General features: G+C 47.4%; 49 protein-coding genes and 2 tRNA genes. 26 read left to right on the forward strand and 25 right to left on the reverse strand.

What is annotated here, in order from left to right; all coding sequences use genetic code 11:
- The first annotated feature begins 367 nt into the window (after positions 1-367).
- Both NC997_RS18005 and NC997_RS18010 read left to right on the forward strand, forming a co-directional pair.
- A tRNA-Ser gene (locus NC997_RS18005) sits at positions 368-459 on the forward strand.
- A 189-nt stretch (positions 460-648) separates the two neighbouring features.
- Positions 649-2,022: an ABC transporter substrate-binding protein gene (locus tag NC997_RS18010; protein WP_190525808.1), complete on the forward strand. Its 1,374-nt coding sequence runs from the start codon at positions 649-651 to the stop codon at positions 2,020-2,022.
- A 73-nt stretch (positions 2,023-2,095) separates the two neighbouring features.
- On the opposite strand, the gene NC997_RS18015 is transcribed toward NC997_RS18010, so the two are convergent.
- Positions 2,096-3,064, reverse strand: a complete 969-nt coding sequence (locus tag NC997_RS18015; RefSeq protein ID WP_190525810.1) for a hypothetical protein — start codon at positions 3,062-3,064, stop codon at positions 2,096-2,098.
- 391 nt (positions 3,065-3,455) lie between these two features.
- Positions 3,456-4,397, reverse strand: a complete 942-nt coding sequence (locus tag NC997_RS18020) for a serine hydrolase (RefSeq protein WP_190434601.1) — start codon at positions 4,395-4,397, stop codon at positions 3,456-3,458.
- A gap of 81 nt (positions 4,398-4,478) precedes the next feature.
- Between NC997_RS18020 and NC997_RS18025 the strand changes: the two genes are divergently transcribed.
- From NC997_RS18025 to NC997_RS18035, 3 genes are read left to right on the forward strand one after another with little or no spacing between them, the layout of a single operon-like run.
- Entirely contained in the window at positions 4,479-5,162 is a 684-nt protein-coding gene (locus NC997_RS18025) for a C40 family peptidase (RefSeq protein ID WP_190525812.1), read from the forward strand.
- Between the two features lie 60 nt (positions 5,163-5,222).
- Positions 5,223-6,212 carry a glycosyltransferase family 2 protein gene (locus NC997_RS18030; RefSeq protein WP_190525916.1) on the forward strand — a complete coding sequence of 330 codons (990 nt, stop codon included), beginning with the start codon at positions 5,223-5,225 and terminating at the stop codon, positions 6,210-6,212.
- 22 nt (positions 6,213-6,234) lie between these two features.
- Complete coding sequence (locus NC997_RS18035) at positions 6,235-7,497, forward strand: MFS transporter (RefSeq protein WP_190525815.1); 1,263 nt, start codon at positions 6,235-6,237, stop codon at positions 7,495-7,497.
- 57 nt (positions 7,498-7,554) lie between these two features.
- Here NC997_RS18035 and NC997_RS18040 read toward each other — a convergent pair.
- Positions 7,555-7,628 (reverse strand) — tRNA-Arg (locus tag NC997_RS18040).
- A 34-nt stretch (positions 7,629-7,662) separates the two neighbouring features.
- Between NC997_RS18040 and moaC the strand changes: the two genes are divergently transcribed.
- The 3 genes from moaC to NC997_RS18055 all read left to right on the forward strand — a co-directional run bounded on the left by moaC (position 7,663) and on the right by NC997_RS18055 (position 8,969).
- Positions 7,663-8,172, forward strand: coding sequence for a cyclic pyranopterin monophosphate synthase MoaC (gene moaC / locus NC997_RS18045; protein WP_190434609.1), 510 nt, complete (start codon positions 7,663-7,665; stop codon positions 8,170-8,172).
- A gap of 68 nt (positions 8,173-8,240) precedes the next feature.
- Positions 8,241-8,558, forward strand: a complete 318-nt coding sequence (locus NC997_RS18050; protein WP_190525817.1) for a 2TM domain-containing protein — start codon at positions 8,241-8,243, stop codon at positions 8,556-8,558.
- Positions 8,559-8,660: 102 nt separating this feature from the next.
- Positions 8,661-8,969, forward strand: a complete 309-nt coding sequence (locus NC997_RS18055; RefSeq protein ID WP_190413184.1) for a DUF3181 family protein — start codon at positions 8,661-8,663, stop codon at positions 8,967-8,969.
- Positions 8,970-9,068: 99 nt separating this feature from the next.
- On the opposite strand, the gene nrtS is transcribed toward NC997_RS18055, so the two are convergent.
- Together nrtS and murJ are read right to left on the reverse strand one after the other, a co-directional pair.
- Positions 9,069-9,329 carry a nitrate/nitrite transporter NrtS gene (gene nrtS / locus NC997_RS18060; protein WP_190525818.1) on the reverse strand — a complete coding sequence of 87 codons (261 nt, stop codon included), beginning with the start codon at positions 9,327-9,329 and terminating at the stop codon, positions 9,069-9,071.
- Between the two features lie 132 nt (positions 9,330-9,461).
- On the reverse strand, positions 9,462-11,078 hold the full coding sequence (gene murJ / locus NC997_RS18065) for a murein biosynthesis integral membrane protein MurJ (RefSeq protein ID WP_190525820.1): 1,617 nt from the start codon (positions 11,076-11,078) through the stop codon (positions 9,462-9,464).
- Between the two features lie 129 nt (positions 11,079-11,207).
- On the opposite strand from murJ, the gene sfsA reads away from it, so the two are divergent.
- On the forward strand, positions 11,208-11,969 hold the full coding sequence (sfsA, locus tag NC997_RS18070) for a DNA/RNA nuclease SfsA (protein ID WP_190525822.1): 762 nt from the start codon (positions 11,208-11,210) through the stop codon (positions 11,967-11,969).
- Between the two features lie 178 nt (positions 11,970-12,147).
- Positions 12,148-13,068, forward strand: coding sequence for an NAD(+) kinase (locus NC997_RS18075; RefSeq protein WP_190525918.1), 921 nt, complete (start codon positions 12,148-12,150; stop codon positions 13,066-13,068).
- A gap of 120 nt (positions 13,069-13,188) precedes the next feature.
- On the opposite strand, the gene NC997_RS18080 is transcribed toward NC997_RS18075, so the two are convergent.
- Complete coding sequence (locus NC997_RS18080) at positions 13,189-15,357, reverse strand: serine/threonine-protein kinase (RefSeq protein WP_190525824.1); 2,169 nt, start codon at positions 15,355-15,357, stop codon at positions 13,189-13,191.
- Positions 15,358-15,664: 307 nt separating this feature from the next.
- Positions 15,665-16,291: a hypothetical protein gene (locus tag NC997_RS18085; protein ID WP_190525827.1), complete on the reverse strand. Its 627-nt coding sequence runs from the start codon at positions 16,289-16,291 to the stop codon at positions 15,665-15,667.
- Positions 16,292-16,720: 429 nt separating this feature from the next.
- On the opposite strand from NC997_RS18085, the gene NC997_RS18090 reads away from it, so the two are divergent.
- Both NC997_RS18090 and smpB read left to right on the forward strand, forming a co-directional pair.
- Positions 16,721-18,601: a serine/threonine-protein kinase gene (locus tag NC997_RS18090; RefSeq protein WP_190525828.1), complete on the forward strand. Its 1,881-nt coding sequence runs from the start codon at positions 16,721-16,723 to the stop codon at positions 18,599-18,601.
- Positions 18,602-18,676: 75 nt separating this feature from the next.
- On the forward strand, positions 18,677-19,144 hold the full coding sequence (gene smpB, locus NC997_RS18095) for an SsrA-binding protein SmpB (RefSeq protein WP_190413167.1): 468 nt from the start codon (positions 18,677-18,679) through the stop codon (positions 19,142-19,144).
- Positions 19,145-19,388: 244 nt separating this feature from the next.
- On the opposite strand, the gene NC997_RS18100 is transcribed toward smpB, so the two are convergent.
- The gene (locus NC997_RS18100) at positions 19,389-20,360 is read right to left on the reverse strand and encodes a cation transporter (protein WP_190525830.1); all 972 of its coding nucleotides are present in this window, start codon (positions 20,358-20,360) and stop codon (positions 19,389-19,391) included.
- Between the two features lie 79 nt (positions 20,361-20,439).
- Between NC997_RS18100 and NC997_RS18105 the strand changes: the two genes are divergently transcribed.
- A complete protein-coding gene (locus NC997_RS18105; protein WP_190525832.1) occupies positions 20,440-21,318 on the forward strand; it encodes a Cof-type HAD-IIB family hydrolase in 879 nt (292 codons plus the stop codon).
- Positions 21,319-21,475: 157 nt separating this feature from the next.
- On the opposite strand, the gene NC997_RS18110 is transcribed toward NC997_RS18105, so the two are convergent.
- Positions 21,476-22,417 (reverse strand): DALR anticodon-binding domain-containing protein, encoded by a 942-nt coding sequence (locus tag NC997_RS18110; protein ID WP_190525834.1) that lies wholly within the window; start codon positions 22,415-22,417, stop codon positions 21,476-21,478.
- Positions 22,418-22,587: 170 nt separating this feature from the next.
- Between NC997_RS18110 and NC997_RS18115 the strand changes: the two genes are divergently transcribed.
- Positions 22,588-23,286, forward strand: a complete 699-nt coding sequence (locus tag NC997_RS18115) for a Crp/Fnr family transcriptional regulator (RefSeq protein WP_190413159.1) — start codon at positions 22,588-22,590, stop codon at positions 23,284-23,286.
- 64 nt (positions 23,287-23,350) lie between these two features.
- On the opposite strand, the gene NC997_RS18120 is transcribed toward NC997_RS18115, so the two are convergent.
- The 4 genes from NC997_RS18120 to NC997_RS18135 all read right to left on the reverse strand — a co-directional run bounded on the left by NC997_RS18120 (position 23,351) and on the right by NC997_RS18135 (position 28,534).
- On the reverse strand, positions 23,351-24,766 hold the full coding sequence (locus NC997_RS18120; protein ID WP_190525836.1) for an ABC transporter substrate-binding protein: 1,416 nt from the start codon (positions 24,764-24,766) through the stop codon (positions 23,351-23,353).
- Between the two features lie 100 nt (positions 24,767-24,866).
- Positions 24,867-25,937, reverse strand: a complete 1,071-nt coding sequence (locus tag NC997_RS18125) for a PstS family phosphate ABC transporter substrate-binding protein (protein WP_190438685.1) — start codon at positions 25,935-25,937, stop codon at positions 24,867-24,869.
- Between the two features lie 29 nt (positions 25,938-25,966).
- Complete coding sequence (locus NC997_RS18130; RefSeq protein WP_190525838.1) at positions 25,967-27,418, reverse strand: serine/threonine-protein kinase; 1,452 nt, start codon at positions 27,416-27,418, stop codon at positions 25,967-25,969.
- 111 nt (positions 27,419-27,529) lie between these two features.
- Positions 27,530-28,534 carry a LysR family transcriptional regulator gene (locus NC997_RS18135; protein ID WP_190413151.1) on the reverse strand — a complete coding sequence of 335 codons (1,005 nt, stop codon included), beginning with the start codon at positions 28,532-28,534 and terminating at the stop codon, positions 27,530-27,532.
- Positions 28,535-28,833: 299 nt separating this feature from the next.
- On the opposite strand from NC997_RS18135, the gene NC997_RS18140 reads away from it, so the two are divergent.
- The 4 genes from NC997_RS18140 (at position 28,834) to NC997_RS18155 (ending at position 34,320) form a co-directional block, all read left to right on the forward strand.
- Entirely contained in the window at positions 28,834-29,550 is a 717-nt protein-coding gene (locus NC997_RS18140; protein ID WP_190413149.1) for an NnrU family protein, read from the forward strand.
- Between the two features lie 249 nt (positions 29,551-29,799).
- Entirely contained in the window at positions 29,800-30,141 is a 342-nt protein-coding gene (locus NC997_RS18145) for a thioredoxin domain-containing protein (protein ID WP_190413147.1), read from the forward strand.
- A gap of 361 nt (positions 30,142-30,502) precedes the next feature.
- Entirely contained in the window at positions 30,503-32,575 is a 2,073-nt protein-coding gene (locus NC997_RS18150) for an NAD(P)H-quinone oxidoreductase subunit 5 (protein WP_190525840.1), read from the forward strand.
- Between the two features lie 143 nt (positions 32,576-32,718).
- Positions 32,719-34,320, forward strand: a complete 1,602-nt coding sequence (locus NC997_RS18155; protein WP_190525842.1) for an NAD(P)H-quinone oxidoreductase subunit 4 — start codon at positions 32,719-32,721, stop codon at positions 34,318-34,320.
- 144 nt (positions 34,321-34,464) lie between these two features.
- Here the strand turns inward: NC997_RS18155 and NC997_RS18160 are convergent, their stop codons facing one another.
- The 3 genes from NC997_RS18160 to acsF all read right to left on the reverse strand — a co-directional run bounded on the left by NC997_RS18160 (position 34,465) and on the right by acsF (position 38,733).
- Positions 34,465-36,660 carry an ATP-binding protein gene (locus tag NC997_RS18160; RefSeq protein WP_190525844.1) on the reverse strand — a complete coding sequence of 732 codons (2,196 nt, stop codon included), beginning with the start codon at positions 36,658-36,660 and terminating at the stop codon, positions 34,465-34,467.
- 99 nt (positions 36,661-36,759) lie between these two features.
- The gene (locus tag NC997_RS18165; protein WP_242031301.1) at positions 36,760-37,554 is read right to left on the reverse strand and encodes a hypothetical protein; all 795 of its coding nucleotides are present in this window, start codon (positions 37,552-37,554) and stop codon (positions 36,760-36,762) included.
- A 102-nt stretch (positions 37,555-37,656) separates the two neighbouring features.
- Complete coding sequence (gene acsF / locus NC997_RS18170; protein ID WP_190525846.1) at positions 37,657-38,733, reverse strand: magnesium-protoporphyrin IX monomethyl ester (oxidative) cyclase; 1,077 nt, start codon at positions 38,731-38,733, stop codon at positions 37,657-37,659.
- Between the two features lie 234 nt (positions 38,734-38,967).
- Between acsF and NC997_RS18175 the strand changes: the two genes are divergently transcribed.
- Positions 38,968-39,444, forward strand: a complete 477-nt coding sequence (locus NC997_RS18175; RefSeq protein ID WP_190438676.1) for an NINE protein — start codon at positions 38,968-38,970, stop codon at positions 39,442-39,444.
- 55 nt (positions 39,445-39,499) lie between these two features.
- Here NC997_RS18175 and NC997_RS18180 read toward each other — a convergent pair whose 3' ends face one another.
- From NC997_RS18180 to NC997_RS18200, 5 genes are all read right to left on the reverse strand, one after another.
- Positions 39,500-40,255: a DUF2996 domain-containing protein gene (locus tag NC997_RS18180; RefSeq protein ID WP_190427832.1), complete on the reverse strand. Its 756-nt coding sequence runs from the start codon at positions 40,253-40,255 to the stop codon at positions 39,500-39,502.
- Positions 40,256-40,368: 113 nt separating this feature from the next.
- Positions 40,369-40,644, reverse strand: a complete 276-nt coding sequence (locus NC997_RS18185) for a MoaD/ThiS family protein (protein ID WP_190413133.1) — start codon at positions 40,642-40,644, stop codon at positions 40,369-40,371.
- A 103-nt stretch (positions 40,645-40,747) separates the two neighbouring features.
- The gene (thrC, locus tag NC997_RS18190) at positions 40,748-42,040 is read right to left on the reverse strand and encodes a threonine synthase (protein WP_190413131.1); all 1,293 of its coding nucleotides are present in this window, start codon (positions 42,038-42,040) and stop codon (positions 40,748-40,750) included.
- Between the two features lie 245 nt (positions 42,041-42,285).
- Entirely contained in the window at positions 42,286-42,546 is a 261-nt protein-coding gene (locus NC997_RS18195; RefSeq protein ID WP_190413130.1) for a MoaD/ThiS family protein, read from the reverse strand.
- Between the two features lie 32 nt (positions 42,547-42,578).
- On the reverse strand, positions 42,579-43,019 hold the full coding sequence (locus tag NC997_RS18200) for a late competence development ComFB family protein (RefSeq protein WP_190438669.1): 441 nt from the start codon (positions 43,017-43,019) through the stop codon (positions 42,579-42,581).
- Between the two features lie 295 nt (positions 43,020-43,314).
- On the opposite strand from NC997_RS18200, the gene NC997_RS18205 reads away from it, so the two are divergent.
- A complete protein-coding gene (locus tag NC997_RS18205) occupies positions 43,315-44,547 on the forward strand; it encodes an NB-ARC domain-containing protein (protein ID WP_348257814.1) in 1,233 nt (410 codons plus the stop codon).
- A gap of 67 nt (positions 44,548-44,614) precedes the next feature.
- The gene (locus NC997_RS18210) at positions 44,615-47,050 is read left to right on the forward strand and encodes a bifunctional serine/threonine-protein kinase/ABC transporter substrate-binding protein (RefSeq protein ID WP_190413119.1); all 2,436 of its coding nucleotides are present in this window, start codon (positions 44,615-44,617) and stop codon (positions 47,048-47,050) included.
- A 335-nt stretch (positions 47,051-47,385) separates the two neighbouring features.
- Here the strand turns inward: NC997_RS18210 and NC997_RS18215 are convergent, their stop codons facing one another.
- Positions 47,386-48,135, reverse strand: coding sequence for a rhomboid family intramembrane serine protease (locus tag NC997_RS18215; RefSeq protein ID WP_190525850.1), 750 nt, complete (start codon positions 48,133-48,135; stop codon positions 47,386-47,388).
- A 59-nt stretch (positions 48,136-48,194) separates the two neighbouring features.
- The gene (gene hemW / locus NC997_RS18220) at positions 48,195-49,457 is read right to left on the reverse strand and encodes a radical SAM family heme chaperone HemW (protein WP_190525852.1); all 1,263 of its coding nucleotides are present in this window, start codon (positions 49,455-49,457) and stop codon (positions 48,195-48,197) included.
- A 366-nt stretch (positions 49,458-49,823) separates the two neighbouring features.
- Between hemW and NC997_RS18225 the strand changes: the two genes are divergently transcribed.
- Complete coding sequence (locus tag NC997_RS18225) at positions 49,824-50,903, forward strand: PIN/TRAM domain-containing protein (RefSeq protein ID WP_190413113.1); 1,080 nt, start codon at positions 49,824-49,826, stop codon at positions 50,901-50,903.
- A 150-nt stretch (positions 50,904-51,053) separates the two neighbouring features.
- On the opposite strand, the gene NC997_RS18230 is transcribed toward NC997_RS18225, so the two are convergent.
- Positions 51,054-52,295 (reverse strand): VWA domain-containing protein, encoded by a 1,242-nt coding sequence (locus NC997_RS18230; RefSeq protein WP_190413111.1) that lies wholly within the window; start codon positions 52,293-52,295, stop codon positions 51,054-51,056.
- A 468-nt stretch (positions 52,296-52,763) separates the two neighbouring features.
- Between NC997_RS18230 and NC997_RS18235 the strand changes: the two genes are divergently transcribed.
- The 4 genes from NC997_RS18235 (at position 52,764) to NC997_RS18250 (ending at position 55,971) form a co-directional block, all read left to right on the forward strand.
- Positions 52,764-53,423: an ATP-dependent Clp protease proteolytic subunit gene (locus tag NC997_RS18235; protein WP_190413108.1), complete on the forward strand. Its 660-nt coding sequence runs from the start codon at positions 52,764-52,766 to the stop codon at positions 53,421-53,423.
- A gap of 114 nt (positions 53,424-53,537) precedes the next feature.
- Entirely contained in the window at positions 53,538-54,134 is a 597-nt protein-coding gene (locus tag NC997_RS18240) for an ATP-dependent Clp protease proteolytic subunit (protein WP_190413106.1), read from the forward strand.
- Between the two features lie 174 nt (positions 54,135-54,308).
- A complete protein-coding gene (locus NC997_RS18245) occupies positions 54,309-54,926 on the forward strand; it encodes a J domain-containing protein (protein ID WP_190413729.1) in 618 nt (205 codons plus the stop codon).
- 838 nt (positions 54,927-55,764) lie between these two features.
- Positions 55,765-55,971: a hypothetical protein gene (locus tag NC997_RS18250; protein WP_190413102.1), complete on the forward strand. Its 207-nt coding sequence runs from the start codon at positions 55,765-55,767 to the stop codon at positions 55,969-55,971.
- A gap of 331 nt (positions 55,972-56,302) precedes the next feature.
- On the opposite strand, the gene NC997_RS18255 is transcribed toward NC997_RS18250, so the two are convergent.
- Positions 56,303-56,731 (reverse strand): hypothetical protein, encoded by a 429-nt coding sequence (locus tag NC997_RS18255; protein ID WP_190413100.1) that lies wholly within the window; start codon positions 56,729-56,731, stop codon positions 56,303-56,305.
- Positions 56,732-57,671 lie beyond the last annotated feature (940 nt).

Here is a 57,671-nt window from a genome sequence, read left to right on the forward strand (position 1 = left end):
ATCACCTTCTGACGCAGGTCATAACTATAGGGGTTTGCCATGAGCAGCTTGAATAACTTCAGGACAACAGGTGATCTCTACTCTACGTCCTAACTATCTTGGCGGTTGCTATAAATCGCCCAAGCCTTAAGGAAAGCGGGTTGTAAGCGTTTATTAGATTTCTTTGTCAGCCATGAAAAATTTAACAATAGGTAATTATACTAAGGGAGCGGGAAAGAAGCAAACAGCCGCAACGACGAGGATGAATCATGGCTTTCCCTGCAACTGTGAAGACTTACTCGGAACGATCGGACATCAAAAAAAAGAAAATTTTTTTGACAGCAGCACCAATTGATTAATATCTGCTATTATCTATATTTGTCACCTAGGAGAGGTGGCTGAGTGGTCGAAAGCGACAGATTGCTAATCTGTTGTACGGTTGGTAACTCCGTACCGAGGGTTCGAATCCCTCCCTCTCCGTTTTAAAAGCGAAAACAGACAAGTAGCGAAGCCCAATAGGGAAAAGCAAACGCCTCACTCTTGACGTCTCACAGCGATCGCTTCTGCTAGCTAAAATGTTGGCAGAAGTTATGGCTGTATTCTTAAACAACTGAGATCAATTAAAATATTTGATTTCAATCGTGGACTGTTGAAGAGTTAAACACCCAAATGAGCAGACCCGCTTCAGCCAAAAATATCAAACCGAGTTGGGCGATCGCCCTAGCAATTACCACTATTACGACAAGTTTTCTAACCGCTGCTTGCGAAAACCCCTCTCAAACAACGCCAGGTAATAACACGCCAACCAGTACAACCAGTAGCCCCGCCCAGACTACAGGTTCTACCCCAGCCACCAGCGGTTCCGGACTCAAGATTGGCTCACTGCTGCCGACCACTGGCGACCTATCTTCCGTAGGGCAACCCCTGCCAGATGCTATCCGCCTGTTAATAGACACCGTCAACAAGTGTGGCGGCGTCAATAGTCAGCCAGTCACATTTATTCCTGAAGATGACCAAACCGATCCCAACGCTGGCACCGCAGGAATGACCAAATTAACGGAAGTAGATAGAGTTGCTGGCGTCGTCGGTTCCTTTGCCAGCAGCGTTTCTAGTGCCGCCGTGCCTGTCGCTGTCCGCAACAAGGTGATGTTTATCTCACCAGGTAGCACCAGCCCCGTCTTTACAGAACGAGCCAAAAAAGGAGAATTTCAAGGTTATTGGGCGCGGACGGCTCCCCCCGATACCTATCAAGCTCAGGCTTTAGCAAAACTAGCCAGTGACAGAGGATTTAAGCGCGTTTCCACCATCGTCATCAACAACGACTATGGAGTTGGTTTTGAACAAGAATTTGTACAAGCCTTTAAAAAATTAGGAGGCACTATTGTCAACAAACCAACTCGCTACGACCCCAAAGCCGCTACTTTTGAAAGCGACATACTAGAAGCGTTCAAGGACAAGCCTGATGCGGTGGCAGCAGTTGTTTATGCTGAAACCGGCAGCTTGCTCTTAAAATCTGCCTACGAACAAGGTCTAAGTAAAGGCGTCCAGGTGATGCTGACAGATGGTGCTTATTCGGAAGACTTTCCCGAACAGGTCGGCAAAACCAGCGATGATCAATTTATATTAACTGGGGCAATCGGTACGGTTCCCGGTGCTAATGGCCCAGCACTGGCTGAGTTCACCAAGATTTGGAAAGAGAAAACTGGAAGGGGATTGAGCGCCTATGTCCCTCACGCTTGGGATGCTGCCGCTTTGATGGTACTAGCAGCCGAAGACGCTAAATTAAATACCGGCGAAGGCATTAAAAGTAAGATTCGTGATGTCGCCAATGCCCCAGGAACGGAAGTCAGCGATGTTTGTCAGGCACTAGAACTGGTGCGTAAGGGTGAGGAGATTAACTACCAGGGAGCTAGCGGTAACGTCGATATTGATGCAAACGGCGATGTGGTGGGTAGCTACGATGTCTGGGCGGTGGAACCTACAGGTTCCCTAGCCGTGACCGGCAAAGTCAGCCCTCAAGTAGCCGTAACCGAGAAAAAGTAAGAAAGTACAAAGGCAAAAGAAACAGGAGAAACCAAATTTTTCTGCTGTCTTTTGCCTTTGATTTTTACCTTCTCTAGAAACCAGGGAAGGTGTAACCCACGCCCAGAATTAGTCCCACTGGCACTTCATCGCTTTGAAATCCGATATTTAGAGCTGCATTTGCTGTAAATTGCCGTGTCAAAGGTACATCGACGCCACCCGTAACCAGGAAACCAATGTCGCTGTCATCACCCGTGGAAATCGTGACACCGCCACCCACGTAAGGGGCGAATCTGACGGGTTCAAACGGATCTGACTGTCGGATGTTAAAGTCGTAAGTCACTGGAAGCAGAAAGGTCGTATCGTCACCGAGTAGCACGGAAGGGCGTACAGACAACGTATTGGTTAGACCAATTTTGCTGATCACGGCGAAACTACCATCGCCCAAAGCACTATCACCCCCGAAACCAATATTGAAGCCAACCCCGACGTAGCTTCGACCGGCACGAGTGGTTCGACCGAGTTCGATGTCGGTTTGAGCAATCTCAGAGTCATTGGGTAAGTTTGGAGTTTCAGCAGTTGGTTGCTGTGGTGCGGCGAGAGCGGCAGCAGAAGTGGTTACGCCGGGAAATGGTTGCGTAGTAGCAGTATCATCAGCCGCTGCCAAGGAGGAAGGTTCTGAAGCCACAGGCTTTGCGCTTTCTTCAACCAGCGTTGCATCTTGGTACTCAGAGAGAATGACCGGCTGTTGGCTCAGATTATATTGTGTTGAGACCGGGGCTTGCGGTGCAGCCGGGACTTGTGGTGCAGCCGGAACAGTTGATTGGGTAATCGGTGTGACATCTGCCGACTTGACAACTGGCTTGACAACTGGCATACCCATTACTGTTGGCTCAGCGATCGCTTCAGATGCGGCAGGTTCTGAAGTCTCAACGACCGCAGGAGTCTTTTGGTCAATGACTGTGGCAGTGGGCTGGGCTGTAGCTGACAAGCCACCGCTGAAAACTGTCAGTGCGGTCAGACCTAGCAAGAAAGAAACACGCTTAGAAAAGATTGTATTCACGGTCACTCCTCAAAAAATTCCTCAAAAATCTACGAAAGCCAACCTTAATTGCCTATTCTCTCGGAAATTATATTTCCCTGTCGTCAATTTAGGAAATTTTAAAAGATTTTGCTACCCACCAAGGAAGGATTATGCGCTGAAAGTGGCTAATATCCGACGATAATTGATGTTGACAGGTGAAATGGAATAAAGAGGGTCAGAGGGTGATAAGAGAGATTTTTCTTCCCGATTCCTAGGCTTTATCTCCAAAGCAGCGATCGCAATTTCTCTGATAAAGGCTTGGGATGCGACCAATCGCTTATTTTGATTTTGATGACGAAGAAACCCTTTTTTACAATAAAAAGGGTTTCTTCGTGATTGATGAAGCTCGCCTCTGTAACCGCAGATTGTACTAGGTAAGGCTGTCCATTGCCGCGACAACTTGCTGGGAAACAAAGGGGAGAATCGCTTTGTTTTTACTATTTGCTTTGCCTTCAGTGAACACAATCAACAAATAAGGGTGCCGTGATGGTAGCTCGATATAAGCGGCGTCGTGGCGAACTTGGCTTGTCCAACCGGCTTTAGACCACAATTGGGCATTTGGAGGCAGTCCGCCACCTAAGAAACCCCGCACCTGATTTTCCTCATCGGGGGCTTCATCGTCTTCTGCATGGAGGCTGCGTTTCATCAGTCCCATCATTGCTTGCGATCGCCCGGAGGAAACTGCAACGCCTCCGACAATGCTATGTATGAGCCTCGCCGTGGCATTGGTCGTCACCATATTGCGGTTTTCCCGCATCTCCCCTAAGAATGCCCGCTCTCGCCCATAGGGACCGTCACCCCAAGGTTTTTGATTGACATTGATGGTTTCCATCTCTGTCCAACCGAGGGATTGAAAGTAGCGATTCACGATATTGCGCTGCAACTGCCAGGTTTCAAACGGCCCTGGCGGCAACTCTGGACCGCTAGTAGTGCCAGTCAATACATCCAGCACTAAGCTGGTGGCGTCGTTGCTGGAATCAATAATCATGTCGCGGATGGCTCGCTCTAACTCCGAGGAAGTTTGGATCATTCCTTGTTCCAGCCACTCTTGTACAGCAACCAGATAAAACAGTTTAACGATGCTGGCAGGAAAGATTCGCTCGACGCCGCGATAGCTAAAGCCCCGGACTGGATATTTCCAGAATTCCTCTGAACTAAGGGCACCGCCAGTATTGACGGGCACTGGGGGATCGTAGACTACCCAGGTTAAGGCAATTTGGTTGCGGGCTAATCCCGGAAATTCTGCCCAAGTTGCTTCTAAAATGCGATCGCCTAATTTTTCTAGTTGTGCGTCTTTGTGAAAAAATGTCATTTTTATCAGTTGTTATCAGTTGTCAGTTATCAGTTGTCAATTGTTCAATAGTTTGTACCACTGACCAACAACCACTGACCCATGACCCATGACTCATTCCGCGAGTACCAATGTCGAGTCAATCTAAACCTCTATGATTCCCCCAGTTGTACTCGTTTGGCAACTCAGGCAGCAATCGGGCGTCACTTGCGGATTTTGTCGCCAAATACAGATGTATCGTCTATCCAAGTTTGTCTGCGTGAAGATGACTATTCCGGCTGGGTGGCAATTCAAGACCTCAAAGAGATTGAGGAGGCACAAACGCCCTACGAAGCCCATACTATCTCCCCGACAGAAATTCAAAATCGCATACCCCAAGTCATTGCCTTTATGCAAGCGGCGATGCAACAGCCGAATTATTATCTCTGGGGCGGAACATTAGAGCCAAATTATGACTGTTCCGGGCTGATGCAAGCCGCTTTTGCTGCCTCTGGGATTTGGTTGCCGAGAGATTCCTATCAGCAGGAAGCATTTACACAATCAATTGCGATTCAAGAGCTACAATCAGGTGATTTAATCTTTTTTGGCATCGGAGATAGAACAACCCATGTGGGTTTATACCTGGGAGAAGGACGTTATATCCATAGTTCCGGTCAAGAACAGGGTCGCAACGGAATTGGAATTGATGTCCTTTCGGAACAGGGAGATTCGATTAGTCAGTCGTATTTTCGGCAACTGCGCTCTTGCGGGCGAGTGGTTGCCAGTTATCAACCACAACGACAATAAGACACCAAAAGGTGGGAGGCAATCGTGTTAATTCCTGAAAGACTGGTAACGCAAAGCGAAATGTCTGCTGACGATATCCCCGATATTTCTGTAGTAGTGCCGGTTTATAACGAGGTGGAAAGTTTACCCCACCTAATTGAAGCGATCGCAACCACTTTAATTGAGACGAATCTGAACTACGAAATTATTTGCGTGGATGATGGTTCTAAGGATGGTTCAGCGGAATTTCTGAAATCTCTAGTGCAAACCCACAAAAACTTAAAAGCAGTGCTTCTGCGTCGAAACTACGGTCAAACTCCGGCAATGTCTGCGGGGTTTAACTATGCGCGAGGCAAGGTGATTATCACAATGGATGGCGATTTGCAGAATGACCCGGCGGATATTCCCCGGCTCTTGGCAAAGTTAGAAGAAGGCTATGACTTGGTCAGTGGCTGGCGTGAGAAACGACAGGACGCCGCCCTGACTCGTCTGCTTCCGTCTAAAATCGCTAACTGGTTAATTGGGCGAGTCACGGGTGTAGAGTTGCATGACTACGGTTGTTCCCTAAAAGCCTACCGCTCAGAATTGGTGGCGGATATGAATCTTTATGGGGAATTGCACCGATTTTTGCCAGCTTTGGCGTTCATTGAGGGGGCAAGAATTACTGAGCTGCCAGTGGGGCACCATGCCCGCCGCTATGGAAGCAGTAAGTATGGGTTGGGGCGGACATTCCGAGTCGTGATGGACTTGTTAACCGTCTACTTTATGAAAAAGTTCCTCACCCGCCCCATGCACGTCTTTGGGCTGTTTGGCATTATTGCAATGGCATTAGGGACGCTGCTTGGTCTGTATTTAACGATTTTAAAAGTGGGTTTCGGTCAGAGCATTGGCGATCGCCCGTTATTGATTCTGGCGGTCGTACTGCTAGTGACGGGTGTGCAATTATTTTCTTTTGGACTGCTTGCAGAATTGTTAATGAGAACTTATCACGAGTCTCAGGGCAGACCAATCTATCGGGTGAGGGAAGTTGTTGGGGGGAATGTTAACAATAGTAAACAAAGGGAAGGCTAAACGTGTAAGAAGGAATTAAGCTTTGAAAGTTTTTTGGACGCTAGAGCCGCCCAGTCGCCGCAATCTGTTGGTTTTATTTACGGCTGGGCTATTATTTTGGTCTAGTATGGCTTCTTTGCTCCCAACGCTGCCGCTCTATATCGAGGATGTGGGCGGAACGACGCAGCAGATTGGGATTGTCATGGGGTCATTTGCCCTCGGATTGGTTCTGTGTCGTTCGTGGCTGGGGCGTTTGGCAGATCGACGCGGTCGCAAGGTGGTCTTGCTGATTGGCATGACCGTGGCAGCGATCGCGCCTTTGGGCTATCTAGTTGTTAAATCAATTCCCCTATTAATGCTGCTGCGAGCGTTCCACGGGATTAGCATTGCGGCTTTCACGACGGGTTACAGCGCCTTGGTGGTTGATTTGTCCCCATTTTCCAAGCGGGGTGAGTTAATTGGCTACATGAGCTTGGTAACGCCAGTTGGGATGGCGATAGGGCCAGCAGTTGGGGGTTATATCCAAGCTGGGGTTGGTTACACGCCGTTGTTTCTGCTCTCTTGCGGGCTAGGAGCGATCGGTTTAGTTTGTGCCAATCAAGTCAAAGAACCCCGAATCGTCCACGAGACAAACGATTCCTCTGCCGGTTCATCCGAAACTCAACAATTTTGGCGACTTCTGGCAAGTCCTCGTCTAAGGATTCCAGCTTTAGTGTTGTTGCTGGTTGGTGTAGCGTTTGGAGCGTTAAGTACCTTCGTCCCTTTATTTATTAAAGATGCCGAAGTTGACTTAAATCCGGGGTTATTTTATACAGCAGCAGCGATCGCGTCTTTTATTTCCCGCATCATCATTGGTCGCGCTTCTGACCGTTACGGACGCGGAATTTTTATCACTGGCAGTATATTCAGCTATGCATTGGCAATGCTGATGCTGTCTCATGCTTACACTGCCCGTACCTTTTTAGTGGGCGGTTTTTTGGAAGGCGCAGGAGCGGGAACGTTACTGCCGATGATGATTGCCTTGATTTCCGACCGTTCCTCTCCCCAAGAACGAGGCAGAGTCTTTGCTTTGTGCATCACAGGGTTTGATGTCGGGATAGCGATCGCGGGTCCTGTTTTGGGTTCCATTGCCGAACCCATTGGCTACCGAGCAATGTTTACTATTACAACAGTTATTTCATTCCTGGCGCTGATTATCTTCGCTACCCTATCGAGCAAAAATTTATCCCATTCCCTCCGCTTCGCCTTTGGCAGAGAAAAGGATGTTTATGCCTTGAATAAGGTTGGGCTACAAAGTGAGGCATAATTCAAAGAAAAAAGGCAAAAGAAAGAATCTTTTGCCTTTTTCTTTTTTACTTAGTAACGGGCTAGGAGGGATTCGAACCCCCGACACCGTGGTCCGTAGCCACGTGCTCTAGTCCACTGAGCTACAAGCCCTTGCCAGAAATTTATAATAGCATAGCCTAACCGTATGATGCAAAATTTTTCTCAAAATCAACCGCTCACTCATTTGGATGCCCACGGTGAGGCTCAGATGGTGGATGTTTCCGGCAAAGAACAAACTCGACGCCATGCTGTTGCTGCGGCACAAGTGCGGATGTTGCTAGAGACATTTGAGGCGATTCAGGCGGGGAACGCGCCGAAAGGAGATGTATTGGGAACTGCGAGATTGGCTGGGATTATGGCAGCAAAGCAGACTTCTCAGCTAATTCCCCTGTGTCATCCCTTGCCAATTCATAAAGTAGAAGTTCAGATCGTGCCTGACGCCCAGTTGCCGGGATATCAGATTCAAGCGGAAGTCGTCACCAAGGCGGAAACTGGCGTGGAAATGGAAGCGCTAACAGCCGTTTCTGTCGCTGCACTCACCCTCTACGACATGGCGAAAGCGTTGGAAAAAGGGATGGTGATTGAATCGATTCGCTTGGTGAGTAAGACGGGTGGCAAGTCGGGAGATTACCTTCGCCAGGGACAGGGCAGTTAGCGGCTTAGAATGAATTTAGTTGTTAGCGCTAACAACTCATAACTCATAACTTATAATTCATCACTTCCATGCCTCCTCGTTGGCCTCGAAAACCAGACCGTAATGACCCCGCCTATCGTCGCCTCGACGATAGAATGAATTTTGCCATCCATGTGGCGATTTTTGGTGCCTGTAATTCTGGCTTGTGGTTTTTCCACAACTTGCAGAATGCTACATGGCCTTGGGCAACCTGGGTGACAGGCGGATGGGCGTTAGTCTTAGCTACCCACGCTCTGTATATCTTTGCACTCGCAGATTATTCCGACCCAGTAACAGAATCTGCAAATACCAGTGCTGGTTTAGGATTCCAGCCCAAAACCAAAGAAAAATCCAAAAAAACTACCTAAAGATAGATCCCTGTTTCTTGCTTTTCGTGGATTCAAACTCGGACGGGGATCAATTGCAATGAAAGCATTAGATTCCCTATCCACATAACCAAAGTAAATCCTATGGCTAGAACCAACACTTCTGAAGCAATTGAATCCCTCGCCGCCGAAATTGGCGAAAACGTTTACATCGATGTGGCTAAATGGCACCTCTATTTGCAGGATGCCAAGCTGCATACTCTTGTGGCAGAAAAACTGTATCCCCTACTGGCTGATAATTCTCTAGATGAAAATCAGGTGTTGAAAGTCCTGCAAGGGATTCCCGTCAAGTTAGGCGGCGGGAAGCGGGAAGTTCCCCTAGTAGATTTGTTGCCTACCCAGTGCCAGGTAAACCTGATGGATCTTCTGGAAGAATTCCAGCGCAATCTATAAATAAGTTGTCACTTTTCCCTTCCCCTTCTCTGGCAGAGAAGGGGTTTGGGGGTTACAACTGCTCGATCCAAAAGGGATTAGCAAGAGCTAGTTTCATGACTAAAAATGTTTACTTTGATACGAAGAAGTTTTAATTAACTTGCGACGATAAGCGTGTTGACCGTAAACATTGACTAGATAAGGCATTAGGTAGGTCAGCAATCCAGAAATCCAGCGATCGCGCGTCATTTCGCCTCGGAAAAAGGCAAACCCGTGATTGATCAAAAACAAGAGAGTTCCGACAAATACAGCCGTTTTTAATCCAGTCGGGATAAACTCTTTGTCAAATAAGCTGACAAGATATGCTTTAAGTGTCTTCATGCGGGGTTGCGATCGCTAAGCTAGATGAGCCAAGCCTCAATACTCATCTCGACTTACTGTTAGATATCACACCTTCCTCTTCAAGTTTGGTATTGTTTCATACACCTAATTGAGCTAGTTCAAGTGCGATCGCTACCTCGCAAAGCGTTGGCGAATCCGCGACACAAAAATATCAACTTCCGGCAAATTCAGCTGCTTTGCCAAGAAAGCATAAACGATCAAGCCAACAAAAGCGGCTAAACTTAGCTGCAATAACTGCACCAGCAACCCATTCGCATTCCAGACTTCTTGAAAACCTTTACTGACACCCCAACTCGCTAAACCAGCTACAAAGCTAGCACCTGTCAAACCCAAAATTGGCAAACTCCACTCTTGCCAAGGCAAGCCGTTAAGCTTGCGATTCAACATCCAAATGAGTGCCACGACTGAAATGGTATTGACCATCACCGTGGATAAAATCAAACCGGGTGCCCCAAAACGTTGAACAAGAATAAAATCTAGCAGAGCATTGAAGAAGATATTCACGATACTGATGCGAAAGGGCGTCTCTCCATCGCCCAAGGCATAAAATACCCGCACCAGTACATCTCGCCCCAAGTAGACAAACATCCCAATCCCATAAGCCATCAGCAATGAAGCAACCAACTCAGATGCTCTAGACTTAAAGGCTCCGCGTTGATAGATTACTTGGACGATGGGGACGGCTAGCGTCATCATCAGGGCACTCAAAGGCAACATAGTAATCGCAGTCAGCAGTAATCCTTGGCGAATCCGTTGCTTGAGTTCGGGCCAATCTTCAGGGGCAGCGAGTCGCGAAAAAACCGGCAGCAGGGGGACTAAAATGACATTCGAGATAATTCCTAGAGGTGTTTGAACGAGAAGCCCCGCATAGGTCATGGCAGCCGCTGCTGTGGGGATATACGAGGCGAAAAATAAATCGGTGTAGAGGTTAATTTGCAGCGTCCCGGAGGAAAGCGTCGCAGGTCCCATCACCTTCAAGACCTCCTTGACCCCCGGCTGATTCCATTCAAATCGCAGGCGTAACTTGCCTAAGCCAGCCCGCCACTGGGCAGTAAGTTGGACTAGCCACTGCAACACGGCACCGGCAAGGGTTCCCCCCGCCAACACCAGTCCTCCTACTTCAGCGTATTGGGGTAGGGTAATTTGGTTGCCGACTTGTAGCGCCAAAACTGCCAGTCCACCAATTACGGTAATGCTGGAGAATAAGGGGCTAACCGAGGGTAGCCAGTACATATCTGCCGCATTTAAGGTGCCAAAACCAATCCCAATTAGCCCAGCCATCAGCGCCATCGGAGCCATGATCTGTAACTGCTGGATGGCGATCGCTCTCACTTGCAGTCCTTGCGGCGTCTCGCTTAAACCGGGTGCCACCAGGTTAATAAAAACGCCTGCAAACACAATTAGGACGATCGTAACGAGTAGGAGTATTCCGCCTACCATCGTTGTAATCGTCTCTACTAGGGGCGCAGCTTCCGATTTGTCGCGCTGCTTGGCTAAAACGCTGACAATCGCACTGTGAAAAGGGCCATTGATGCCGCCCAGTAAGATCAGCAAAAAGCCAGGAATCACATAAGCGTAATTGTAGGCATCGGCAACGACACCCACACCAAAAGCGGCAGCGATCGCTTGTTGGCGTACTAACCCAAAAATTTTACTAATCAGCGTAGCAACTGCCACAATTCCGGCAATGCTCGCGAGTGTCCGAGCGGTTTTCTGCTTTTCAGTCACGAACGGTTAACAATCCCTCAATTGGCTCATCTTATTTAAACGCAAAGGTTAACCCCAAGGTACGCCAAGTTAAAATCTCCTTTGCGCTCCTTTACGATTTCCCTGGCTTACCTCTGCGTTAAAAATACTATGGATTGGCTCTACCGCTACCCGACTCTCTCATCCGGAATTTTGCTCAAACGCTACAAGCGTTTCTTTGCCGATATTGAACTAGCGTCTGGAGAGGTGATCACCGCCCATTGTCCAAATACCGGCCCGATGACTGGGGTTTCAACGTCCGGTAGTCCCGTGCAGGTGTCGTATAGCGACAATCCCAAGCGGAAATTGCCGTATACGTGGGAAATGATTCAAGTTTACGATACCGAACCGACTTGGGTGGGAGTGAATACAGCTTTGCCTAATCGGGTCGTTAAGTTAGCACTAGAAAAGTTCCTGTTCCCAACATTGGGCAATTACAGCCAAGTTCGCTTTGAGGTGCCCTATGGAGTAGAAAAAAATAGCCGGGTAGACTTTTTACTAACGGGTAATGACTCCGATTTACCCATTTATTTGGAAGTCAAAAGCACGACTTGGGCGCAAGGGAAACTGGTGCTGTTTCCCGATACAGTCACGACAAGAGGACAAAAGCATCTGCGGGAATTGACCGCGTTAATTCCTCAGATGCGGGCGGTGATGCTTTATTTTGTGAATCGCGGTGACTGTACTCATTTTGCGCCTGGAGACAGTACCGATCCCCTGTATGGTAAGTTGTTGCGCGACGCCGTTGCCCAAGGGGTGGAAGTATTACCTTGCCGCTTTGAAGTTACCCCAGAAGGAATTCGCTACTTGGGTTTAGCCGATTTTCTGCCTTCAATGCCCGCGCAGACATCTTGCTTATCTTTGCCAGAATAGCGATGCCTAAACAGTGGAACCTCACCCCTAACTCCTCGACCTTCACGGAGAGGGGTATATGGAACCCTTCCCTGCGAACGAGGAAGGGCAGGAACCGGGTTAAAAAACGGAAAGGTAGCCCAAATGCAGAGTGATAGGTATCTTGAAAAATAGCTAACTTCGATTGAGTAAAGGCAAATTGGAGCTAAAAAACGTCATCATTGCACACAAGGCGGGAGATCCCCTCAGCCGTAGCTGGGCAGAAAAATGCGCCAAACAACTGGAAAAACGCAATTGCCACGTACTGATGGGGCCAAGTGGGGCAAAGGATAACCCCTACCCAGTGTTTTTGGCTTCTGCGATGCATCCAATCGACCTGGCGATAGTCTTGGGAGGCGATGGCACGGCTTTGGCAGCAGTACGGCATCTCGCACCCGAAAAAATTCCGATTTTGGCGGTGAATGTGGGAGGACATTTAGGATTTTTAACCCAGCCATTTGAGGAATTTGAAGATACTGAGCGGGTTTGGGACAGGTTAAGCGAGGATCGCTATGCCCTTGAACGGCGGATGATGTTGCAGGCGGCGTTATTTGAGGGAAATCGCACGAATTTGGAACCTGTGAGCGATCGCTACCTGGCACTGAATGAAATGTGCATCAAACCTGCCTCTGCCGACCGCATGATTACCTCGATATTAGAAATGGAAATTGATGGCGAGGTGGTCGATCAATATCAGGGAGATGGACTGATTGTTTCTACTCCCACTGGCTCCACTTGCTACACCATCTCTGCCAATGGCCCGATTGTCCACTCTGGCATGGAAGCGATTACCGTTACGCCCATCTGCCCTCTGAGTCTGGCGAGTCGCCCAATTGTCATCCCTTCTGGTTCTGTCGTCAGCGTTTGGCCTTTAGCTGACTACGAGTTAAACACTAAACTATGGATGGATGGCGTCTTGGCAACTGCCATCTGGCCTGGACAGCGCGTTGATATTCGCATGGCAAATTGTCTCGCAAAGTTCATTATTTTGCGGGAAAACTATTCCTATTACCAGACACTCCGCGAAAAGTTGCAATGGGCAGGAGCGAGAATCCGGTACAGTAACAATCACCGGAATTAAGGATGCTATAAAGTTGAAACATAAAATTGCAGCGATCGCAATCGGTAGGGTAGGCAGAAAAGCATTCCCAATCCATTCCCAAACCGGCGCGATCGCTATCTATTTTAAACGCATAGCAGCTTATTTCTTTTTCTCACGCTTCGGCTTTTCTGGTTTAACGGACTCACCACCTGATTTTTGAGCTAGCTTTTCTTTTTCCTGCTTCAATTGATCCTGCGATCGCTGTTTGCCTTCTATGGCTTGCTGGTAATCTGGCTTGTATCGAATCGCCTTGTCATAAGAGGCGATCGCTTCTTCATACCGCTTCACGTTAAATAATGCATTTCCCCGACTGAACCAGCTTTCGTAGTGATCTGGCTTGATAGCAACGGCTCGATTATAAGACGCGATCGCTTCTTGATATTGTTTCAAGTTATAAAGTAAATTGCCTCGATTGTACCAAATGAGGTAATCGCCTCGATTAAATTTTAACGCTTGGTTATAGGAAGCGATCGCTTCTTCGTATCGTTGTAATTGATGCAGCGACCAACCAAGCCCATACCAGCCTTTAGAGTAATTTGGCTGAATTTTAGTAACTTGGGTATACGAGTCAATTGCATCTTTATATTGCTGCAAATTCACTAACGCATTCCCTCGGCTATACCAAGCTTTGTAGTGATTTGGTTGAAATCTTACCGCCTTATCATAAGATTCAATCGCGTCTTGATAACGTTGTAAGCTCATTAGCGAGTTACCTCGATTGTACCAAGCTTGGGAGTAGTCGGATTTAGATTCTACAGCTTTGTCGTAAGACGCGATCGCTTCCTCATATTTTTGCAAATTATGCAACGTCCAGCCCCTACTGTACCAAGCTTGATAGTAGTCTGGCTTAAATTGCACCGCCTTATCAAAAGATTCAATTGCTTCTTGATATTGCTGTAAATTCGTCATTGCTTCGCCGCGACCATTCCAAACTTCTGGCGAATTGGGATTAATAGTTAAAGCTTTCTCGAAAGAATCAATTGCCTCTTTGTATTGCTCCAATTTATCCAGCACATAGCCGCGACCCGCCCAAGCTTCAAAGGATTCTGGGCTAATCTGAATGGCTTTGTCGTAAGCTTCAATCGCCTCTTTATATTTATTCAGATTGAATAGAATTTGACCGCGACCATTCCACGCTTCTAGGTATTCCGGTCTAATTTTAAGAGCTTTGTCATAAGCATTCAGCGCTTCCTCATTGCGATTTAATTCTGAAAAGGTTTTGCCTCGGTTATACAAGTCAGTTGCATTAGAAGAGTTAATAATATTAACCGTAAAAATAGTTGCACCCGTTCCCAATACTAGGACTATCGTTGAGATTAAAATTTTCCAAGGAAGGGAACGCGATTTTTTGCTTTTTTTCTGACTTGTCGGGCGAACGGGTGATTTTACAGAGGGTGCAACCATCATTGTGACACCCGTCGGTATCTTCAAATCTTTGAGAGCTTGCAACGCTTCAGCAGCAGATTGGTAACGCTGCCGAAAATCATAACGCACCATTTTATCTAAAACATTTGCCAGAGTGGTGCTGACTGATGAATGGTTACGCCAAATGATTTCACCCGTATTAGAATCTTCTGGTAATTCGTTAGGAAATAAGCCGGTGAGAGCCTGAATTCCTATCATGCCTACCGCATAGATATCACTGCTTAATTTGGGGTTTCCGTTCGCTTGTTCGCTTGGTAAGTAGCCTGGAGTACCAATGGCAACCGTAAAGCTAGTTTTTGCTCCCTTAATTATTTGAGTGCTAATTCGCTTAACTGCACCAAAATCAATTAAAACTAATTTGTTATCTTCCTTCCGTCTGATTAAATTTCGAGGGTTAATATCGCGGTGGATAACATTTTGTTGATGAACAAATTCTAATATTTCAAGAATCTCTTGTAACAGAGAAATTACTTCATCTTCAGATAGCGGCGGGATGACTCCACTGCTACCGCCTGTGGGGAGTTCCTGGCTAAGATCGCTACCTTCAATGAATTCTTGAACTAGATAAAACTCTTGATTTTCCTCGAAATAGGCGAAAAGTCGAGGAATCCGATCGTGATTCCCTAACTGGTGCAGAACTTTTGCTTCCGTCTCGAAGAGGCGTCTCGCAGTTTGCAAAGTCTGGGGATCGGTTGCTTGAGGCTTGAGTAGCTTAACAACGCATCGAGGGGTGCCAGGAAGATACATATCTTGGGCAAGATAAGTTTGACCAAACCCTCCTCCTCCCAAGGAGTTAATGATTTGGTAATGTCCTCCCAGTGTTTGTCCGATAACTAAGTTCATGGAGTTTCGTGGCAGATAGCGTTAGGAAAGCGTCTTTGCAGAAAAATCGCGCAATCGTTGAAATCGATTTTGGCACAGAAGAACTTGTCTAACTCCACCTACATAGGTGAAAACAATCCATCAGGTGATTTGATGCGATCGCTTCGCTGGAAACACCGCAGCTTCCAGTCAACCCCCCCAAAGTGCGATCGCTCTCAGCTCAAACGTCTTTCTTAGGGTAGGCGATTGACTCTACCCATAGCAAGGGGATGGCTGGTGAGCTGAAACATACTTTTGTCAATATGCAACCAGGCTCTTTTGATAAAACTTAACCATAGGCATCTACCCAAATGATAAGAAAGTTTGTCTTTGCTACTCTTCTAGCCTTTTCAGCGCCCGTCGCTATCTCCACCTCAGGTCTTGCCCAATCTAACGCCCCAGGCACACCGACCACACCAGGTGTCACCACACCGACTACACCAGGCGTCACCACACCGACTACACCAGGTGTAACCACACCAACCACACCAGGTGTAACCACACCAACCACACCAGGTGTAACCACACCAACCACACCAGGCGTCACCACACCAACCACACCAGGTGTAACCACACCAACCACACCAGGTGTAACCACACCAGCCACACCAGGTGTAACCACACCAGCCACACCAGGTGTAACCACACCAGCCACACCAGGCGTCACCACACCAGCCACACCAGGCGTCACCACACCAACCACACCAGGCGTCACCACACCGACACCGCCGACCGCACCAGGCGTAACCACGCCGACTATACCAGGTGTAGCCACACCAACCACACCAGGCGTAGCAACACCAACCACACCAGGCATAACACCGCCTGCTCTACCAGGGGTTCCACCCGTGATACCCGTAATACCGCCGGTCACACCAGGCGTAACACCGGCAATCCCGTCGATTACACCAGTCACACCACCCACGCCACCATTACAGTGAGCGAACGGTAAATCGGTGTCTGGAGATTAGTTTGTCAATGTTTATCTGAAAAGTAGGGGCTTTCCGACCCGAAAGCCTCTACACACTGTCAAAACATTTTTGACACAGCAATAGACTTGATTTTTTTGACCCACAACAGGGGCGCAAGTTGAGAAATGCGCTCCTTTACTGTAGGCTTCTAAACGGTGTAGCGACGCTCAGCATGAGCGTATAGGCACAACAAAAGTGTAAATAGCTCTGTGGTTGAGAAACTGAGTTTCTGGTATCCGGGCGCGATTTTACATTGATTTGCGCTTAGCTGTACAGTACGTGTCACTGGCTTCCGGAAATAGATGTGAGTTGCTGAAAAAATTATCTAGATGTGTTTTTAAAATTCACTAGATAAAAAGCTGGCAATTTACTCCATGATCGGGAAACTACTAAAAGGGCGTTACCAAATTGTCCAACTCCTGGTATCTGGAGTTTTTGGACAGACCTATATTGCCGAAGACATTCACCAAGTAGGCAAGCCAAAATACGTTGTCAAGCACTTTAGTCTTGCAAGTTCAGACCCCAACAGTTTGGAAAGTGCAAGGCGTCGGTTCGTCAACGAAACAGAAATATTGACAAAACTTGGCACCCATAATCGAATTCCTCAGTTGTTAGACTCCTTTGAAGAAAACCAGGAATTCTATTTGGTACAAGAATTTATTCAGGGACATCATCTGAGTGCGGAACTGCCAATAAGCAAAGGCTGCGTCAAACGCTGGACGGAAACCCAAGTGATTGAAATGCTGCAAGAAGCCCTGCGTATTCTGGCATTTGTTCACAGCCACGGCATTATTCATGGCGACCTGAAACCGAACAATTTAGTCAGACGCGCCGAGGATGGCAAGTTATTTCTAGTAGATTTTGGTGTAGCGCAGCCACAGCATTCAGCTCCCGATTTAGCACAGAGTAAAACGACTTTAGCGGTTGGTAGCTTAGGCTACATTCCCTCAGAGCAACTCATCGGACATCCCCGCCGCAATAGCGATATCTATGCTTTGGGAGTAATTGCCATCCAAGCCTTAACTGGTGTGGAACCGGCACAATTAAAAGAAGATCCTGAGACGGGTGAGCTGATCTGGCAGCACCTTTTTATCAGCAGTCTCTCGATGAGTGTCTTGAGCGATCGCTTAGTTTCTGTCCTGAACAAGATGGTACGCTACCACTTCAAAAGCCGCTACCAGTCAGCTTCGGAGGTACTGCAAGCTCTCCAGTCGTTAGACGGAAGCCAGAAGCCAGCAGTAGAGACAACCAACCAACCACCCGTACAGAAGGCAGTCCTTAATCGTCAAAAAAAAGAAACTCACAAAGCCACAATTAAAAAATTTCCAACTCAAAAATCGAGGAAAGGTGAGGGAAATACTCGCTCTTACAAACCTCAACATTCTCCAATACTGACTGGGCTTGGAATCGGGATTGCGGCGAATAGTTTAGTGATAACAGGCGGGCTTTATTCTCTGCTGAATGCTTTTCCGTCAGAGTCTTCATCAAACATTTTAGTTACCGCGAAGGACAAATATCAGACAGGAGATGTTCAAGGCGCGATCGCGCTAGCACAATCTATTCCCTCAGAAAGTTCTATCTATCCAGAAGCTCAAGCCACCGCACGCGAGTGGAGCCAAGAGTGGCATACTGCTGCTGCTCAATTTCAATCCGCCGAACAAGCATTTAAAGAAAGCCGGTGGTTAGATGTGCTAGAAGCAGCTCGTAAGATTCCTAAAATTTCCTACTGGCAAGAAAAAATAGCGCCACTTGTTCAGAAAACTCAACCCAAAGTTGAAGCGGAATCTCAACAATTATTAAAAAAAGCCTACGAGCGAGCGGCAGAAAAAGACTTTACCAGCGCCCTAAACTATCTCAAACTCATTCCCCAACAAACGCCTGCTGGGGCAAAAGTTCAGACAAAGATTGCTGAATATACCCAAAAGCAACATATCAAAGCTGATTATCTGTTACAACAAGCCTACGAACGAGCATTCAGAACAGACTTTGCGGGTGCGTTAAATTATCTGCAACAGATTCCCCAAGACACCCCTACCTACGCCAGAGCTTTAGCCAAGAGTGCAGAATATACCGAAAAGCAGCACCTCCAAGCTGAAGCCGAAAAAAAGGCGGAAGCTCAAAAAGCAGCAGCTCAATCTGCTTCCCAGATTTCAGCAGAACGCCAAGATGTTAGAAGTCGGAAAGTCGGTGCAACGTATCGAGATATGAACCCTGGTAGCCGCCTCCAAGAAGTTACGCTAAGACTCATTCCCTAGCTCCCTCCAGAGTCTATTGCAACAGGTTCTGTTTTAAGGCTACGTTAAGGGAAGGTTTTCCACTGATGGGCTGCAATGAGTCAAAAGAACGAAGGGATAAAAATTCTTAGCGATAACCGGCAAGCCCGTTTCCTCTATGAAATTTTGGAAACCTATGAGGCGGGAATAGAGTTAACTGGCACCGAGGTTAAATCGATTCGTCTGGGTCAGGCCAATCTACGAGATGGCTATGCCCTGATTCGCAATGGTGAGATATGGCTGCTGAACGTCCACATTTCGCCCTACAAGGGCATCGGCGCATTTTTCAACCACGACCCTCGTCGCACTCGCAAATTGCTGCTGCACCGCCAGGAAATCCGCAAGCTGATTGGCAAGGTGGAACAGCAAGGTTTAACGTTAATCCCTCTGAAAATGTATTTGAAGGGGGGTTGGATTAAAATTAGTTTGGGTCTTGGCAAAGGTAAAAAGCTGCACGACAAGCGCGAAGACGTCAAGCGGCGCGATGATAAGCGCGATATGGAACGGGCGATGAAAAATTACTAATGAAATCGGGAAATTGGGAATTGACGTGAGTTTGGAATTAGAAATAGACAAAGACAGCTAGGTTGAAAGTGCTGGATTCGCATCTGCTTATCTGATACTCAGGAAAGATACTCAGGCAAGAAAAGTTCTGCGGCGTCGATAGCCCCCGCCCAATTGGGTGACAAAAGACAAATTGAAAGTGAAGCGTCAACAAGCCGGAATTGGGATGAAGTTCTACTTTGATCGCCAGAAGCGTCGCTCAAAGTTAATTTTGGCTGTGTGTCTCATCTCGTCGATAACGAATTCCATTCACTTCTAAAGTTGGATTGGCGGAGCTGTAGTTTTCCAGCTCTCGAACATCGTCATCAATATAGAAAATGGCTTGAATGGGACCATAGCGCTCTCGAATCGCCAACTCGATGCGCTCGGCAATTAGAGAAGCAATTCCCATAAATTCTGGATGCAGAATTAGATGCATCTGCACCAACACCAAACGCCCGACAATTCCTCGCGACTCAATCTGGTAACAGTGGGTGACGCCCCCAACCTGACGGGCAATTTGCGCCAAAACTTCGGGAGCGATCGCAGTCTGTTGCACCATCAGCGGTAACTGCCAATTCACGACGTACCAACAACTTCTCGCGGCTAGAAGAACCAAAAAAACCGCCAGCATTACGTCGAGCCAGAAAATTCCCCACATCACGCCTACCAAGCCTGCTACTACCAAGAGGGTTAGCCCCACATCCTTAAACAACTGAATGGAATTAAACCGCACAGCAGGGCTATTTAAAACTCTGGCTTGGTACACGCCGATGAGGGCGAGGACTAGGGTTGTGGAGACAACCACTCCCAGCAATTGAATTAGGGGTAGACTCACGGAGGTGGGATACGGGAGATCGACAACCCTGGTCGCAGCGACTAGCTGCTGGGCGGACATTCCCAGTAAATTTAAGCAAGCAAAGCCCAAAAAAGCCACAAGCAGAAGCGTTGCCACGCTTTCCAGTTTGCTATGACCATGCACTTCGCGCCCTGCTAGACGGTCGGGTGCGGCAGTGACGAGCAAACTCAACAGGATACTGAAGCTGGTAATCAGGGTGTGCAGCGACTCCGCTAGCAGACTGAGCGATCGCGTTGTCCAACCTGCTGAAACTTTAATGGATAAAACGAACAAGGTGAGCCAAAGCGTCGCAAATAAAACCCGACGACTGGCGCGATAGCGATTCTTTGCCTCGGTCATAGCCTTTTAAGGAGTTATTAGTTTTTGGTTGTTAGTGTTTAGAAGTTTGGTTACTCTAGCAACGAACAACGAACAACTCATGTCAAACCCTTCTTTTTCTAACCAGGTAGTTGAGGTCAACTCTCCCGGTTTAGATGCCAAGGCGATTCGATTATTAGTTTTAGACATTGATGGCACGATTGCCGGTGTATCCAACACTATCAGAGAACCTGTACTTCGGGCAATTCGTGCCGTTCAAGCAAAGGGTATTCACGTTGCGATCGCTACAGGTCGAATGTATCGTTCTGCTTTGCGCTTCCATCAACACGTTGGCTCGACGTTGCCAGTGATGGCTTATCAAGGTGCTTGGATTCAAGACCCTTTCACCCACCAAGTTCTGCGTCACTCGCCCGTTTCTCAGCCAATGGTATTGCAACTGTTGGAACACTTTGAGGAGCCGGAATTGCGATCGCTGCTTTCCGTCCACTTCTACATCAACGACCAGTTGTATGTCAGAGAACTGACATCGGCAACCAAAGCTTACTCAGAACGCTCCGGCATCCAGCCTATCGTTGTTGGCGACCTGCGGAATACCCTCTCGATTGCTGAACCGACGAAAGTTTTGGCGCTCTGTGACGATACAACCGTGATTGAAAATTTGCTCGGAACGTTACGAAAGCGTTACACCCCAGCCGAACTTTACCTGACTACCTCTGTTGCGACTTTCTTTGAAGCGACTCACCCTAGTGTGAATAAAGGAACAGCAGTGCGTTACTTAGCCGAAGAGATATTAGGGCTAGACGCCGCTAATGTCATGGCGATTGGCGATAACTTTAATGATTTGGAGATGCTTGAATACGCTGGGATTGGTGTTGCGATGGGGGATGCACCCGCAGAGGTTCAAGCGATCGCGCAGTGGGTGGCTCCTAGTGTAGAGAAAGATGGTGCCGCCGCTGCCATTGAAATGTTTCTACTTTAAAACCCTTTAGATCAGAAAGAGGACCGACGACTGGCCGTGTTTCGTCTCGGTCCCCTCACTGGTTCGCTCCTCACACAAGAGCAATAGTATTGCATATCATTCCATTTGTCTAGTGCTTTTTACAAAATTTTCTAACTAGGGGTAGGCGGTGGTACGACTAAAGTTCGATGGGTGCCAAGATGCCCAGCCTGTCTTGCAACAGGGATTTCAAAATTGCGCGAGTTACTCCCACTAACCCCAATCTTGCCTGCGCCAGATCGGGTATCTGAGTCTTGACTTCGCCAAAAATGCGACATTCACGCTCAAAGGTTTCAAAAGCCTGAGTCGCATCAAACGCCCGTTTTCCCCACTTCAGTTGATTCATGCCCCCCAGTTCATCTAGCAACCCGAACAACTGGGCGATCAAGTGGCGTTCTGCTGGATGAATCAACTGGAGTTGCCCGTCCGCAGTCAGCCAAGGAATTGGCTCTGGGTAGACTAGCATCAGTGTAGGCGAGTCATTGAGCTGGATTATCTTCTCCCGATGCCCTAAGCGCAGCAAAGAGCAGCAACGGGCATGGATGTACTGTACTTTTGAAAGACTTGATAGGGGTTGGGGGTAAGTCATCGGTACCCGGTAATCGGGAATTGGTAATAGGTAATTGGGAACTCCCTGGCTTTGACTCACCCCTACTACCAAAAGCTGCAACCAACGGGCTATTTCCGTATCGGTGAGTTGGAAATCAATGAAACCGGGAGGAATCACTTGAATTGTCAAATTTTGTAAACCCACCTTTCCCTGAGCGTCATCGACGCTAGTACAGAGATAGGCAGCTAGCTCAGTTGCAATTTCCAATGCTGGCACGTGCCAGAGAGCTGCAAATTTGAGGGCGACACTCGACCTGTATCGGATGCCTTTACCCTCCTGAAATCGCTGGAGAGGGATTTCAGCGCCGCTCATCAACTCAGCCAACGGCGTATTTTCCTCTGGCGGATGTGAAGCGATCGCGTCCTTGTCGAGAAGGTATCTTTCTCTGTACAAACCGATAGCTGCTTGTAGCTGAATAAGCATCTGTTGCTTCAGCGATGGGTAATGAACAGCCGGTAAATTCACCTTCACACTCACTCCCTTTGAAAGGCGTATTTCGCTTATCTAGTCTAGTTTTATGACCTCTACCTAAGGTTAGAACTTTCCCAGAATAATATCTAACTCAAGCAGGCGCGTGAGGAAGTATTTTTTGCTACCTTGTAAGCTTGGTAAAATTTATAAAAGATCATCGCTTGCCACTTATGCAATCACCATCCTCCACATCAGAGGTATCACGACCGTTTTTAACCTGGCAACGGATTCTAGACTGGGCGCAGGAACACTACCGTTATCGGACTTTCAGTAAAGATGAGCGAATTCCAGCTAGACCAGGACTTTTGTATTTAGTCCAACGGGGTGCCGTCCGCTTAGTCGGTACGGCTCAAGTTAGCGCTAACACCAGTTCTTCCGCTGCTAAAGTCCTGCGTTTGAGTCCAGAAGAAGCTTTTTTAGGCTTTGTGGGTGCAGGACAACCGTTTGAAATTGTTGCCCAGTCACCGTTTACCCTTCAGGCTTATGCCCACGTCGATCAAACTTCTGTAGTTTGGATGTACTGGCATGACCTGGACAACTGGCCTCACTTCCGTCGCGAAGTATTTGATGCGTTCCGGTATCAGCACCAGCGCAAGCTACTGTGGCTGAGTACCCTAGGACAGCGACGGACAATCGATCGGCTGTTGGGATTTCTGACGCTGTTGATCGAAGAATTTGGCGAACCCCAAGATAGCGGTTACTGTCTGCCATTTCCCCTGACTCATGCCCAAATTGGCAGTGCCATCGGTTCTACCCGTGTCACTGTGACTCGCTTAATGGGTAAGTTACGTCAAAAAGGATTAATCAGAACTCAAGGGGATAATTTGCTCTGTTTACCTGCGTCTGCTTTGAGTGTTAACAATAATTAGCTTTTTGAGCCGATTGCCATCAGTTTGTTGTCCTGACGATTGCCCTTTCATGGCTACCAACCTATTAAGGACGAAGGGGTACAAAATCGTAGCCGGTACCGGAGGTGGTACCCAGTTGAATGCGGACGAGAATGACGGCAGCATTGCGATCGCCTGACGGTAAAAACCGGATGATGCCCGATGCCCCAGTAGACGAAAAATCCGATGCAATTAGGGATTTTTGGACTCCGGTTCGGGTGGGATTGCGCTGCAAGGCTGCAATCAAAGCCTGGGTAGCGTCATAAGACAAAGCGGTACGCCAACTGACGTCGCCACCCCATAGTTGTCGGGATTGGCGGGGAAAGTTAGAAGTCGGATCGCCATTGATATGCCAAGGCACTGCCAGCACCATCTCAACTGCTGCCTCACCGCCCACTTCCAAAGTCTTGGGTGTGTAAACATCATCTCCCCCCAAGAGCTTTAATCGTTTGCGATTTAGCTGCACGACTTGCAGGGCTTTGTCTAAAGTATCTGTATTCGCTGCTAACATTAGCACCTGGGCACCTTGAGCGATCGCTAGATCGATACTCCTAGCAGCACTAAAACCCGGTTCGGATAAGTCAAACTCATTCGATACTTGTCCGCCTCCTAAAGATACGGCAGCGACAAATTCCGATTTCAGCGATTGGCTATAAGCACTCCGGGAATTAAAGAAAACGGCTGCATTTTTCCGTTGCAATTTGTTGAGCATATAGTCAGATAATGCCCTGGCTGCTACGTAGTCACTGGGAACTGTCCGAAAAACATACGGGCTAAAGCCGGAAAGTTTAATTGAGGTGCTGGTCGGGGAAATGATGACTAATTTGCCATCGTTATAAGTAGTTCCTGCCGCCAAAGTGACATCGCTCGAATAAGGGCCGACCACACCCAGCACTTCTGGATTATTGATCAAGGCGGTAGCAATTTGTTTGGCAATTTCTGGATTATTATCGTCATTCGCGATCGCTACTTTTACCGGAATTCCTTTAATTCCCCCAGATTGATTAATTTCCGTTTGAGCTTGAGCGACGCCCCGCAACATTTCTAAAGCTCCATTTACATCCGTGCTAATGGGTACGGAGACGGCAATGGTATAGCTGATTTGCTTGCCGATTCGGGCATTGTTGAGATAAATTAAAGTTTCTGGATCGTTGCGATTCGCTTGGAGGGATGATTGAAAGTTAGCGATCGCGCTAGCAAAATCCCCGCTTGCAAATGCTTGCACTCCTGCTTGTTTCTCGGAGTTAGCATTCGCCGTTGCTAAAGATTTTTCCCCTATACTAATTCGAGTGCTGATAGAACCTGGTGCGATAGGAACTGGACTTGATTTCACCGAATCAGGGTTTCCCGGAGCAATTGGGGGACTGGAATTGCTCTTAAACCACCAATAACCAGCCCCCAAAACACCTGCCGTAATCAATAGGGACAGAACAAGAACCGTTGTTTCATTTTTATGGGACATGGATGGTTAAGCAGGAAGAAATAGGTCTTATTGATAAGTCTAATTAAATTCTTTTTCGCGTTGAAATATTTAGTTTAAATCACGTTTTAAACGAGAGTAATTAGCGGAGCCTAACAAATCCAGCCTCAGAAATCAGTTGCTGTCCTTGTTCTATCTGCAACAAATTTGCATAAGCTTCACCCGCTTGCTGTTCTCTCTGACCATTCCGTTTAATAATCACAAATAGCTTCCGAGTCAGGGGATATTGACCCGTTTGAAAAGCCTGAATATTCAGCTGATTGCGTTGACTAGGGCACGTTTGCAGCGGCACAAAAGGCTCTTGGTAAGGCGTTACAAATTCACCCGCTCTCCGCCCAAGTGGCAAAGGCTTGATACTACATTGTGGAACCACTTCAGGAGCAGAAGCAAAGTAAATTCCTCCAGGGCTACCACCAAGTTTTTGCAGTGCTTGAGTCGTGGTAGAGACAAATTCAACATTGGCACTAAAAGGTTGACCGTTCAAAACTTCTTCCACAAATAGTTCCACCGTTCCTCCAGCATTTGGGGAACGAGAATAGGGTTTAATTGGGATATCCGGGCCGCCTAATTCTTGCCAATTAGTAATCTTGCCCGTATAGATAGATTTCAACTGATCTAAGGTCAAACCTGGGATATTCAGGTTTGGGTTAACCGCGACTGCCAATCCATCAATTGCGATCGCAATCTCTTTAAGCCCGAACCCTCGCTGCTGTGCCTGGTTATACTCGCTCGTCAGAATCGGTCGCGAAGATTGGGCGAAGTCTATTTTCCCGTCTAGTAACATTCTGATGCCAGCGCCAGAGCTAGCAGGGCCGGTATTTGGCTCAACATAGCGCAGCCGAAACTCAGGTCGCGCCGCTTGCATCCGCGAGTCTACTGCGAGTCGAATCGGTGCCCAAGAGGTGCTGCCACCGTAGCTAAACAGCCCAGTAGGAACGTTCTGCACTTGGGGAAAGCCTTCGCCGGTGGAGGGTGTTGAGCGATTGGGCTGATTTTCCCGATCGTTGGCAGCATCACTGGGGTTGGTGGTTTGGTTTAAACGACCGAGGTCAACACCAGAGCGCTTGGTAAACCACCAAAAGCCAGCGCCTAATAAAGCAGCAGTGAGCAGGAGGGCTAAGACGAGAACCGTGGTTTCGTTTTTTTGGGACATGATGGTTACTCAGGAAGCTCACGATTAGCTTAGAGAAAATTAGCAAGTAATTTATAAATTAGGCGAAATAGAGCAGTCACTGCGATCGCGCCTGCTCCAGCCAACATAGCCACAAAAACGACTATCTCCAGGGGAAACCCGTCTCGTAAAACGGGAAAAAACAGCATAATCGCCAGGGTTATTCCTGCAATAATGAATAAATCCAATTTTTCAATGAAGCGTCGGTATTGAGCAAACAATAGACCCCCAATCATCATCCCCAACAATCCAACGCTCAGCCCTGGGGATGGCAGCAAACTACCCAAAGCAATAAATAACAATCCGCCTTCAAACCCTGTAAAAGCTGCCCCACCTAAAACCTCCAGTAGAGAAAATCTCGGTCGAGAGGCGGGTTGAGAAATGGGGGCGGGTGGCTGAGGAGTCGGGGCTGGAGTAGGAGGCGTGAGGGGGGCAGCGGGGGCAGTGACGCGGGTGGGCATCTGAGTAGGTGGTGCCGGAGGTGGTGGTGGCGGTGATGAAGTCAGAGCGTGCAGCACTTCATCAGCAGACTGAAACCGTTGATTCGGCGCACTCAAAAGCATCTGGTCTAAAATAGCGGCGAAGCGATTCCACTCCCTAGCTACCGCTGCGGTAGCGATCGCAGCTACATGAGGTCTCCAATTCCACTGATTTGTATAGACATCAAATAACTCGGTTGGCTGCTTGCCCGTGAGTAGGATAATGCAAGTCACCGCCAAGGCATACAAATCTGTTGAAGGATACACTTGACCCCCAGCCATTTGCTCTGGTGGTGCAAATCCCATTGAATAAATTCCGGTTGACGATCCACCAGGCGTTGCCTTCGTCACCTGCTTAACAGCACCAAAATCTAAGAGATAAAGCCGACCGTTGCGATGGCGCATAATGTTGGAAAGCTTGATATCTCGATGGATGGAGCTGCTATCGTGAACAAACTTTAGCACCGGCAGGATTTCTCGCAGCACGAATAACACCTCGTCTGGGGAGAACTGCCCCTTCTGCGCCAGTTCCTCTTCCAAATTATGCCCATCGATGAATTCCTGCACCAGATAGAAAAACTTGTCCTGTTTTCCCGGTTGAATGCTGGGGACTGTGATATCAAAGAAAGCAAACAAGTCGGGAATTTGAGGATGGCTGCCGAGTTCTTCTAAAACTTCTCCTTCCCGTGCAAATAGATTTTGGGCAATTTGTAGCTGATCCGGCGTTAAATCTCCCACTGGCTGAAACTGTTTGACGACGCATCGGCGCATTCCAGGCGTGCGGCGATCGCGTGCCAAAAACGCTGCACCAAATCCCCCTCGTCCTAACAGCTTTGCCGATAGATACCGACCATCTAAAATCAGCTGCATTCCACAGGCGGTGCAATACTTCTGCTGCACCGTTTTGACAAGGTTGTTGTCATCAAGATCGGCAAAAAAATTCAGGGGACGAGGGCAGCCGGGACGGGTACAGTAAATTTCCATGAGGAGTTACTGGTCAAATCCTAATCGATTGTTGCTAATTGCTAATTGTTTAAGAGCTAGTAGCCATACTTCCATTCGCGATTAGCAACTAACAGATGGCTAATACTGGAATTAACTGCCTGCGGAGTTAGGAGCAGCTGCCTTGAACCCATCGGCTTCGATTGGAGTGGATGCTTCCATTTCTCTTCCCCATCCGGGGGAGGCAAAGGCAGGTAAAATTTCTTGGCTAAACGCTTCTGCTGCTTTGGAGCGGTAGCGATTGGGGTTCACAATCACCCATAGCATTCGCTTGACCACTACCTCTTCAATTTTTGCGTAGTGGAGGATGCCCATTTGCAACTCTTTTTCGATCGCCGATAGGGAGACAAACGACGCCCCAAGTCCTGCCTGCACGGCATTTTTAATTGCCTCAATCGAGTTAAGTTCCATCTCTATTTTGAGGCGTCGGGTATCGATACCACAGCGAGTCAGTACTTGGTCAATCACCTTGCGGATGGTGGATTGGGAGTCTAAGGCAATGAACTGCAATTTGTAAAGATCGTCTTTTTGGATAGTCCCAATTTTGGCGAGGGGATGTAAGGCTGGCAAGATCAGCGCTAGTTCATCTTCAGCATAAGGAATAATTTTTAGTGCTTCTTGTAGTTCGGACGGAACCTCTCCCCCAATGATTGCCAGGTCAACTTGCCCGTTGGCGACACTCCACGCCGTGCGGCGCGTCGAGTGAACGTGTAATTGTACTGCTACATCTGGATACTGCTGGCGGAACATCCCAATCATTCGGGGCAGTAAGTAAGTTCCTGTCGTCTGCGAAGCTCCTATAATCAGGGTGCCACCCTGGAGATTTTGCAAGTCTTCAATGGCGCGGCAGGTTTCTTGACAAAGCGTCAAGATTTTTTCGCCGTAGCTGAGAAGTAGGTGCCCTGCTTCCGTCAGTTGTGCCCTGCGTCCTCCCCGGTCAAACAACGGCACATCCAACTGCCGCTCTAAGTTTTGGACTTGGAGGCTGACAGCGGGTTGCGAGACGTACAGGCTATCGGCGGCACGCTTGAAGCTTCCCTCGGCGGCGATCGCTTTAAGAATGCGGAGTTGGTCTAAAGTGAAAGGAAGGTCAGACATACAGGCTTTACCTGAAAAGGGAAAGGAGCGACTGAGGCATAAAGCTCGGCGATCTGTTAGCTTTTTGTCGGTTGTCAGTTGTCAGTTGTTGGTTACTGCTGACATTTGACCGATGACCCATCACCAATGACCGAAGGATCGCTAAGCGCTCTCTTGCGAGAGATGGGGCTGGACTCAAGCGATTGATAGCCCACTTCGTTGTAAAGCCTCTCAGTCATCGACAGTAACACAACACGAGATCAAGTCTCTCAGGGAATACTTGGGGGGTCTATTTTCTACTGGAAATTACGTAAAAGTTTATGAATTTCTTTCGCGTTTTGACTCCTAGCCACTACATAATGCTGGGACTGCTTTTTGGGTTTGCGATCGCTCACAGTGGTCTCGCTGCACTGCGTCCTTGGGGCGAAAAAAAAATCGGCCCCCGCCTCTACCGCATCTTATTTGCCCTCGTCAGTCTTCCTCTAGCAGTGGTGTTGATCGTTTATTTCATTAATCATCGTTATGATGGGCTGCAACTGTGGCAAGTTCAGGGCGTCCCCGGCGTTCAGTCGGTGGTGTGGGTGCTTTCGGCTATCTCATTTCTGTTTCTTTATCCAGCAACTTTCAACTTGCTAGAAATTGCTGCTATCGAAAAGCCTCAAGTGCATCTTTACGAAACCGGCATTATCCGCATCACCAGGCATCCCCAAATGGTTGGACAGGTGATTTGGTGTATTGCTCATACGCTTTGGGTCGGCACAACTTTTACCCTCTTAACTTCAGTAGGGCTAGTGCTGCATCATTTATTCGCAGTTTGGCATGGCGATCGCCGTCTCTTGGCTCGCTATGGGGAAGCTTTCGAGGCTGTGAAAGCTCGCACCTCTGTTGTCCCCTTCCAGGCGCTCCTGGAAGGGCATCAAACCCTGAAATGGCAAGAGTTTCTCCGCCCTGCGTATCTGGGGGTCACTGCTTTCATTCTGCTGTTGTGGTGGGCGCATCCCTGGTTGATCCAGGCGACAGGTGTTGTCAGATGGTAGTGTGAGTTCCGCAATTATGCTGAGCCACGCGATCCCAAATGGATGTAGCATGATTCCAAATAACTTTCAGCTTAATTACGCTCTGGTTCTACCGCCTTAGCTTCCCCATAGATGCCTAGACGTAGTAGATACGCACTGGCATACCAGTTGCGCTAGAGTAAGCTGAAGGATTTTACTTCATTGTTTATTGTTCCACTTCCTCCTTTTGGCTGACTTTCAATAGTAAAAGCGAATAAAACTAGAGGGATCATGGTGCTTTCTGTTAACGAACGGACGTTTACACAAGAAGTTTTAGAATCTTCCACCCCAGTCCTAGTTCATTTTTGGGCACCCTGGTGTGGATTATGTCGGCTAATTAACCCCCTCCTGACTAGAGTTCAATCTGAATGGGGCGAACAAGTCAAATTAGTTGGAATTAATGCCGATCAAAATTTAAAACTGGCGAATACTTATCGCCTCCAGACTCTACCCACGATCGTTCTGATTGAAAACGGCAAGGTAGTTCACCGCATTGATAGCTTTCAAGGGCGGGATGATTTACGCATGGCATTAGAAAAAATTATGGTAAGTTATTTGCCAAATTCTGCCTGAAGTTGGAGATAGCTGCTCCTATCCAAGATAAATAGGACTGACGCAGAGATCCCCTTTACATCCGCCGATAAAGCAGGGAATTGTCCGGTTCCCCGTTTTCAAGGGGGTTCGGGGGATCTCGGTTTCAAGCTTTCAGTGCGTAAATCATGATAAATTTTTTTGCTGCTTGTAACTTTTCAACCTGAATGCAACGTTTTACCCGTTCTTAAACCCACCGATAGAGAGAATCGGTGGGTTTAATTTTTGGCTGACAGGTTTCTGGCTGTCTAAACTGTTAGTTATAAATACTTTAGAGACCGTCTGTGTCACAATGTAAACGGTCTTACCAAGTTAGTGAAGAAATATAAAGTAGGCGTCAGTGATGGAACTGCTCTATCAGTATGCCTGGATCATCCCAGTCCTGCCGCTAGCTGGGGCGATGCTGGTTGGTCTGGGACTAATCTCGATTAATCGATTTACCAACAGTCTGCGGCAGTTCAACGCCGTGGTTATAGTCTCCCTGCTAGGGGCGGCGATGAGTTTCTCCTTGGCGTTGCTCTGGAGTCAAATTCAAGGTCATGCTACCTATACTCGTAGCCTGGAGTGGGCAGCAGCGGGAAATTTTCACCTGAATATGGGCTACACGATTGACCACTTGACGGCCCTGATGCTGGTCATCGTGACGACAGTTGCCTTCCTGGTGATGATTTACACCGATGGCTACATGGCTCACGATCCGGGGTATGTGCGCTTCTATGCCTATCTGAGCCTGTTTAGTTCCTCCATGTTGGGTTTGGTGGTCAGCCCCAACTTGGTACAGGTTTATATTTTCTGGGAACTGGTCGGTATGTGTTCTTACCTACTGATCGGATTCTGGTATGACCGCAAGGCAGCAGCCGATGCTTGCCAAAAGGCTTTTGTCGTCAACCGCGTCGGCGACTTCGGGCTGTTGTTAGGGATGCTGGGGCTGTACTGGGCGACGGGCAGCTTTGAATTTGACGTAATCGGCGATCGCCTGCAAGCATTTGTCGCATCAGGCTACCTAAGTACCGGCCTTGCGGCTCTGTTCGCAATCTTAGTGTTTATGGGACCAGTGGCGAAATCTGCTCAGTTCCCGTTGCACGTCTGGCTACCAGACGCGATGGAAGGCCCTACCCCCATCAGCGCCCTGATTCACGCGGCAACGATGGTGGCTGCGGGCGTCTTCCTAATTGCGCGGATGTATCCCGTGTTTGAAGGCATCCCAGTCGCAATGAACGTGATTGCCTGGACGGGTGCCTTTACTGCATTTTTGGGGGCAACTATTGCCATTACCCAAAACGACATCAAGAAGGGTCTCGCTTATTCCACCATGTCCCAACTGGGCTACATGGTAATGGCAATGGGCGTCGGTGCCTATACTGCCGGTCTATTTCACCTAATGACACACGCCTACTTCAAGGCGATGCTGTTTTTGGGTTCGGGTTCTGTGATTCACGGCATGGAATCAGTTGTGGGTCACGATCCCGCCTTGGCTCAGGATATGCGGATGATGGGCGGACTGCGGAAGTATATGCCGATTACCTCCCTCACCTTTTTGGTTGGAACGCTCGCGATCAGCGGGATTCCACCTTTCGCTGGGTTCTGGTCGAAAGACGAAATTCTAGGCAGCGCTTTTGGGGCAAATCCGGCGCTGTGGTTCGTCGGTTGGCTGACGGCGGGAATGACTGCTTTCTATATGTTCCGGATGTATTTCCGGACGTTTGAGGGCAAATTCCGAGGGCATGAATCAGGCATCAAGCAGGAACTACTAGGGGCGACTAAATCTCCCCAGGTTGAATTTGCTTTTGGCCCTGGGGCGATGGATACCAGAGAGTTATCCTCCAAAGCCCATGACAGCCATGATGACCACGGTCATAGCGAGTATCCGCACGAGTCGCCGCTGACGATGACGCTGCCCCTGATTGTTCTGGCGGTGCCGTCGATGCTGATTGGTTTGGTTGGGACGCCTTTCCACAATTATTTTGAGGAATTCATTCACGCCCCCGGCGAACCGCTGACTGAGGTGCTGGAAAAAGCCACTGAGTTTGATTTGACAGAATTTCTGATCATGGGGGGTAATTCGGTCGGAATTGCCTTGATTGGAATTACGCTGGCTTCTCTGATGTACTTGAGAGGCAAGATCGATCCCGCTGCGATCGCTGCTAAAATCCCCTTCTTTTACAAGCTGTCGCTCAACAAGTGGTATTTCGACGAAATCTATGACACCCTCTTCGTTCAAGGGTGCCGTCGCTTAGCGCGACAAGTCATGGAAGTGGATTTCCGCGTGGTTGATGGCGCAGTCAACTTCACCGGCTTAGCGACGCTGTTGAGTGGTGAAAGTCTGAAATACTTTGAAACTGGTCGCGTCCAATTCTATGCCCTGATTGTGTTTGGGGCGGTGCTAGTGGGCGTGATTGTCTTTGGTGTGACTTAAATTTAGAAACCGCTCGCTGCGTGTTTCTACCCGCTGTCAACAAAAGATAAAAGGAAAAAGCTGAAAACTTTTTCCTTTTTCCTTTTTAAGTACACTTACTCATAGCTGACAGCTAAACCTTGTTGCTCACGATTTGATATCTCATGAATACAGCTAATTTTCCTTGGCTGACTTTTATCATCCTGTTCCCCATCGCGGCATCTCTGTTGATTCCGTTAATACCAGATAAAGAGGGTAAGACGGTACGCTGGTACGCCCTAATTATTGGGCTGATTGATTTCGTAGTGATAGTTTATGCCTTCTATACTCAGTACGACTTTTCCAATCCCGGTCTGCAATTGGTGGAAAGTTACTCCTGGGTACCCCAAATCGACTTAAGGTGGTCGGTGGGCGTAGATGGCTTATCAATGCCGCTAGTCTTGCTCACCGGCTTTATCACCACCCTGGCGACTTTGGCAGCGTGGCCCGTGACGTTTAAGCCGAAGCTGTTTTACTTTTTGCTCCTGGCGATGTACGGCGGTCAGATTGCAGTGTTTGCGGTCCAGGATATGCTGTTGTTTTTCCTGGTGTGGGAACTGGAACTGATTCCGGTGTACCTGCTGCTGGCAATTTGGGGCGGTAAGAAGCGTTTGTACGCGGCTACCAAGTTCATTCTTTATACGGCTGGCGGGTCGCTGTTCATTTTAGTAGCCGCCTTGGCGATGGCGTTCTACGGCGATACCGTGACGTTTGATATGAGGGCGATCGCTGCCAAGGATTACCCCCTAACTTTCCAACTCTGGATCTATGCAGGGTTTCTGATTGCCTACGGCGTCAAGTTGCCGATTATTCCCCTGCATACTTGGCTACCAGATGCTCACGGCGAAGCGACTGCGCCAGTGCATATGTTGCTAGCAGGAATTCTTCTGAAGATGGGCGGTTATGCGCTGATTCGGATGAATGCCCAGATGCTACCCGATGCTCATGCCGTGTTCGCGCCCGTTTTGGTAATTTTGGGCGTTACCAACATCATCTACGCCGCCCTAACCTCGTTTGCCCAGCGTAATCTGAAACGGAAAATCGCTTATTCCTCGATTTCCCACATGGGATTTGTGCTGATTGGGATTGCCACATTTACTGACTTGGGTTTGAGCGGTGCGGTACTGCAAATGGTTTCCCACGGTTTGATTGGGGCAAGCTTGTTCTTCCTTGTGGGAGCCACTTATGACCGCACCCACACCCTTATGCTGGATGAAATGGGCGGCGTCGGGCTGAGGATGAAAAAGATGTTTGCCATGTGGACGACTTGTGCCCTCGCGTCATTAGCATTGCCAGGGATGAGCGGATTTGTGGCAGAGATAATGGTGTTTGTCGGCTTTGCGACCAGCGATGCTTATAACCCCACTTTCAAGGTCGTGGTGGTCTTTCTAGCCGCCGTTGGCGTGATTCTGACCCCCATCTACCTACTCTCGATGCTGCGAGAAATTTGCTACGGGCCGGAGAATAAGGAATTAGTGGAACACGAAGCCTTGATCGATGCGGAACCACGAGAGGTGTTCATCATCGCCTGTCTGTTGGTGCCGATTATTGGCATTGGCTTGTACCCCAAAATCCTGACTCAAATTTACGACGCAACCACTTTGCAGCTGACGGAGCGACTGCGAGGTTCAGTTCCGACGCTGGCGAGTGGGCGACAGGTTCCGACCCAAGCACAGGCGGATATTCCCCTGTTGTCGTTGCGGGCACCAGAAATCGGCAATCGCTAGACAATTCAAAGGTGAAAAATCGCAAAAATTTTCTTGATGTTTGAGTTTTCAGCTTGCTAAATTTTCATAATCAATAATCCTTTTTGGGGCGGAATTAAATATCCGCCCTTTTTGTTAAAAATTACGAATTCATCGGCAATAGTATCAAATGTGTGATGGCGGATGCAGGGGAATTTCTATCAGAAATTGCGCCCCCTGACCGGGCGCTGAAATACATTTGAGTTGACCGCCGTGTTTTTCGACCACAATTTGATAGCTAATCGACAACCCAAGCCCTGTGCCAATACCGACAGGCTTAGTTGTGAAGAAAGGATCGAAAAGTCGCTTTCTGACTTCCTCTGCCATTCCTGGCCCATTGTCGGAAATCTTGATTACGACTCGGTTATTTGTCAACACGTCGGTACGAATCCGAATGATACTGGCGTCGGCTTTGATTTGTTCAAGCGATCGCTTTTTGTTAGACTCATCCAAAGCATCAATTGCATTGGTGAGAAGATTCATAAATACTTGGTTAAGCTGCCCTGGATAGCACTCTACTTTAGGTAGGTTGCCATATTCTTTGATTAGCTGGATAGGGGGATGATCTGGTTTGGATTTGAAGCGGTTTTGCAGAATTAGGAGCGTACTTTCGATGCCTTCATGAATATCTACCAGTTTCATCTCGGCTTCGTCAAGGCGGGAGAAATTGCGTAAGCTACGCACAATCTCACAAATGCGCTCTGCCCCCACATTCATTGAAGAGAGTAATTTAGGCAAGTCCTTGATGAGAAAATCTAGGTCAATCGCGGCAATTTCGTCTTGAATTTCTGGCGTTGGATGGGGATATTGCTGTTGATATAGTTGCAGTAACCCAAGAATGTCTCGCGTGTATTCGCTCGCCGGGGCTAAATTCCCGTAGATGAAGTTAACGGAATTATTGATTTCATGCGCGACTCCAGCCACTAGCTGACCCAAACTGGACATTTTTTCACTTTGAACCAGTTGAGACTGAGTACGTTGGAGTTCCTGAAGCGTGGTTTCGAGCCGGGTGGCGTGTGCTTGAGCGATCGCTGCGGCTTCACGAGTTTGAGTATAAAGTTCTGCTTGGTTAATCGCGATCGCGACTTGGTCGCAAACCGCCGAAAGCAGTTCCACTTCATCGTCATGCCAAGTTCGAGGACTGCTAAATTGACCGCAGGCAACTACACCAAGTTCGCCCGTGCGAGTCATTATCGGAAAATTTAGTATAGAAACGTACCCCAGCGATTGGAAGAACTGCCGTGAATTGGGGTCGGTTAACGCTTCAATATTATCCAAATGGATGATTTCTCGGTTTAAGAGTTGTCTTACTTGAAAACTGGTCGGTTCCTCTGGATAGCAACCCAGAAAGCTAGGCAAATTGTCTACCTTCGCTTCATGCAATATCTCCCAACTTGCCGACTCACCATTGGGACGATACCACATGAAAAGGCACTGCTCAATTTGCAGCAGCCTGCGGATTTCCTGCACGGCTGTTTCCAAGATGGTATTGAGATCCAGCGAACTGCGAATTTGACTAGCAAGACGATTGAGTAGTTCTTCTCGCTGCGCGAGTTCTCGGAACCGAGCTTCTGATTGCCGCAACGCTTCTTCCACCTGCTTGAGAGCGCTGATATTACTTCCGGTGCCGATAATTCGATAGATGCGACCCGCAGCATCCCGCAGTGGAGTTAAAGTCGTTAGCCAATAAGTGTCTACACCCTGCAAGGGAATGCAATCCTCGTAAAAAGTACATTCCCCTGCGACGAGACATTTTGTATATCTATCATGCAAAGAATTACCTAACTCTAAACCAAATAGTTCATGGGGAGTTTTGCCCATCGCTTGGGCACTACTGATGCCAGTAACCATCGCTATCGGTCGATTCCAGCTAAGGTAGCGAAAAACCCCTTGGGCGTCCACATCTAAAACAAAGATGGCGTTTTCCACGCCCTCGTAGATGGAATGGAAAAAGTCCTCACTTTGGATCATCTCTGCCGACAGGATCAATCCACCCCTTTCCCCGCTAGGGTGCTTCCAAGGATGCAGGCTCCACTTTATCGGCACCGAGGAACCGTCAGGGCAAACAAAGCTACTTTCCTGGTACTCTTCTACACTCGCCCCAGTTAAAACTAGCTCAGCCTTGTGCCGCCATTGGTCGGGAAGGTGAGGAAAAACTTCGTAATGCGATCGCCCAATCAGATTTTGCTCATCCAGCCCGTAATCGATTAGCCACTGACGAGAAGCGAGCAAGTAACGCATCTGGCGATCGCACATCGCTACGGCAGTGGGTGTATGTTGCAAAAATAGCCCAAACAGCTCTAAATTGTCTGAGGCGTTCATAGGTCGGCAAAGGCTCTTTTTGTAATGGCATTCAAATTTAGAGGTTTTTAGGGTTAAATGCTGTAAACATTGCAATATTCAATTATTTAAACACTTAATTTAAGGCATCCACTCTAGTACAATGCCAACCCGGCTATCTTTGCGTTGTCTTGCATTTTGCTTCTCAATGTCTGTTGATAAGCGCAGATTGCGGGTAAAGGCATAGCCGACAGAAAGCTTTGTAATTCCGACTTCTTCATTCGTTGCAGGAGCAACCCAACTCTGAGTTAAGGAGATATCGGCTGCACCAGTACGAGATAAAACGAACATCAGCTTCGCACCCACATGTAAGCCATCTGTTGAGTATCGGTCAGTTTCTAAATGCCGATAGCCTACCAGGGGTGCGATGTTGATGTAGCTGCCCAAGGGAACTACATAGTATCGTAAATCTGCTCCATAAGCCTCGCGCTGACCCTTGAACGCAGTTTGATAATCCCCACTGACGGTTAAGCCGGTGCGACCAATAAACACGTCCTCCACGCCAATATTAACTCCCCCGGCTTGCCCAGATGAAGGAAACTGGGAGTAGCCGAGGCGCACCCTAGTCCGAAAGCTGGGGTCATTGCGAATTTCTTCTAACATATTCGGCACGTCTCGCCGCCAACGCTGCAAAACCGGGCTATTTTCAATAATTTCTGGGCTTAAATCCAACTCGCTAGCCTCTGGCTTGGGCGTTTCTTGTGGCTGGGTTTGAGCCTGGGTTTGAGTTTGGGCAGACGATATCCCCAAAATCAAGGAAGTGCTGATTGCGAACAGTATAGAGTTTCGCGCAAAGGCGCAAAGGCGCAAAGAAAGGCAAGTTAGCGTCTGTGCGTCTAGCGGGCTGAGGCGCGAGATGCTAAAGGTCTTCGTCATGGGGGTTGCGTCAGTTTTATATTTATGAAGAATTTTGATAAGGATAAAAAAAGTGGCTCTGCTTAGTACAGAACCACTTTAGTTGAGGGAAGATGCTCAAAATTAGCGGGCTTTACCTTGCACGGCTGTCATGTCAATCGGCTTGATTAGGTACAAGCGCAGCAGCTGCCAAGCATTAGAAGCATAAAGGGGTAGCTTCTGGAACAATTGCAGGAATTTGGGGGTGTTGGAGGTTGCGATCGCACCCAGCTTCTCATTATTTTTGATGCACACTTCTAGGCGCTCGTAGAATTCTGGCTTCTCTACATCCAGAATCACTGGGAACACCCGTCCTGCGGTTTCGTTGGTCTTCTGAATCACGTGAATGTCATATTCCCGTGCGTCCAGACCAAGTGTGGCATAGAATTTGGAACGCTGGATGTCGTTGAGATACATCGTCGCAAACACCGACAGCAGGAAGAAGCGACACCACAGCTTTGCCTTCCAATCGTTCAAGAATTGGGGCTGCGCTCTCATTACGGCGTCGAAGAAGTCGCCGTGCCTGTTTTCATCCTGGCACCAGTTTTCAAAGAAGCGGAAGATTGGATAAACTCGGTTTTCGGGATGTGCTTCTAGGTGCCGGTAAATGGTGATATACCGCCAGTAACCAATCTTCTCGGACAGATAGGTCGCGTAGAAGATGAATTTCGGCTTAAAGAAGGTGTATTTGTGATTCTTGGTCAAAAACCCTAAATCTAGTGACATATTGAAGTCTGACATTGCCTTATTCAGGAAGCCAGCATGACGAGCTTCATCCCGCGACATCAAGTTAAAGCCTTCTGCCAGAAGCGGGTTTTTGTCCTTCAATCGGCGTCCGAGTTCTTTGTAGAGTAGGAATCCGGAGAATTCTGCTGTACAGGAACGCTCTAGAAATTCAATGAATAACTGGCGCGTTTCCCCATCAATATGATCCCAGGATTGGTCAAACTCGGCATCCCGCACGAAGTGGTGACGGTTGTAGTCAGCGCGGAATTCTTCCATCAGCGCCTTGAGTTCATCTTCATTTGGCGACAGATCCATCTTCGCCATTTCATCAAAGTCGGTGGTGTAGAACCGGGGCGTCAGTAGGGTTTCTTTCGCAGGTATTTTCACCCCAGGTCTTAATTCTTCAAAGCTGGGTTTTTTGAGGGAATCCACCATATTCTTTGTCTCTCTTGTTTCTCTTATTATTATGATTCCGTCGCTTTCACTCAAAGGCTTGCGTTCCAGTCTACCAATCTACACGAGAGCGATCGCACTTGCTACGTTAAGACTTACTACACGCTGTCAAGTTTTGTGACATCTTCAGAGTTCTTGTTGCTCAATTCCTAGGTGCAAGAGTTAAGAACAAAATCCTATGATTGAAGTTAGGACATCTGAAGCGCTAGGAATCTTATGAAGAACGTCTCGACTGCCTATGTTCTTTGGCTAGCCTGTTTTTTGTCCCCACCGATAGCGGGGATGCATCGCCTGTACAATGGCAAGATTGGCACGGGGCTGCTGTGGCTGTTTACGTGGGGTTTGTTTGGGGTCGGACAGTTCGTGGATTTATTTCTGATTCCCGGCATGGTGGAGGAACATAATGCCAAGCTTCAAGACCGCTTGGGGGTATCCTCCACGGGCGTGCCTCTATCGCCACCTGCGATCGCACTTACCAAGCAGGAGCTTACCCGCGATCAACTAATGGTTAAACTTGTAAAAGCCGCTGCTGCTAGAGGTGGCAAACTTTCCGTTACCCAAGCGGTGATGGATACAGGTGTAAGCTTTGCCAAGGCAGAAGCCACTTTGAAAGAAATGCTCAAAAGTGGCTACGTCATGGTTGATAATCACCCAGAAACTGGCATTGTCATTTATGAATTTATCGAGTTGTAATGGCTCATTAGTCATTAGTAATTATCTAATGACTAATGAAATTCACCTTTCCCGACTAATTTCTTTCCAGCCACTTTTGAGCATTCAACCGCTGCGTCACGCCAAACACCATTAAATCCAGCGTGATCTTGCGCTCATCGCACAAAAAAGGCTCAATGATACTAGGTTTAGAGCCTTCAAAACAGGAAAAAGCTCTTTGTTTTTGGATGTCTTCTTCGGGAAAATAAAGGTTAAAGTTCCGCTTTCCCCCTTGCCAGCTCCCGTTGACTTGCCAGCATTCTGAGATTTCTTGAAGCGGTTTCTTGTCAAATTTCAGCTCTAAATTTTGGACGCCCTTTTTTTCAAGTGCTGTTTTCAAAGCTGGTAAATAGTCTTGTTGAATAAACTCAACAAAAGGCTTGTCTTCTACCGCAGGTGCCTTCTCTTTTTTAGCCGCTTTAGCAGCTGGCTTATCCCCTTCTGGCGACTCGTCCTTTTTAGCAGCTTTGGCAGCTTCTGGCTTATCTGCTTTAGCAGCTTTGGCACCCGTTGGCTTATCCTCTTTAGATGCTTGAGCTGTTTTTTTAACATCTGTTTGAACCTGAGCCGAGTCATCTGGGGTTGATGCCTCTGTCGAAGATTTTTCTCCAGTCGCATTCGGATTCACCTCCGGATTCACAGCTTCTGGAGCGGGTGCGTTTGCTGTAGGAATGTCGGTTGCTACGTCAGAATCCGTACTGGGAGCATTTTCTTCAGAAACACTAGGAGCCTGCTTGTCAACAGTGCTAGGAGCCACCTCTCCGGCGTCATTGTGATTCGTTTCTTCTGCCATTGGACTTATCCGCAAGTTGGTGATTTTTTTTGAATGTATGCAGCATGGATGAAGGTAGGATTAACAATCTCGATTCGAGATTGAAATCCTTTACTGCTCATCCTAACTTGGAATCAGCCTCCCGCCTGCGCTGCCACAATGCTTACCTCATCACCTTCGCTCAGCGGTGTCTGAGTTCCATCCAAAAAGCGGATGTCTTCGCTGTTGACGTAGAAATTCACAAATCTGCGGGGTTCGCCCTTTTCATCGCACAAACGCACTTTGATGCCAGGATAGCTTTGCTCTAAGGATTCGAGCAGTTCACCAATCGTACTGCCGCTGCCTTCAATGGTGGCTTGATTGTTGGTAAGTTTCTGGAGAGGAGTCGGAACGAGAACTTTGACTGTCATAGTTAAAGATTATTCAGTAGTCATTCATGCGTAGTCACGAGCGATGAGTCATTAGCAACCCCGGAGGAACTAATGACTCATCACAAAAAGCTGATAGCGGTTATTAAACCAGAACTTGCTGCCAGTCGAGGCGTTCGAGTGTCCGAGAGCGCTCTAATGCCCGCTCGAAACTATCCAGCTTCGCCTCAATTGTCAGGGGTTCCCCGATGTATCCTTGCACCGCTTCTTGGGTTTTCAGTCCGTTGCCGGTAATGTAAACAACGGTCGTTTCTTCGGGATCAATTTTACCCGCTTCTACCAATTTTTTCAGCACGGCGATGGTGGTGCCACCAGCGGTTTCGGTAAAGATGCCTTCGGTTTCAGCTAATAGCTTGATGCCTTCAACAATTTCAGTATCGTTGACTGATTCAATGTTACCGCCGGTTTTCTTGGCGACTTCCAGCGCATAAACTCCGTCTGCTGGGTTGCCAATCGCAATTGATTTAGCAATTGTATTCGGCTTCACGGGGGTTACGAAGTCGCGCCCTTCCCGATGAGCTTGGGCAATGGGGGAACAACCTTCAGCTTGGGCACCGCTAAAACGGACGCTCTTATCAGCTACCAGTCCAACGTTGATAAATTCTTGGAATCCTTTGTAGATTTTGGTGAACAGAGAGCCAGATGCCAAAGGAGCGACGATATGATCCGGCAGTTTCCAGCCTAGCTGTTCTGCTACTTCGTAGCCGAGGGTTTTTGAACCTTCCGAGTAGTAGGGACGGAGGTTAATATTGACAAATCCCCAACCTTGGGTATTAGCAACTTCGCAGCAGAGGCGGTTCACTTGGTCGTAGTTGCCCTGAACTGCCATGACGGTGGGACCGTAGATGAGTGTACCTAGAACTTTACCGGCTTCCAGGTCGGCGGGGATGAAGACGCAGCAGTCTAAACCGGCGTAGGCCGCGATCGCTGCTGTAGAATTCGCTAAATTACCCGTACTGGCGCAGGATACCGTCGTAAATCCTAATTCCTGCGCTCTTGTTAAAGCGACCGATACCACCCGATCTTTAAAGCTCAGGGTGGGCATATTGACGGCATCATTTTTAATATAAAGATTTTTAATACCTAGACGGCGAGCTAAGCGATTGGCTTTTACCAGTGGTGTCATGCCAGTTCCCACGTCAATCGGCTTTTCTGTGGCGACGGGCAAGAAGGAACGATAGCGCCAAATTGAGTTAGGCCCTGCCTGAATGCTTTCACGAGTGACGGTGCGGCGCAGAACATCGTAGTCGTAGGTTACTTCCAGCGGGCCAAAACAAAACTCACAGACATGAGTTGCCTTGAGTTCGTATTCGGTGCCGCATTCTTTACACTTCAGTGCCGTAAAGGTTGCCGTTGTTGACTGGGTTGCCTGGGTCATGGGTATTTACACTCTAATCGTCCGTCATCGCTCGGTTGATACTAACACAGGCAAAAATACCCGTCAAATATATCCGACTCTTTTAGTCGGGTTTAAATGTTATTTATGATACAAAATTTAGCCCTCAGTCTGAAGACCGGGGCGATCGCATTCCAAGCTTGCGGTCGCGAATTTAGGAAAAAGAGGGAATTGAAGCGGATTTGGGATGAAAAAACCGAATTTCTGGCGTTTAACTTTTGTCTTTCCTAGCCACCGCTAACAGGGGGAATCAGCACGACTTCATCCCCATCATGCAGAATCGTGTCTGGCTCGACGAATTGAAAATTAACGCCAAAGCGAGTAACTTGACGCCATTTGTCAAGTTCTGGATGTTCGGAAGCAAATTTATCTAATATCGCTGAAACATCTGTATTTGGAGGGATTTTCAGCACCAGTTCCGAAACGCCATAGGCTTCTTGATAGGCAGCGAATAATTTGACGGTAATCGCGATCGCTTCAGTGGACATAGGAACTGATGCTAGAGGTGGCTGGCATTAGATTAGCGCGATCGCCGACCATCTGCTTTATGAATGCCCCCTAATCCAAAAAGCGATCGCACCCAAGAAAGGGAGAAATCGGAGCTTTTGGCTTGTTCAACATCTACATCAGATGCACTCTCTTCGAGGTTTTCGGCGTTTTCTGCGGAAGGGAGAGAATTTACCATGTTCAAGGAATCTTGTTGCACCGCCGCCAATGCTTGACCCACCGCCACGATAATCTGAGGTGCTAACTTAGCTTTAGCCCGTTGCTGTTGTAGATACCATCCTCTGGGACTGGTCGCATACAGGGCTGGCAGACGATTCAGGGCGTAAGCGATCGCATGGGCTGGATTGATATAGTTGACCAACTTTGGCGGTAACTGCTGAAGTTGTCGGTGTACTTCCTGAGCAACTAACAGTTCCATGACATTGCAGTAGGTTAGAACTTGATTCGGTTGCATAATCTTCTTAAAGACTGAGCTGGCGATCTCTGTAAAGAAGGACAGACGTTGTAGAAGGCGATCTCGCGCGTTATCCTCTTAGATTGCCAAAGACGCTTTCGCTTGACAGCTCACTTTTTTGCTGACTCTTTGGCTCAGTTTTCAGCGTACGGCTGCGATCGCTACACCGAAAGGTGAGCCAGAATAAGCGAGAATTGTGGTAAAGAGCTTAACTATGGCGGGGTCTCTCAGAGCATCTGCACGGGGACTAGAAAGCGTTGATAAAGCCCGAAAAAGGAAAGGTTGGACAAAAACAATGACCGTTTCTTGGTGGCAGGGTGCCCTAACGACCCAGGCAACCTTGAAACGGTTTTGGCAGAAAAAACCCATTCACCAAGAGACCTTTATTAATATTTGCCAAGCTGTCGGGATCGGCAACTGGAAGGAAATTGTTGATTCAGGTGCCGTTGAAGAAGCAGAAGCGCGTGAAATGCCCATACTCGATTGGGGTGAAGCGCCTGATGTCTCTGGTTTCTATGGGCGCACAGAAGAACTGGCTGTGCTTGAGAAATGGATTGTCGCTGATAGTTGCCACCTAGTAACGTTGTTCGGCATGGGGGGAATTGGTAAAACAGCGCTATCCGTGATGCTAGCCGAGCAAATTCAGAATGAATTTGATTATTTCATCTGGCGATCGCTCCGTTCTGCCCCATCAGTCGAAGACCTGATCGCAGACTTGCTCCGATGCCTCTCCAACGAGCAATCAACCAATTTACCAAAAGATATTGGTCGCCGAATCTCTCAGCTAATTGAGTCTTTGCGATCTCCCAAAGGAACAAACCCTTCCACAGGTTCCCATCGATGTCTGCTGATTTTGGATGAAGTCGAAACGATTCTAGGTGCTGGTCAAGCAACTGGGTATTATCGAGAAGGGTATGAAGGCTATGGCGAACTATTCAGACGAGTGGGAAGAGAGCGCCACAACAGCTGCTTAATGCTAATCGGTCGAGAGCAACCGAATGAAATTGCATTAATCCAGGGAGAAACTCCAAGCGTTCGTTCATTACTGCTGTCCGATCTCAATGATACAGACGCTTGGCAAATATTTAGAGCCAAAGGTTTGTCAGACGAGAACCACTGGAAAAGTCTTTTTCAAATCTATCGAGGGAATCCCTTAATCTTAAATATTATTGCCAGTTATATAAAAGACTCATTTGCTGGTAAAGTTTCTGATTTCTTAAAGCTAGAAACAATATTTTTAGGCGATATTCATCTAATTTTAGATACTTCCTGGCAACGGCTATCAAATTTTCAAAAAGAAATTATGTTTAAGTTAGCCGCTAATCTCAACCCCAGCTCTATCTTTAAATTAAAAGAAGAAATCAATCTAACGGTTTCGACTTCTGAAATCATGGAAGCGATTCAAGCATTAGAACGTCGTTCGTTGATAGAAAAGCAAATCGAAGGGAATGAAGTTATTTATACCCTTCAGCCAGTTGTGAGAAGGTATGCTAAAAGAAAAATTACTAAGCGAACGGTTGAACAATAAAGTTATTTTCCGAGAGGAAGTTATAATTCTATAACATTCCCACTCAAATCGGGATAGTGTGTTTGCCGTGAGTTATTGCATCAATCCTAACTGCCGCAATTTCAACGAACCTGGTAATCAAAGCACTTGTCCTGACTGTGGCTCTGAAAGTTTAGTAGAAGGGCGCTATCGGGTCATCCAACGTTTGGGCAAAGGAGGCTTTGGTCAAACCTTTGAGGTGGAGGACGTGCGTCGGGAAGGTATAAAAAAAGTCCTAAAAATTTTGCTTACTGATTATGAGAAGGCAATCTGCCTATTCCAGCGGGAAGCCGAAGTTCTAAAGAAGTTGAATCATCAAGGGATTCCCAAAGTAGAGGCAGATGGATACTTCCAGTTATGTCATCTAAAGAGCGAAAAGCCCTTGCACTGCTTGGTGATGGAGAAAATTGAGGGGATCAACTTAAAAGAATGGTTGAGCAGCCGGAACCATCAACCCATCAGCCAAAAGCAAGCGATCGCTTGGTTGAAACAACTGGCAGAAATCTTACAGCAAGTTCATCAAAGCAACTATTTTCACCGGGATATTAAGCCGTCTAACATTATGCTGCGACCTGATAATCAACTGGTGTTGATTGATTTTGGTGCAGTCCGGGAAGCTACGGAAACCTACTTGCACAAATTAGCCGGAAGAGATGGCACAGCAATAATTTCCCACGGCTATACACCCCCAGAACAAGCCGATGGTAGAGCTGTTTCCAAATCTGATTTCTATGCTTTGGGACGCACCTTCGTTCATTTGCTGACAGGCATACATCCCCATGACCTTCCTGAAAACCCTCAAACAGGTCAGTTGAATTGGCGAAACAGTGCCCCACAGATTTCACTAGAGTTGGCAACTTTAATTAATGACCTGATGGCCCCTTTCGCAGGGAATCGACCTGAAAATGCCCAAGAAATTGTGCAACGTTTAGAGGAAATTGAGACGCAAATCAACAATCATCGGCGGACACGATCTCCCGACGACACGCTTACTTTGCTTCCTGAAGGCAATTGTTCAGACGAAGAAGTTACCAGGAGTATCAACTCAGGCAATTTAAGGCTTGTACTCATTTGGGTCGTGAGTGCAATTCTCTTGACAGGACTCGGAATAATTATTTATGCGCTCGTGAAACCGCCGAAGGCTTGTGATTCCAATCTTGCAGACAATGTCAGTTGTGGAGAAGAAGTTTTAGTTCCCAGTTTGAAAGGCGCTCTCAAGCAAAAAGGCGTGCAAAAATTTGCCAGCGGTCAATATGCTGAGGCTGTTGGTTTATTAGAGAAGGCACGGAGCGAACAGCCAAGCGACCCGGAAATTTTGATTTACCTGAATAATGCTCGATTGATGGATAAAAAGGAAAAGGCATACACGATTGCTGTTGCCGCTCCGATAACCAACAATCCAAACAGAGCGTTGGAAATTCTGCGAGGAGCTGCCCAAGTCCAAAATGAAATCAATCAGGGTCAAAGGATTAGTGGTAAAGGGCTGAAAGTAGTCATCGCAGATGATGCCAATAATCCTGCCAAAGCTAAACAAATTGCCGAGTCATTGGTGTTGAAAAAGGACATTTTAGCGGTCATTGGTCACTATGCCAGCGAAGTGACACTGGGAGCGATCGCAATTTATCAACAGCACGGGTTGGTATTAATTTCTCCAGGTAGCACCTCGGAAGACCTCTCAGAGTGGAGCCAAAAGAGCGAACACGTTTTCTTTCGCACTGTACCCAGTAATCGCGTGAATGCCCAGGCTTTGGCTAGCTACATGATCCAAGCCAATCAGCGAACAGCCGCAGTCTTTTACTCTGGCACAAGTAATTACAGCAAATCTATCCGAGATCAATTTCACGTTAGCTTCCCCGCAAGTAGAGGACGGGTAAGAGCAGATTTTGAACTGTGCAAAAAGGACTTCAATGCTGTTGAGGCGATTAACCAAGCACAAGCAAAAGGAGCGACTACGCTGGTCTTCCTTCCGGATGGTCAGACCTGTCCTTTTTCCTTTCAGAATGTCTTAGCGGTGATTAAGGCAAATCAGGGTCGTTATCCGATGGTGGGAGCATGGGCTGTTTACAGTTCTGAGATTCTACAAATCGACCCTAAATATGTAGTCGGTCGCCTAGTAGTAACAGTCCCTTGGCATTCCTTGAGCAGCCCCAATCCAACGTTTCCCAAAGAATCTAAGCAGTTATGGAAAGCGGAAGTGAGTGGGCTGACCGCTACGACTTATGATGCAGCTCGTGCGTTAATAACGGCTTTAGCAAAAAAACCTCAACCGAATCGTTCTGACGTGCGGCAGGCTTTATCGGCTCCCGACTTTCGAGCCAATGGTGCAATGGGGATAATTAGTTTTCGCGGTGGAGATCCCAATGAGCCGATTTTTACATTGGTCAAAGTCGTGCCGTCTAACTGCTCGCTTTATGGTTTTAAGTTTGTACCTGTAGACTATCCCCCAGATAAACTTAAGGAAATAGAGCGCGGTTGCAAAAACTAAACATACTTATCCGAATGCTCTAGCGGATTGTAACAAATCCAGCCTTTTCAACCAGTTATTGACCCCGATCTGTTAGCAGTAACTTGGCGTAAGCTTCCCCAGATCGTTATTCAATTTGTTCGTTTTTTTTAACAATTACTGATAATCGGCGAGTTAGAGGATATTGACCATTCGAGAGTACTACCACTTGTGTAGAGCGTTTAATGTCATTAAGTCTCTATTTGAGTTCGCCATTCATCGTCAAACCTTTAACCTTCCAAAATTTTTACCTAGAGCCGTTTCTCTCAACTGAATTAAGGCTCGCTATATAAATCAACTCTAACAGTTTCTCCCCTCTAATTCTTATGAGTTCTCTGCGCCTCAGGGGTTCGTTTTTTATCGATACTTCTTTTTAACAGCAACACGAGAATGGCACCAATTGCTAATCCTACACCATGTGCCCAATACCCAACGCCCACGGGATTGACGCCACCGGAAATATTTAAGCTACCGATTCCATAAAACATCTGCTGAATAAACCACCAGAATAGATAAAACAAAGCTGGCAGTTCAATGGGGATAAACACAATTACCAGGGGCAAAATGGTATCAATTTTTGACTGAGGAAAACTCAGAAAATAGGCTCCGAGGACAGATGCGATCGCGCCATTTGCTCCAATTAAGGGCATCGTCAAAGTAGAGTCCAACCAAACTTGTACGATGCCCGTCAAAATGCCGCCCAGCAAGTAAAGTAGCAGAAACCACCGATGTCCGAGAAGATTCTCCACACTCTTGCCAAAAACAAATAAGAATAGGAGATTCCCTAAAATTTGACCAAAGCTGCTGTGAAGAAACATCGCCCAAAACAGGGAAGCAGAAAACATCAGCAAGGCAACCCACGCGGCTGGATTTTCTCCACTGAGAGCATCTGAAATCACCGCACTAATTCGGGCCGGAACGATCCCCCAGTGTTGGATAAAGGCGCTCAGCTTACCTGCAAGCTCTAGTTTTAGCTCCCACAGAAACAAAGCAACATTGATTCCGATCAGGGCGTAATTAACAATCGGTTTGCTGCGACTGGGGATGTTATCAGCAATAGGAATCATGAAGGTTTTAGATTTTAGATTTTGGACGAATCATCAATCCACACGCTATGCCCTCAAACTTATCCTAGTTCGCTAAACAAATCCGCCAAAATTACATTAGAAAATAAAAAACCTTCCGGATCGGTTAATCTCAATCGTCCCTTTGGTGGGAGTTTCTGGGCGTCAAGTGCGATCGCTTCCCCGCTTTCGCCAACAATTTCTACCCAACCTTGCTGGTAGTAGGATTGCAAACACGTCCAAATTTGTTGCAGCGTCTGTTTGCCAAACTGTTCGGATAAGGTTGATAAACTAAGGCCCTCTGCTAGACGCAAGCCCAGCATCAATGTTTCCAACAATACTTCAGATGTCAATGTTTGAGGACAATCCCAGACGCCACCTGCTTTGACTATCTGTTGCACCCATTCGTAATATTCCCGTGTTTTGCGGGGACGGGTGAACCGGCACCCTTGCAAATGACTGGCGGCACCCATGCCAAAGGCATAGTAGGGGCGATTTTCCCAGTAAACTCGATTGTGGCGGCATTGATGACCGGGTTTGGCATAATTAGAAATCTCATAATGCTCATAACCGGCACTGGTGAGAACTTGCTGCGCTAGTCGGTACATCTCGGCAGCCATTTCATCGGTGGGAAGCGGTTTGGCACCGGGTTGATATTGACGCCCAAAGGCAGTAACGGGTTCGACTTGGAGATCGTAGATTGAAATATGAGTGGGCGCGATCGCTACTGCGGTTTCTAGAGATTCCTGCCACTGTTCCAACGTCTGATGCGGCAACCCAGAAATCAAATCCAAGCTGAATTCGGGAACCCCCACTTTGCGAACTAGCTCCACAGCTGCAAAGATATCAGAGACACCATGCGATCGCCCGCACACTTGCAATAGTTCTGGCTGAAACGCCTGTACCCCCAGACTGATTCGATTCACTCCAACTGAGCGGTAGCCTTGAAGTTGTTGCGAGTCAAAGGTGCCAGGGTCCATCTCCATCGAAATTTCAGCATCGGTGGCAATACCAAAACCAGCATCAAGTTGAGTCAAAATTTGCTTGAGTTGTTGCACCGATAACAACGAAGGAGTACCACCTCCAAAAAAAACTGTTTTTAGGGAATTTCCTTGTACTGGTGTAACTTCAATTTCTTGGCACAATACCTCAACATACTGCTCAATTGTGCCAGAGTTCTTACCAGTCTTGCGATCCCCTACCACAGACACTGGAAAATCACAGTAAAAGCACCGGCGTCTACAAAATGGAATGTGGAGATAAGCAGAGCTGGGGATACCCAAATTAATATTTTTTGCGTCCGGGATTAAATAATTTAAGACCATATTTGTATCAATACTCAATATAGCGATGAAATCTTTAAATGTTTGATTAACAGTTGTTACTTTACTGAATTGTTGTCAGGTGTTTTCTTCTCTTAGCAAGAATACGTCAAGCCTATACCCCCTCTTGTTTCCTGCCTTTTAGAAGCGACATGATTGGCTAATTTTTCAGAATTGTTCTTTTAATAAATAAAGAGGTGGCTTCATAAAAATAGCTCAAATTGGATTAAATGCTGGTGCTAAATCAATGGTCATCCGCAAGAGTGAAGTCAATAACACAAAAGATATAATAAAACAAATGTAAATTTGTATCAGTTCTTGAGAGCCGCTTTCAGGAATTGAAGCAATCATCCCAAATAACTGGAAACCATGCTTGACGCAATCATTATTATTTTATTCATCCTAGCAGCGGCGGGAATCGGGTTCGACGCGATTGAATTACTGCCTAGCGGTGCCCTACATCAAGTCAGCAATCAGGACGCTTTACGCTGGGTCTTCGCCGGGTTTGCCGCCCTGGTTGGGGGCGCTGCCGGTTTGCTCGTGCAGACGACCTATCGACGCTTGGAAAAGAGAGTCCGGGAAATGCCGATCGAGGTCATTTTGACCAGAGCTGTCGGTTTGGTGATTGGCTTATTAGTTGCCAACTTGATGCTGGCACCCGTTTTCTTACTACCAATGCCCTTCGATTTTGCTTTTATTAAGCCTCTTGTTGCCATTTTAGGCAGTGTCATGTTTTCCTACTTGGGAGTGACTTTAGCGGATACCCACGGTCGTTCCTTCTTGAGGCTGATTAGTCCCCACAGCGTGGAAACGATGTTGGTGGCAGAAGGAACCCTCAAACCTGCCTCGACCAAGGTTTTAGACACCAGCTGCATCATCGATGGTCGCATTGAAGAACTGCTAAACACTGGCTTTATCGAAGGTCAAATCCTCGTACCCCAGTTTGTCTTGCAGGAACTGCAACAACTGGCAGATGGTTCCAACGATCTGAAGCGAGTTCGGGGACGGCGAGGGCTAGATATCCTGAACCAGATGAAGGATGCTTACTCAGAACGGATTGTAATCCACTCCGCCGATTACGATGAAATTCCCAAGGTGGATGCGAAGTTAGTCCGGTTGACGCAAGAAATCAACGGCACTTTGCTCACCAACGACTACAACTTGAGTAAGGTTGCTACTTTGCAGAAAGTGCCGGTGCTGAATATTAACGATTTGGCTCAGGCAATTCGGGCAATTTATCTGCCTGGTGATAGCTTGGATATCAAAATTATCAAGGGTGGCAAGGAACCAGCTCAGGGCGTCGGCTACCTGGATGATGGCACAATGGTGGTTGTGGAAGACGGGCGCGACTACATGGGTGGTGAAATCCGAGTGGTTGTAACCAGTGCCTTGCAGACTTCGGCGGGGCGAATGATTTTTGCTCGCCCTCAAGCGTCTGTTGTGGCTTGAGTAGCTTGAAGTGGCGATCGCCACTGGTGGCACCTAGAAAGCCCACAAGCACCACTCTTAAAATCTCACCGCCAAGAAAGTACGCAGAGGTAAATTGCTTCCTCTGCGTACCTTTGCGTTAACCTTGGCGTACCTTTGCGTTAAAAAAGCCTACTCCTGCAAAATAGTTTTAGAGACGATCCGTGTCTTCTTCCTATCTGCTTCCGAAAGTTCTTCACCTGATTGCAAGCGAGTAGCACTGGTTTGGAGAACCGTCGCGCCTCCCTTGTCTCCCATTTGCAGGGCGGTTTTGGCGGCAGTTTGTAACATCGTCGCTGCACCCACGCGATCGCCTTGCTGCAATTTCGCCTCTGCTAACTGAGTTTGTCGGTATTTCGCCAACGCCAAAATAGACTGTTGCACCTGAGGATTGGGTGCGGGTTGGTAACTCCGGACAACATTCGCCTCAACTAAAACTTGTTGAGAAATTAGCCCCATTTTATCCTGGGCAGGATCGTCGTAACGGACTTGCACCTGGGCGATCGCTTGACGCCCTTCCGCTAGCTGGCTGACGTAAAGATTCGCCAAAATGATTCGCGGCACATCTTTCATCAAGTCTCCCAGACGTACCGTATAGCGATCGCCTTCTTGTTGCACCGGCAGTTCAATGGTATCTGGAGCAACTTGGGCGATGGGTTTGAGTTCCGCTAACCGTACCTTCGGCATTAACGAAATTGATAAGTAGGCATTTGTCAACCCCACCGCAGAGATTCGATTAAACAAGCGTCCAAACTCATTGACTGCCTGTTCGGGACGCTCAATATAGGACAGCGTACCGCCACCCGCATCAGCAATTTTTTCCAAAACATCCTGGTTCCAATGAGCGCCAAATCCCAATGTATTCAACGTCAGGTTGTAGCCAGTCGCCACTTGGGCAAATTTCAGACAGCGGTTGTTGTCGCCATGCTCATTTTCGCCATCTGTTAACAGAAAAGCTTGAGAAACCGTTTCCTTTTTGCCCTTCGCCAGTTCTTCAATTCCCAGTTTTAAACCCTCATCAATCGCCGTACCCCCATCTGCACTGAGCCGATTAATCTGTTTCTTAATATTTTCTGGGTTGTCAATGACTTGGTTGGGGACAAGCACTTTGGCTTTGTGATCGAAGGCGACAACCGAGATGCGATCGCCCGGTGTAAGACGATCCACCAGACCGATCGCTGCCTGTTTCACCGTTTCCAGGGGGCGTCCATTCATCGAGCCACTGTGGTCGAGAATTATGCATAAATTGAGCGGGGCACGATCTTCAAGATCCCCAGCGATCGCAGAAATAGAAATTTCTAGTTGACGCTGGCTACTCGTTTGAGTCGCGTCAATATTCATATCATTCAAAGCAGGCTGTAAACCAACTCTCATAGCACGCTCATTCCTGGCAGAACAAGAAGGGATCGGAGTAACCACAAGACTAAACGCTGACGCTCCGGAAAGGGAACCATAAAATTACCCCAACCGCGACCGGGCTTATTTTCTACAATAGCTTGCAGCCCAACACGGCGGAAGCAGCCAGCCAAAAGATCGCAATTCTTTGCAGAGGAAAACGCGATCGCTGGGGTGGATTTCACCCATCACCTTTCGCAAAAACCGATACTTAAACTCAGGTTTCTCTGTTTAAAAACCCAAAAATTAGAAGCGTTTAAGACCCATTTTCCGGCGTCCCCTCCCAAAAAGCCCGCTGACAGGCGCTAAAGCGACATCAAGCCACCCTCAACCTGACTAAAAGCGGTAAGGGGAGTAAAACTGCTAGAATCCAGTCAGTACGGTGGGGCACACCGGAATTAATGTCAAATTAAAGATAGCACCACTATTGCAGCTTTCCGATACGCCATGAACTCACCCATCCAGGCTGTTCAAGCTCCCTACGGCGGCGATAGCTTCTACCGAACACCGCCACCAGACTTACCCTCCCTGATCTTAAAGGAGCGGATTGTCTATCTGGGAACGCCCTTGGTGCCAGAGGTAACGAAACTAATCATCGCCCAACTGCTGTTTTTGCAGTACGAAGATCCAGAAAAACCGATCAAAATCTACATCAATTCCACCGGCACCTCGCGTTACGACGGCGAACCTGTTGGCTTTGAAACCGAAGCCTTCGCCATCTGCGACACGATGAACTACATCAAGCCGCCCATTCATACCATCTGTATCGGTTCGGCAATGGGAATGGCGGCAATGCTACTCTCTGCTGGGACTAAAGGCTATCGCGCTAGCCTGCGCCATGCCACGATTATCCTGAACCAGACTAAGAGCTACGCTCGCGGTCAGGCGACGGATATTCAAATCCGAGCCAAAGAAGTGCTGGCTAATAAGACAACGATGCTGGATATCCTATCGCGCAATACAGGTCAGACCCCTGAAAAAATTGCCAAGGATATGGATCGACTCTTCTATATGACTCCGGAGCAAGCTGTGGAATATGGCTTGATCGATCGGGTTCTAGAGTCCAAATCAGATTTACCAACACCACTTCCCGCTGGTGTCATCTGAAGAATTAAAAATTAAAAATTAAAAATGAAGACTATTCAAATTTTTAATTTTTAATTTTGCATTTTTAATTCTTTGGATACGAATTTTCACTTTTTACGAACGGAGTTCTACATTATGCCTATTGGCTACCCTAGAGTTCCCTACCGGATGCCAGGGGGACAATATACCGAGTGGATTAACATCTACGATCGCCTTTACCGGGAACGGATTATTTTCATGGGCGAAGATGTTGATGATGAAATGGCTAACCAGATAATTGCCGTGATGCTTTATCTGGATTCGGAAGATCCGGGCAAGGACATCTATCTCTATATCAACTCTCCGGGTGGCGTAGTCACTTCTGGCATGGCGATTTATGACACCATGCAGCACATCAAATCAGATGTGGTGACAATTTGTGTAGGCTTAGCGGCATCAATGGGTTCGTTCCTGCTGACCGCTGGGACAAAAGGTAAGCGTCTCGCTTTGCCTCACTCGCGGATTATGATTCACCAACCTTCTGGTGGTACGCGGGGACAAGCCACAGACATTGAGATTGAAGCGAGAGAGATTCTACGGATTCGTCGCCAGCTGAATGAGATTTATTCTCACCGGACGGGTCAGCCTATTGAGAAAATTGAGAAGGACATGGACCGTGACTTTTTCATGTCTGCTCAAGAAGCGAAGGAATACGGTCTAATTGACCGCGTTATCGAAGAACGTCCGAAGTAATGAGTGATTAGCTGTTAGCTGTTAGCTGCTTGACGGGTGGGTAGTCGCAATTGTAAACTTGGGCTTCCAACAAGATTCTCAGAAGCTAATAGCTAACCGCTAAAAGCGAAGGGCTAGAAATAAACTCCCGACTATCAACAAAGATTAAAGCCTAATCGATAGATGATTCCTCTGATGAACCTCGCAGATTGTTACCGGGTGTTGGGGTTAAGATCAGGGGCATCTTTTGCAGAAATTAAAGCGTCTTACCGACGTTTGGCACGGCAGTATCATCCCGACGCAAATCCTGGCGATCGCCAAACGCAAGATAAATTTATAGAGTTGACGGAGGCTTACAAGTTCCTCCTCAGTGTAGTAGATAAGTCTGAGACGGTTGAGAAAGTATCCAATCCAGAACAGACTGCTGCACCGCCTCCTCAACCTTCCGTCACGAAGGTGACTCGCAAAGAGACGCCCAAAGAAACGCCCGTTCAAAAACTCCCAGACTTGTCGATAACTGAGCAACAGCTGAAGTGGAGTTCTTATCAGCAGTTGCAGCAGTTGCTGAAAAATCGCCGATTTCCCCGCGCGATCGCCCTCATCGAAGGACTCGCCCAACGTCTGCCAGAAGATCCAGAAGTGCGTCAGTGGCAAGCGATCGCTTATCAACGTTGGGGGCGTCAGCTGATCGCTGAAAAGCAACTCGAAAAGGCAAGAATTTATCTAAAAAAAGCCCTGAAAACCGACCCCCACAATCGCTCTCTCTGGGCAGAAGTGGAACGGGATTTTCGCCGTTTAGAGCAGATTTTTTAGCTTTACTTCGCTGCAACCAAATATCTTCAATTGGGTTCTGCTTGGGATTCTTTGGGAGCAAAGCGAATGCAAGTGATTTTCGAGTTGGACTCCTCGAAGCCTTGATTAACCGACTCCAAGGACTCTCTCACCGCTTGTGAGCCATGATAGATAGGTGGCTCCATCTCAAATCAGGGCAATGGGACTGTTGGGACCTTTGTCTAGGAGATACTTGAGAAAAGCAATCATGCCCTCAGAATTGCCTGCCTCAGCTGCTTGAATCAGTTACAAGGATATTGCACGCGAGAGTAAGCACCGCTATATAAAGCGACTCCTATAGCAGTCGTATTTGAGTTGTGATGATGCTAACGGTTCAGATCGCCGACTTCTTAGCGGGGATCTCGCCTTCAGGAACAATTTAGGATTGGCATAACAGATAATTTATTAAATAAATATTAATTGTGAAAATCGTTACTCTAGACGCATTTTCGCCCTAGCCCCTCTTAAAAACGGAACCTGAAATCTGGCTGTCTCTACCAAAAATGTAGGTTAACGAGATTCAGATTTTCTTTATAAATGTCCTCTCCCCCATCAATAACCGTTTGTTTGGGAAGGGAAGGATTTTATCCAGTGCCTATAACGCTTGACAGCAGATTGTTTTGAGCAATGTTGCAATTGCTTAATCTATGGATAGTTGACGCTCGTATTTATGTTAAGCAGCTTCATAACTTTTTATGATGAAATGCAATGTTTTAAGTGGATATCGTACAAGTTATAGCTCATTGTAAAAATCAGATCGCATACTTTATAAAGACAGAGAAATTTTGCTTTTGAAATGGTTCCTCAAAGGAAATACTTTATGCAACCCTTAAATTCACCAGTTTCAGCCTGTCGCTATTGTCAATTTTATAATCCGATGGGACGACGTGGTGGCTGTTGTCAAACTCTTGGCGTAACCGTTCAAAGTGGATGGCAAGGTTGTCAACTGGGAATTCCTCGGTTTAAAATTCCCTACGAATGTTCCCAAGAAGATTCGCAGAAACGAGTTGAAGCAATTGTAATTTAAAATACAACAGAAAAGAGGAATCTGAAACAGTCTGAAAGTTAGAAAGCCAATTTTTTTTATTTCTCCTTTAATAGCACGCTTCTGTTTGACGGGTTGCCGGAAACTGAAAAAGCAATTTTCTCAATAAGAATCTATGCATTGCAACCCGTCTATAATGGCAAGCCCATGAAAGGAGTTCTTCAATCGTTTAGTTTTTCCCTTTTAAATAGTGCGATCGCTGATTAACCCGTTAATACGGGTTTTTTTGGGTATTATTCCGTACATCGGATAAATGAGCGATCGCTTTTCGATACAAGTCCAAAACCCGCCTTGCCTCTTTGTCTGAAAATCGTTACACTTTCCCCTCTGCCAAGTTTTGTAATTCCTGCTGTAGAAAATTTCCCCATTCCGCTGCAAGAGGAATTTCAGTAAAGGGGATTTTCACAGAAGCGGCTGGTGCAAAGACAAATTCCAGCGAAGCGACACGACCTTTACTGGGCAGTGCTTCTAAATCAACGGGCTTGTCATCTACTAGCAGCCGAATCGCTTTAACATCCTTTAAGGAAAACGTTTGCACCTCCACTGGACCTTTGCGCGTCGGTTTTCCCCAGGTTAAAGTGCTGTCATTTTGAGCCAACACTGCATAGATATCGTACTTAGATCGCTCAAACTGCTGTGCCCAGACGCGATAAGCTTCAACTTTTTGATACTCATTCCAGCCTTGCCAAGCCAGCCAGATAAACGCTGCCAGTAGGGGCAGCCACAACAGACCTCTTTCCATTGTCGGATTTTCGCTCTTTAACTATTCTGATATCTTGCAGCCTAACAGACGATTGCATCTATCCTTGGTTAGCTCCCCTTCGGCTATCTGCTAAGTATAAATACTGGCTCTAGATTTGCCTAAAACCGTCGAAAGGTTTCTCCAGAAGCTTCCCGATGAGAGTAAATTGCCCAAAGGCTTGAATAAGGCTTTACCAATACTTACCAATACCAACCAAGTCCGCCCAGCTCTTTGAGAGGCGCTTCGCGCTTCGGAAACTCAATTTAGCCTGCCTCACTGGCTTTGTTTCGATAAAAGCTCTCACAACTTCCGCCCCTTTGTCCTGAACGAGGCATTACGCATAAGTCCCGGCTTGTTGTCTTCCTGATGCTTCTCCCGTACAGATGCGCCCTTGGGTTCTCAGTTTGAGGGTGAAGTATTCGTGCCTTTTACAAGTCACTTCAACCCAAATCTTTCTGCGCCAATGCTTTACCCCTACATGATTTCAACAGAGGCGGGTAATGCATCGTTCTTCTGAAGAGGGGTAAAAGGGTTGGTGTAGCCGCAACTACAAGTATCGGTAGGTATTTTGGCGCTCATTACGCTGCACCCAGTTTCTAGCTGCGATCGAGATCACAAAGCTGGAAACAGCCAGTCACATTTGGTGAGCCAATCCCATCACTCAAACTTGGGGATTTCAAGCAAATATTTGCAGCAATAATGTCACATTTCACTATAGGTTTTTATCACTAGAGAATCTTAATAAAACCTTCACAATTAAAAACATCGAATTCAACAAACTAAGATGCAATCTCACATTTATCTACCTCAAGTCATTATCGAACAAGTGATTTATCAAATATTTACTATTAGTCGAATTTTTCGTATGGCTCAACCAAAGTTGATGTTAACGTTATCCTCTAAATATTTAATTAATATAAGATTTTAATTGAAAATTATT

The sequence above is a fragment of the Trichocoleus sp. DQ-A2 genome (genome assembly GCF_039961915.1).
Lineage (GTDB): Bacteria > Cyanobacteriota > Cyanobacteriia > Cyanobacteriales > FACHB-T130 > FACHB-T130.

Coding starts and splice junctions, on each gene's coding strand:
- NC997_RS18010 (WP_190525808.1), top strand. CDS start 649: ATGAGCAGACCCGCTTCAGCCAAAAATATCAAACCGAGTTGGGCGATC.
- NC997_RS18020 (WP_190434601.1), bottom strand. CDS start 4,397: ATGACATTTTTTCACAAAGACGCACAACTAGAAAAATTAGGCGATCGC.
- NC997_RS18025 (WP_190525812.1), top strand. CDS start 4,479: ATGACCCATGACTCATTCCGCGAGTACCAATGTCGAGTCAATCTAAAC.
- NC997_RS18030 (WP_190525916.1), top strand. CDS start 5,223: ATGTCTGCTGACGATATCCCCGATATTTCTGTAGTAGTGCCGGTTTAT.
- moaC (WP_190434609.1), top strand. CDS start 7,663: ATGATGCAAAATTTTTCTCAAAATCAACCGCTCACTCATTTGGATGCC.
- NC997_RS18050 (WP_190525817.1), top strand. CDS start 8,241: ATGCCTCCTCGTTGGCCTCGAAAACCAGACCGTAATGACCCCGCCTAT.
- NC997_RS18055 (WP_190413184.1), top strand. CDS start 8,661: ATGGCTAGAACCAACACTTCTGAAGCAATTGAATCCCTCGCCGCCGAA.
- nrtS (WP_190525818.1), bottom strand. CDS start 9,329: ATGAAGACACTTAAAGCATATCTTGTCAGCTTATTTGACAAAGAGTTT.
- sfsA (WP_190525822.1), top strand. CDS start 11,208: ATGGATTGGCTCTACCGCTACCCGACTCTCTCATCCGGAATTTTGCTC.
- NC997_RS18080 (WP_190525824.1), bottom strand. CDS start 15,357: ATGAACTTAGTTATCGGACAAACACTGGGAGGACATTACCAAATCATT.
- NC997_RS18090 (WP_190525828.1), top strand. CDS start 16,721: ATGATCGGGAAACTACTAAAAGGGCGTTACCAAATTGTCCAACTCCTG.
- smpB (WP_190413167.1), top strand. CDS start 18,677: ATGAGTCAAAAGAACGAAGGGATAAAAATTCTTAGCGATAACCGGCAA.
- NC997_RS18100 (WP_190525830.1), bottom strand. CDS start 20,360: ATGACCGAGGCAAAGAATCGCTATCGCGCCAGTCGTCGGGTTTTATTT.
- NC997_RS18105 (WP_190525832.1), top strand. CDS start 20,440: ATGTCAAACCCTTCTTTTTCTAACCAGGTAGTTGAGGTCAACTCTCCC.
- NC997_RS18115 (WP_190413159.1), top strand. CDS start 22,588: ATGCAATCACCATCCTCCACATCAGAGGTATCACGACCGTTTTTAACC.
- NC997_RS18120 (WP_190525836.1), bottom strand. CDS start 24,766: ATGTCCCATAAAAATGAAACAACGGTTCTTGTTCTGTCCCTATTGATT.
- NC997_RS18125 (WP_190438685.1), bottom strand. CDS start 25,937: ATGTCCCAAAAAAACGAAACCACGGTTCTCGTCTTAGCCCTCCTGCTC.
- NC997_RS18130 (WP_190525838.1), bottom strand. CDS start 27,418: ATGGAAATTTACTGTACCCGTCCCGGCTGCCCTCGTCCCCTGAATTTT.
- NC997_RS18135 (WP_190413151.1), bottom strand. CDS start 28,534: ATGTCTGACCTTCCTTTCACTTTAGACCAACTCCGCATTCTTAAAGCG.
- NC997_RS18140 (WP_190413149.1), top strand. CDS start 28,834: ATGAATTTCTTTCGCGTTTTGACTCCTAGCCACTACATAATGCTGGGA.
- NC997_RS18145 (WP_190413147.1), top strand. CDS start 29,800: ATGGTGCTTTCTGTTAACGAACGGACGTTTACACAAGAAGTTTTAGAA.
- NC997_RS18150 (WP_190525840.1), top strand. CDS start 30,503: ATGGAACTGCTCTATCAGTATGCCTGGATCATCCCAGTCCTGCCGCTA.
- NC997_RS18155 (WP_190525842.1), top strand. CDS start 32,719: ATGAATACAGCTAATTTTCCTTGGCTGACTTTTATCATCCTGTTCCCC.
- NC997_RS18160 (WP_190525844.1), bottom strand. CDS start 36,660: ATGAACGCCTCAGACAATTTAGAGCTGTTTGGGCTATTTTTGCAACAT.
- NC997_RS18165 (WP_242031301.1), bottom strand. CDS start 37,554: ATGACGAAGACCTTTAGCATCTCGCGCCTCAGCCCGCTAGACGCACAG.
- acsF (WP_190525846.1), bottom strand. CDS start 38,733: ATGGTGGATTCCCTCAAAAAACCCAGCTTTGAAGAATTAAGACCTGGG.
- NC997_RS18175 (WP_190438676.1), top strand. CDS start 38,968: ATGAAGAACGTCTCGACTGCCTATGTTCTTTGGCTAGCCTGTTTTTTG.
- NC997_RS18180 (WP_190427832.1), bottom strand. CDS start 40,255: ATGGCAGAAGAAACGAATCACAATGACGCCGGAGAGGTGGCTCCTAGC.
- NC997_RS18185 (WP_190413133.1), bottom strand. CDS start 40,644: ATGACAGTCAAAGTTCTCGTTCCGACTCCTCTCCAGAAACTTACCAAC.
- thrC (WP_190413131.1), bottom strand. CDS start 42,040: ATGACCCAGGCAACCCAGTCAACAACGGCAACCTTTACGGCACTGAAG.
- NC997_RS18195 (WP_190413130.1), bottom strand. CDS start 42,546: ATGTCCACTGAAGCGATCGCGATTACCGTCAAATTATTCGCTGCCTAT.
- NC997_RS18200 (WP_190438669.1), bottom strand. CDS start 43,019: ATGCAACCGAATCAAGTTCTAACCTACTGCAATGTCATGGAACTGTTA.
- NC997_RS18205 (WP_348257814.1), top strand. CDS start 43,315: ATGACCGTTTCTTGGTGGCAGGGTGCCCTAACGACCCAGGCAACCTTG.
- NC997_RS18215 (WP_190525850.1), bottom strand. CDS start 48,135: ATGATTCCTATTGCTGATAACATCCCCAGTCGCAGCAAACCGATTGTT.
- hemW (WP_190525852.1), bottom strand. CDS start 49,457: ATGGTCTTAAATTATTTAATCCCGGACGCAAAAAATATTAATTTGGGT.
- NC997_RS18225 (WP_190413113.1), top strand. CDS start 49,824: ATGCTTGACGCAATCATTATTATTTTATTCATCCTAGCAGCGGCGGGA.
- NC997_RS18230 (WP_190413111.1), bottom strand. CDS start 52,295: ATGAGAGTTGGTTTACAGCCTGCTTTGAATGATATGAATATTGACGCG.
- NC997_RS18235 (WP_190413108.1), top strand. CDS start 52,764: ATGAACTCACCCATCCAGGCTGTTCAAGCTCCCTACGGCGGCGATAGC.
- NC997_RS18240 (WP_190413106.1), top strand. CDS start 53,538: ATGCCTATTGGCTACCCTAGAGTTCCCTACCGGATGCCAGGGGGACAA.
- NC997_RS18245 (WP_190413729.1), top strand. CDS start 54,309: ATGAACCTCGCAGATTGTTACCGGGTGTTGGGGTTAAGATCAGGGGCA.
- NC997_RS18250 (WP_190413102.1), top strand. CDS start 55,765: ATGCAACCCTTAAATTCACCAGTTTCAGCCTGTCGCTATTGTCAATTT.
- NC997_RS18255 (WP_190413100.1), bottom strand. CDS start 56,731: ATGGAAAGAGGTCTGTTGTGGCTGCCCCTACTGGCAGCGTTTATCTGG.